This is a genomic window from Azospirillum tabaci, assembly GCF_014596085.1.
GTDB classification, from domain to species: domain Bacteria; phylum Pseudomonadota; class Alphaproteobacteria; order Azospirillales; family Azospirillaceae; genus Azospirillum; species Azospirillum tabaci.
In genome coordinates this window covers 1-57,671 of the sequence record NZ_JACCJY010000021.1, presented here as the reverse complement: position 1 = coordinate 57,671, position 57,671 = coordinate 1, and the positions used below count along the sequence as shown (strand labels likewise).

The following is a 57,671-nucleotide window of genomic DNA, read 5'->3' as shown; positions in this document are numbered from 1 at the left end:
GGCGCCTGTTCCTCGAAGCTGCGGAAGATGTCCCACAGCATGTTGATGTCCTCCGCGGTGGCGCGTTCGGCGGCAAGGCGGGTCGCCATGCTCTCCAGCGCCGCCCAGGCGATGATCATCTCGATGATCTCGGTCTTGGTCTTGCGGACGACGTAGATCCCGCGCCGCGGCTCCAGCCGTACCAGACCTTCCTGCTCCAGCAGGGTCAGGGCCTCGCGGATCGGGGTCCGGCTGACGCCCAGCAGGCCGCTGAGCTGGCGTTCGTCCAGCCGGACGTCGCCGGGGTGGTCGTAGATGTCCATCTGGATGATGGCCTGCTTCAGCTTTCGGTAGACTTGGTTGCGGAAGGTGGCACCGGAGTCCAACGGTTGGACGGACAGTTCGGGTGGCGGCATCGGGCTGCTCCTTCAATGGGGCGGATGGCCGGGGGATCACCCGACGAAGCGGTTCCGGTTCAAATGCTCCTCCACGCGCTTCACGCCGCTCACGCCGCTCGCCGCGGTGTGCAGGGCGCGGCGCTGCTCCTCGCTGTCGACCATGCCCCAGAGCTGCACGACCCCGTCGTTGACGACGATGTTGATCCGATTGAGGTCCACCCAGGACTGTCCGTCCAACGCCTCCAGCAGCGCGGCGCGGATCGCCTCGTCGCCGGACGCGCCGAAACCGGCGGCGCTACGCCGGTTGCGGAGCAGCCCGTGCAGCAGGTTGGCCCGGCTGATGATGCCGACCGGGCGGCCGTCGACCAGGACGGGGGCGCGCTTGATCCGCTTGTCCTCCATCAGGTCCGCGATCTCCGCGATCTCCGCGTCGGGCGCGACGGCGTGAACCGGGCGCGACATGACGTCGCGCGCGCAGCGCCCATGCGTCTTCAGGAAGTCGGCGGCCTGCACGTTGCGGCCCACCAGCATCTCCAGCCAGCGGGCGCGCGGCCGGTCGGTTCCCGTCTCCACCCGGCGCAGAAGGTCCCCCTCGCTGATGACGCCGACCGCGCGGCCGTCCTGGTCGACGACCGGCAAGCCGCTGATCCGATGGGTCAAAAGCAGTTCGGCGATGTCCGGCACGGGGGTGTCCAGCGCCACCGTGATGACCGGCGATGTCATGACATCCTTCGCTTGCATCTCGACGTTCCTCCCTGAACTGGCGGTGCGGAGCCTGTGTCCGGCTCCTGCTGCGTATCTGGTATACGAAATTCTATGTTTCTTGTCCCTTGCTCTCCAACGGACTTTGCGCCATCTCTGCTGCATTGCAACATGAGTGTGGTCAGAGTTCGGAGTTCTACATGTTGGAGAGTCTTGCCGTCGTGTTCGCCCTGGCCGGGTTGGCCGCCGTGGTGACGGAGATTTTGCGGAACGATCCTGGCCTCATCTCCGAGATCACCAGCGACGTGCGCGCCATGGCCCTGCCGGGCCGTTTCCGGGCGGTCCGGGGCAACCGCTGCCGCGAGCCCCGTCGCTCCTCCTGCTGCTGAAACCTCTTCAAGCCGGATCGGTCTCCACCAAGGCGCGGCGGCGGTTGATGCTGCGGGCCATCAGGAAGCCGGCCGTCATCACCCCCAGCGCCGCGACGAAGGGCGCCGTACCGGTCAGCACCGGCAGGCTTTCCGTCACGTTGGAGTGGATGCTCGGGTCGGTGAGGATGACCTCCGCCGCGATGTAGCCGAGCAGTCCGGCGCCGGCATAGACCAGGGCCGGCAGACGTTCGATGGCCTTCAGGATCAGGGTGCTGCCGAAGACGATCAGCGGAATGCTGATGGCCAGCCCCAGGATCAGCAGGACCGTGTTGCCGTGCGAGGCGGCGGCGATGGCGATGACGTTGTCCAGGCTCATCACCGCGTCGGCGATCACGATGGTGCGGACCACCCCCCACAGACCGGCGGAGGTGCCGTCATGCTCCGCCTGCGCCTCCTCCTCGGTGGGCAGCATCAGCTTGATGGCGATCCAGAACAGCAGTGCCCCGCCAATGATCTTCAGGTACGGGATGGCCAGCAGGTAGGCGATGATGACGGCGAACAGCACGCGCAGCACGATGGCCGCCCCGGTGCCGAGGAAGACGCCGATCTTCTGTTGTTTCGGCGGCAGCGAGCGGCAAGCCAGCGCGATGACGAGCGCGTTGTCACCGCTGAGCAGGATGTCGATCCAGATGATCTGGAGCAGAGCGATCATGAAATCGGACGTGTCCATCGTCCCGAACCCCCCGATGTGAGAAGAAATCCCCCCGCCGGTCGTCCCGTCCCGGACGCCGGCGGGGGAGTGGGTGGAGCTGGTTCACCGGGATGACCTATTTCACGGGCATGACCTGGGTCCCGCCGTCCTGCCGGGACTGGCGCTTGCGCAGCAGGGCGGAGATCAGCGGCCAGAACAGCATGACCAGCGCCAGGGTGACGATGCTGCCGACCAGCGGGTTGGACCAGAAGATCGCCAGATCGCCCTGCGACACCAGCATGGCCTGCCGGAAGGAGCTTTCCGCCATGTCGCCCAGCACCAGCGCCAGAACCAGCGGGGCCAGCGGGTAGGACAGCTTCTTGAAGACGTATCCGACGACGCCGAACACCAGCATCATGACGATGTCGAGGAAGGCGTTGTGCACCGTGTAGGCGCCGACCGCACAGATCACCACGATGACCGGCGCGATGATGCTGAAGGGGATGCGCAGGATCGAGGCGAAGACCGGAACCGTGGTCAGCACGACGATCAGGCCGGCGATGTTGCCCAGATACATGCTGGCGATCAGGCCCCAGACGAACTCCTTCTGCTCGACGAACAGCAGCGGGCCGGGCTGGAGTCCCCAGATCAGCAGGCCGCCCAGCAGCACCGCCGCGGTGGGCGAGCCGGGGATGCCCAGCGTCAGCATGGGCAGCAGCGCGCTGGTCCCGGCGGCGTGGGCCGCGGTCTCCGGAGCGACCACGCCCTCCACCTCGCCGTTGCCGAAATTCTGGCGGTTCTTGGAGAAGCGCTTGGCGAGGCCGTAGCTCATGAAGGAGGCGGGGGTGGCGCCGCCGGGCGTGATGCCCATCCAGCAGCCGACGATGGAGCCGCGGATGGCGGTGACCCAGTAGCGGGGCAGGCTCTTCCAGGTCTCCCACACGACCTTGGCGTTGATCTTGGCGCTCTTGCCCTTGAAGGCGAGGCCCTCCTCCATGGTCAGGAGGATCTCGCCGATGCCGAACAGGCCGATGACCGCGATCAGGAAGTCGAAGCCGCGCAGCAGCTCCACCGAGCCGAAGGTCATACGCAGTTCGCCGGTCACGCTGTCCAGGCCGACCGCGGCCAGCGCGAAGCCCAGCATCATGGCGCACAGCACCTTGAACGGGGATTCGCTGCCCATGCCGACGAAACTGCAGAAGGTCAGAAGCTGGACCGCGAAGAACTCCGCCGGGCCGAAGCGCAGGGCGAAGCCGGCGATCACCGGGGCCAGGAAGGTGATGAGCAGGACCGCCACGAACGCCCCGAAGAAGGACGAGGTGAAGGCCGCCGTCAGCGCCTCGCCCGCGTGGCCCTTCTGCGCCATGGGATGGCCGTCGAAGGTGGTCGCCACCGACCATGGCTCACCCGGTATGTTGAACAGGACCGAGGTGATGGCCCCGCCGAACAACGCCCCCCAATAGATGCAGGAGAGCATGATGATGGCGGAGGTCGGCGACATGCTGAAGGTCAGGGGCAGCAGGATCGCCACCCCGTTCGCCCCGCCCAGCCCAGGCAGCACGCCGATCAGGACGCCCAGCGTGATGCCGATGAACATGTAGGCGATGTTCATGGGGTCGGCGAGCACGCCGAACCCGTGTATGAGTGACCCGAGCGCTTCCAAGTTTCCCTCCCTTTCCGGCATCCGCGCCCGTTCCGTTTGGAAGCGTCGCGTCTTGAGCGCGCAGGACGGGGTTCATCCCCGCCGCATGGGCTGGTTCGTCGCGGATGCCCGCCGCTGCTTCGGTGTGCGCGGCCGTTCCCGCGGCCGCCCCGGCTTTTAAAAAACTGGACTGGTCAGAACCCGAGCATCGTCTCCACCGGCCCCTTGGGAAGCGGAACCAGGAACCAGATCTCGAACATCACGAAGAGGCCCGCGGGCACGAGGATGGCGACGGGCAGGATCGTCTTGATCGGGTACTTGCCCACCCAGTGCATGAAGAAGGCGATGAACAGCATCGCCGACAGATAGATGCCCAGGAAGGCGGTGAGGATCACGAAGACGACGCTGGGGACCAGCACCTGGAGAACCAGGGCGAGCTGGTGTTTCTCGACGAAGGCGGTGCGTTCGCCGCTGTGGCGCCAGATGTTGACGGCCAGCGTCGCCAGACTGCTGACCAGCATGATCAGGCCGACATAGAAGGGGAAGTAGCCGGCCTTCGGCCCGTCGGCCCCCCAGCCGTTGCCGACGCGGATGCTGTCGGCCATCACCACGAGGGCGACGAGGGCGAACAGCCCGGCGACGACGATCTCCATGGTCCGGTTCGAGACGACCGGATCACTGTTCTGTGTCCCATGCTCCATGGCTCACTCCCACGAAAACCCGAAAGGTGGGGGAGGGCGCCCGGGGCGCGATGCCCCGGGGGCCGCGCGTCGGACGAGGAGGGCTATTGTTTGGTGAAGCCCGCCTTGTCCATCAGGGTCTTGTGCTGGGTTTCCGCCGCAGCGAGCCAGCTTTTGAAGTCATCGCCGGTCTTGAAGCTGACGTTGAAGGCCCCCTTCGCCATGAAGTCCTTCCATTCCTCCGTCTCGCGGACCTTCTTGAAGAGGTCCACGTAATAGGCGATCTGGTCCGGCGTGACGCCCGGCCCCATGAAGATGCCGCGCAGCATGGTGTATTCCACGTCCAGCCCGGATTCCTTGCAGGTCGGGATGCTGTTCCACGACTTGCCGTCGGCCACCGGCTCCTTCAAAGGGATGCGCTCCTTGTCGAAGACGCAGAGAGGCCGCAGCGCGCCGGCCCGCCATTGCGACACCGCCTCGATCGGGTTGTTGACGCTGGCGTTGATGTGGTTGCCGACGAGCTGGGCCGCCACATCGCCGCCGCCCTTGTAGGGGACGTAGGTGAAGGTGACGCCCGCCGACTGCTCGATGGCGGCGGTGATGATCTGGTCCTCCTGCTTGGACCCGGTGCCGCCCATCTTGAAGCGGTTGGCGCCGCCCTCCTTGGCGGCCTCGACGAACTCCTTGGCGGATTTCTGCGGGGCCTCGCTGTTCACCCACAGGACGAAGTTGTCCAGCGCCAGCATCGCCACCGGGGTCATGTCCTTCCAGGAGAAGGGAACGCCGGTCGCCAGGGGCGTGGTGAACAGGTTGGACAGGGTGATGATGATCTTGTGCGGGTTGCGGTTCGACGATTTGACGTCGAGGAAGCCTTCCGCACCGGCACCGCCCGACTTGTTGATGACGACGATGGGCTGGCCCATCAGGTTGTTCTTCTGAATGATGCCCTGGATCATCCGCGCCATCTGGTCGGCGCCGCCGCCGGTTCCCGCCGGGACGACGAATTCGACCGACTTGGTCGGCTCCCAGGCGGCCTGGGCCGCGTTGGGGATCAGCAGAAGGCCGAGCGCGCCGGCCAGGGCCGTTCCGCTTGCGAGCCTTCTTCTTGGCGTGTTTTTAAAAGCGAAGGAGTCAAAAGGGGTCTTCCGCGCGCAGCGCGGGCGCTGTACGTCCTTCATGCCTCATTCCTTCCCTTTTGGGTGGCCGGGCTTCCGTCGGCACGGCTCATCATTTTTGGGTTGTCCGGCGAGACGGATTGTTTGTCCATCAAACTGTCCGTGTGGCGTATGGTATGTGGCATCCCAGCTTTCTTCAACAGGAATGTCACAAGACGACCGGGCCCAATCATCGGGTGCGGCGCCAGAATCCATCGAAAATCGATGGCTAAATTCTTGTACTTCACAGCAAATTCAGGAAACCGCCGGAAGAGTTAACTCTTTCGTGCTAACGCTTAAATTCGAGGAACTACTCCATTCGTTGAGGGCAATCCTGTGACGGATTTGGCGCACTTCAAAAACTAATTATCCTAAAATCGAACCATTTAAGGCCACACGGGGCTGGCTAGGCTCCGGTCCTGTCGAAAACGATTGAGCGCACAGCAAGCGGGACGGCGCGATCCGCGCACATTCCCGCCCACCGCCACAAACGTGGCGCTGTAAAAAAAGGAAAGAGTGAAAGACCATGGAACATATGGCCATTGAGCTTGATCATCAGAACCACGCCGACACGACCGGTTTTGTCGGTGATTCTGCTGCCGATCCGTTCCAGGCTGTTGTCGACAGCATCACCCCGGTGACCGCCGACAGCGCCACGACGCCGGACTCAATTCTCCATCTCCAGGCACTCCAGACCACCGCACAGCCTCTGGCGCTGGCCGACGCCACGGCCGCTGCCGCTGCCACCGCCAAGATCGTCGTGAACGCCTCCGGCACCGCCGCGGGCGGCGTCTCGCCCCATTTCAAGCTGCTGGTGGACGGCGCCGTGGTCGGCGAAGGCACCGCGGCCGGCGATGCCAAGGATTTCTCCTTCGACGCCAACGTGACCGCCGACCAGGCGCACAAGATTCAGATCCAGTACGACAACGACGGCGCCGTCGATGGGCAGGACCGCAACCTGACGGTCAACGCCATCTCCATCAACGGCCACAAGGTCGCTCCGACCGATCCGTACGTCACCTATGACAAGGGTGCGCTCGACGGCAAGGACGTCGTCCCGGGTCAGGCAAACATGTGGTGGAACGGCACGCTGGCCGTCGCCGCGCCGAAGGAGTTCTTCGCGACGACCGCCGCCGCGGCCCCGGCCGCCCCCACGGCGCCGACCTCCGGCACGTCGGACTACCCGTCCACCCCGGCCTCGCAGATCTACTACGTCGATGCGACCAACGGCAGCGACAGCAACTCCGGCCATGCCGCGAACCAGGCCTGGAAGTCGCTGGACAAGGTGAACTCCACCAGCTTCGCCGCCGGTTCGTTGATCCTGTTCGAGCGTGGCGAGACCTGGCACGACAGCCTGCTGGCCTCGACCTCCGGCACCTCCGACAAGCCGATCGTCTACGGCGCCTATGGCACCGGCGCCAACCCGGTGATCCAGGCCTCCAGCGGCTCCAGCTACGCCGTCAGCCTGAACAACAAGGACAACATCACCTTCGACAGCCTGACCATGAAAGGCTCCGGCGATGCCGGCCTGCAGCTCAACGGCGGCGCCGACAACGTGAAGGTCACCAACTCGCAGATCCTGGACAACCGGGGTTCGGGCGTCGTCATCAGCGGCACCTCCCACGGGCTGCGGATTGATCATTCCACGATCGACGGCAACGGTGCCTACGGCATCGTGCATTACTCCGCCGACAACGCCGACCAGTACTTCACCAACAACACCATCAGCGACAACGGCTGGCGGACCGACGGTGTGTATTCGGGCTGGAACGGCCGCATCCTGAGCGGCGAGATCGCCGGCAACACGATCTTCAACAACGGCGCCGGCGGCGGCGACGGCCGGTCGCACGGGCTGTACCACGACCACAGCCAGGCCAACAGCACGCTGAAGATCCACGACAACACGATCTACGACAACCCGCGCGGCGCCGGCATCCTCGCCAAGTCGAGCACCGAGATCTACGACAACACCATCTACGGCAACGCCAACGTCGGCATCTCGGTCGGCCAGAACCAGGGCACCAGCGTCACCTACAAGATCTACGGCAACGAGATCTTCAACAACAACGGTGGCATCATGGAGCACCTGAAGGGCGCCGGGTCGATCACGCTCGACGTGCACGACAACATCTTCAACAACAACAACGGCCGCTCCGCGGTGTCCATCGCCGACAGCATCAGCCAGAACGTCGTCAACAACACCATCTCCTCGGCCTCCAAGGCCAGCCCAACCGCGTAAGGACGGGTTCTCTCTCCATCGTTTCGGCGACGACCGCGCCCGGCCATTCTTTGGCCGGGCGTCGGTGCGTTCGGATGCCGGCGATCACCAGTGCAGGAAGACGCCCACGTCGCCCGGCATGCCGCCGGGATAGCTCAGAATCTGGGCGCGCAGCTTGTAGCCGGCGGGGCGCAGATACCGGTCGTAATTGTCGTAGACCTCCCGCGCGAAACCGGTGAGGCTGTCCGGCCAGTCGGGCTCGAAATTGTTGATCGCCCGGCCGCCGTCGCTGCAATAGCTGCTGGGAAAGCGCACGATCTCGATTTCGGTTGCCCCGCGTTCCGCCGCCGCGCTCACGGCGCGGGTGAAGCGCTCCTTGGTGTCCGGGCGGAGGTGCTGGTGCATGAAGGCGTCGTGGATCGCGCTCTGCTCCTCCTGCCTTTTCTTCTCAAGCTCCTGCGCCTCCTTCCGCCGCGCCATCTCCTGCGCCTCGGTGATCGCGTGGAGATCCTTGGGTGTGATGAGGTCGCCGCCAAGCGGGGAGATCGGAGGGGTGGAAGGACCATCTGCGGGCATGTCGCATGTCTCCCGGTAGAAGGCCGCTGGCCTTGTCGGTTCGGAATGCGGTTCGTTTCAGGGACGTCCTGAACGCCGCAAGGCGGCCCGCATGATCCCGGCGGGACGCGCGTCATGCAGGGTGGCACGCGGAACGGCCGCGCGTCCATCATCGGCGCACGACAAAGCCGCCGCCGGGATCGGCGGCGGCTGAAGCGCCTGGAAACGATGAAACAGCGTCTTGGAGTGAGAGCCGGGAGGGCGGCGGGCCTCCGCTTATCCGAAGATCGCCAGCCCGATCACCGTCGCGGCGAAGGCCCCCACGGCCGAGGCAAGGGCGGCAATGATGGTGGGGGCGTGCGACTTGGCCGACTTCACCTTCAGCGCGTCATCGAAGCCGCGCAGCGTCGTGTCCATGCGGACAAGGAAAACCTCCAGCCCGGCCACCCGTTCCTGAAGGCTGTGGAGCGCGTCCGACAGGGCGGCCTGCTGGGCCGCGGCGGCGCCGGCTCCGGCCTGACCGGCAGCGATGCGCTCCTGCGTCTCGCGCAGCAGCCGGGCGATGCCCTGCTGGCCGGCGGCGATCTGCTGATGGTCACGGCGGGCGGCGTCCAGCCCGGCGCCGATGCGCACCAGATGCGGGGCGAGCGTGCGCTCCAGCAGCTTTTCCTCGGCGCTCGGCTGGGCGAAGGTGGCGATGGTGCCGGTGCTCGGCGCGGCGACCACCGCGACGACGCGCGTGGGGTCGAGCCCGGCCGGAATCTCAAGCTCGGCTTCGAAGGCGTGGTGCCCGTCGCCGAAGTTGCCGCCCACCAGATCCTCGCGCGGGCGGTCGGCCAGCGCGCGCCCCAGAACCACGCTGCGCCCGTCCGGCAGTTCGGCGCGGAACTCCACCGTCAAGCGGTCGGTGGGGTAGGAGCGGTCCCAGGCCCAGCCGTAGATCCGTCCGGCCTGGACGGCGTCCACGCGGCCTTCGATGACGGACGCCGCAGGCTCCGTCGCGACGGGGATGGAGGAAACGGTGTCGGGCGTGGCGACGTCGGGCATGGCGGACACTCGTGAGTAAGCGGTCGAAGAAACGGGAACGGGGCGCCGGCCCCGGAGAAAACGCTCTCCGGCACCGGCGCCCCTCTTTGCGGCAACCGCCGTCAGGCCGCCTTGCGCTGCGGCGACTTGCGCGCGGTCGGGCTAGGCATGCGGTGCGGGATGTAGTTCTCGTCCAGGAACTCCCGCATGTCGCGGTAGCGCTGATAGAAGGTGCGGTTGAACTTCTCGAACAGGCTCTGGTCCCAGTATTCCTCCAGGACGAAAGGCTTGTCCGAATAGACGTCGTAGCAGGGGATCGCGAAGGTTTCCGCGAATTCCGCCGTGCGGCTGTCGTAGCTGAAATAGACCGACGGCGTGCCGTTCGACAGCGCCATCAGGTTGCCGTGCAGGCGGTAGCCCAGCACGAGATCCTTCGAGCGCACGATGCTCTCATAGTCGGCCACCACGTCCGAATACCACAGGCGCGAGCGGTACAGCTCGTCCAGTTCCTCGTCGAAGTACCAGTTCTTCAGCCAGTTGTTGTTGTGCAGCTCGTCCCAGGCTTCGGCCTTCTGCTCGTCGGTGCCCCAAAGCAGCTTCTTCTCCTCGACCTCGCCCTGCATCATCAGGACGGTGTCGAAGCGGCGGCTCATGTCCTTGACGAAGTCGCGGTGGCGGGTGAGGTAGGTCTTCACGTCCGGCGAATAGTGGCTGGACACCTCGCGGCGCATGGTGATGCCGACGTTGCGCACGCTGTCCAGCGACGGCAGGTCGATGCGCAGCTCCGGATCGCGGTTGCGGAAGGCGGTCGGGCAGCCGACGATGCGGACGTTCTTGATGCCGAGGTCCCACAGCACTTCGGCGGTGTAGGTGCCGCGCACGCCCAACGTCGTGGACTTGTCGGCGAACATCTGCCAGATGCGCTTGCTCTCGTCCGACAGCGTCAGCTTGCCGGTGGCCGGGGCCTGGGCGCCGACGCCGAAGGCGATGACCGGGATGCGCAGCTTGGACAGCACCTGCTCGGTGCCCTCCGGCCAGGTCATGTGGTCGTGGATGTAGTTCGACCCGCGCAGGAACACGTAATCGTATTCGGCGTTGGCCTTGTCCACCACCTCCTGCTTGAACTCGCGGATCTCGACGACGTCGAGACGGTCAAAGGTCAGCAGCTTCAGCGAAGAATCGTAGACGAAGGCGTCGCCGATGTTGTGGTAATGGTTAATGCTACGCTGAATGTTCTGGTAGCTGTACCACCGCACGCAGTCATGATCGTAGACTTCGCCGGAGGGAATCATGACTAGGATGTTAGCCAATTTAATTCTCCTGGGGTCGGGGTGGTGGAAGGTTGCAGGGTTCGGGTTTTATCTTGATTAATTTTAGCCGTCTTGGGACGGCTCAACCCGGATCATTATTCGGACCAGATCGCGATCTCTGGTCGGCTTGCAATTTTTCTGGGCAAGCCGGGTCAGGTAGAGCTGGGCGTTTCCATCCGTGTCCTCGAAATTCCGGCTTCTGGCGTCCGGATCGAGAATGGCCGGGTAGTAGAACGTCTCGTCCACGGCGCAATTCTTGTCGGTGAGCAACGGTGCCGCCCAGGCGAGGCGGGGGGCGGACCAGCCGATCAGGTCGGCGGAGGTCGACACCCACACGCCGGACACCGGCTCCGCCCCTTTGCGTTCCGCGCGCCGCCCGGCCATCACCGCAACGTAGAGGCCGCTCGGCGTGTGGCGGACGAGGCTGGTGACGGTGAAGGGCAGCCGGTCGGGCGGCAGCGGCGCGCAGACCGACGCCTCGGGATCGGCCTCGCCCTGGATGTAAGGGTCGCGGAAGCGGACGGTGAAGTCCCGCCCGTCCCACGCCCGCCAGGAGGCCGGATCGGCGAGGTCGCGGGTGCGCATCAGGCAGACCCCACGCTTCTGCGTGCCGATGGCCTCGGCGAAGGCCATGGCGTAGTACCAGCCGTCGCGCTCGACGATGTTGCTCGGCGCGAACAGCCCGGCCCGCTTCCCCAGATCGCCGCGGAAGCGGTAGGGCACCCCGGCGACGTAGCGCGCCGGCCCGAAGCTCTGCCCGCCGTCGTGCGAGACGGTGAGGGTCAGCGCGTTCCACCAGCAGGCCATGTAGTCGCCCGTCGGGCAGAGGTCGCGGCGCTTGTGGCCGTGATACTCGTTGTGGACCAGCCCGTAGACGGTCGTGCCGTCCAGCGTGTAGGGCGAGGTCAGCCAGCCCATGTCGTCGAAGCGCGCCGGGTCGTCGCGCTTGGCCGACTGGAAGACGATGCGGCAGGCGTGGCGCAGATCGTTCAGCGACGGGCCGCTGAGGACGCGCGCGCGGGTGTGTGCGGCGAGCAGCCGGACGCTGCCGTCCGCCGCCCTCCAGGCGCGCGCCGGGGCGTCCGGCACGTCCCAATCCTCGCAGGCATGGGTGCGGTGGTCGTAGACGGTCTCCAGCGTGGCGCCCGCGGGGACGCTGACGCGGAGGTCGGCGGCGTGCGCGGGGGGCGCGAGGAGGAAGGTGGCAAGGAGGATGCCGGCGTATTGCCCCCACCCTAACCCTCCCCCGCTGCGCAGGGGAGGGAACTTCGCCGCATGCCCCTCAAGCCCTCCCCTGCGCAGCGGGGGAGGGAGGGACCCGCGAAGCGGGAGGGTGGGGGCAAGGGGAATGCGCATCACGGCTTCTGCGCCACCGCCCGCTCGGGCATCGACACGGCACCGCCGCCAGCATTCGCAATCAGCGCGTCGAACACGTCGGCGTGGCGGCGGGCGCATTCCGCGCGGTCGATGGGGCGGCGGATGCGCATGCGCAGGCGGTCCCACAGGTCCGGCGTGGTCAGCGCCTCGGTCAGGCGGTCCACCAGATCCTCGACGCTGGCGTTGCGGAAATGCAGGCCGTCCACGCCGTGGGTCACCTTCTCGCCCATGCCGCCGATGTTGCTGGAGATGATCGGGCGGCCGTGCAGGAAGGCTTCCTGGATTACCACCGGCGAGTTCTCCCACCAGATGGAGGGCATCACCACCCAGTCCACATCCTTCATCAGGCCGGGCAGTTCGGCGGAACGGTAGCTGCCGTAGAAGCGCACGCGGTCGCCCGCACGCTCCACCGCCTCGTTGAACTTCTTCTGGTAGGCCTCGGGCTGGCGCTCCAGGTTGCCGCCGAAGATCATCAGCGCACCGTCCTCGCCCCACGCCTTCTCGGAGACGCGGCCGATCGCCTCGACCAGCACATGGGCGCCCTTGAACTCGGTGAGCTGGCCGAAGAAGGCGAAGCGGTTGCGCTTGCCGCCGCGGGCCAGCGGGCGGGGCGGGGCGATCCCCTCGACCGTCAGGCCGTTCTCGATCATGCGGAACTTCTCGCGGGGCAGGCCCCAGTCGACGTAGCGGTCGATCAGGAAGTTCGACGGGCTGACGTAGAAGTCCGCCTGCTCCAGGAAGGTCTTCAGGAACAGCTCGCGCTTGAAGAACTGCGCCTCGCCGATGTGCGGGAAGCAGCCGGCGCAGTCCGCCGGGCTGGCGCGGTAGCACAGCGTGTTGCGGCTGGTCTTCACCATCTGGCCGTGGTGGTGGCAGATGGACAGATACTCGTGGAAGGTCACCACGATCGGCACGCGGGGCAGCGCCTGCCGGATCGCCTGGATCGTCTCGATACCCAGACCCAGGAAATGGTGGAAGTTCACCACGTCCGGCTGAAGGTCGCGGACGTAGCGGACGAAGTCCTTCTCCAGCCCCGGCAGGTTGCGGTTCGACAGCCGGAAATGGTCGTAGTCGTTGGCGTAGTAGAGGACCTCCCGCTCCTTCTGGCGCAGCGCCATCAGGGCGGAGCTGCCGTGCGGCGTGACCGGCGGGGAGGTGCGGGCCAGATAATGGCTCTCCCATCCCGGCAGATCGTGCAGCCCCTGGTGCAGGTTGTAGGAGGCCACCTCCGCGCCGCCCAGCGAGAAGGCGGGATGGCCGTGGCTGATGATCAGGACGCGCTTGTTGCTCATGGTCGGGCCGATCTCGAAAGGGCGTGCGGGGTTAGGCGGCGGCGCGGGCGGACCAGATGTCCTCGAAGCTCCAACGGTCCACCATGGCGCCGGCGCGGCGCCAGCGGTCGGCGTGCGCGTCGCGCGGCTGCTCGTCCAGCGCCACCAGGGTGACGCGGGGCAGCCAGACGCAGGCCCCGCCCAGCGCGCGCAGGCGCAGGCAGAGATCCAGCCCCTTGTGGTCGGCCCCCATGTAGGAGCCCATGGTGGCGAGCGCCCGGACCAGGGCGTCCTTGGGCAGCAAGGCGCATTCCGGGGCGGCGGCGTCCACCGTCGCCGCGTCCTGCTCCTTCAGCCAGTCGCGCGGGTAACCGGCGAAGCGGCGCTCGAAGGTCTTGGTGCCGTCGGAACCCTCCACCGCCATGATGCCGGCGAAGCGGATCGAATGGTCCTCGTAGAGAAGCGTCGGGCTGACCATCACCGGCCCGCCGGACTTGCGCGACACCCGCTCCAGCGCCGACAGCCAGCCCTTCTCGGTCGGCAGGACGGAGGGGGAGAGCGTCAGCACCCGCTCGCCGCGGGCGTGGGGCAGGGCGGCGGCCATCGCCTCGAAGGCGTCGGTGGCGTCGGGGGCGGCCACGAAGGTGACGGCCATGCGGTAGAAGGCGGCGGCCTGACGGACCGCTCCGCCCAGCCGCTCGTGCGTGCCGGCGGCGGCGACCACCAGCAGTTCGGTCTCCGCGAAATCCGGGTCGATGGCGAGGCGGGCGATGTTGAGGTCCACATCCTCCCGCCCGTCGGTCACCGGCAGGATCACCGAGACGCGCGGCGCCTTCACCGGGCGGCCCATCGGGTGCACGCCCGCCGACGGCAAGACACCGGAACGGGAGCGGGCGGTGCGCAGCATCGGGCCGACATGACGCGCGATCAGCGTGTCGATGGACGGGCTGTCCAGATTGACCAGCGACAGCATGCGGCGCAACGCTTCCGGCGCCGGTGGCAGGCAGCTCAGCGGCAGGAAGGCGAAGCGGTCGTCGGCCAGTTCCAGTTCCAGATGGAACTCGGCCCCCTGGGGCAGGCCCGACGGCTCGGCGGCGAAGGCGGTGAAGCCGTGCTGGTCCTGGCCGGGGATCATGCGCCCGGCGAACAGGCCGTCATGCTGGAAGGCCTCCGTCACGTCGCGGCGGGACAGCCGCGACCAACCCTCATCGAGCCGGACGGCGACGCCCGGCCCCTTCAGCGTGACGGCGCGGACCTGCCGCGTCGGGTCGAGCAGCCAGCCGGCGACGAACAGCCCGGCCCCCGGCACGCGCAACGCCATGTCCAGCCCGGTCCGCACCGGAATGTCGAGCCGCGACACCGTTTCCGCCCCGTCGTAGCGCGACGCGGCGATGCGGGACATCTTCTGGCGCGTCTCGGCGTCCTGGATGTTGCCCAGCATGTCGCGCACATGGGCCGAGGCCACGCCGTCAGGCAGGATGGTGCGGTGCTCGAAGATCTCCAGATGGCGCCAGCCCTCGGCGGCGCGGTAGTGGATGCGGCGAATGGCGGTGGGAAGCGGGGTCTGGTCGGTCAGCACCGCCATCACACCCGACGCCTCCGGCGGCAGGTCGGGACGGGCGAAGGACCCGGCGGTGGCGCGGTAGGCGGCGGTCTCCTCCGCCTCGATCAGGATCTTCTGGGCGCCGCTGCGGAAACTGCGCGCCCAGCCCTGGAGCATCAGGCTGCCGTCCCGGAAGCGCCCGAACACCTCGGCGAAGCCGTCCGGCTGCGACACCTCCTGGGCGAGGCCCGAGAGCAGGCGGCCGATGCGGTCGGAGTCACTGTCCGAAGACGCGGCAAGCTGGATCGCGAAATCCAGCGCCAGGGCCAGCGCGCCGGGCTGGAAGCCCTTCAGCGCCGAGACGAGGTGCGACGGGTTGGTGCGGACGTTGGACAGGCGCGGCAGGACGAGGCGTTCCCCCTTCTCGTCCGCCAGCTCGACGCGCGATGGGCGCATCTGGGCCAGCCCCGGCACGCGGATGCCGCCGAGGAACCAACGCTCGCCCTCCGCGTCGGCCCAGGAGCGTCCGGCGTACCGGCCCTCCACCGACCCGTCGAGATGCACGGAGCCCTGCGCGGGCAGCGCCCGGTCGATGGCGCCGAACAGGACGAGCGTGTCGTCGTCAAGAAGAATGGCCGCCGTGATGTCGGCCTTGGTGATCGGTTCCTTCATCCCGCGATGCTCCCCGCAATCGAACCCTGCCCATGCCTTCCCCCCGGACCGTTGATTATGTCGTCATAGAGAATGACGTGTTTTTCGGCGGCCTCCTCGGTCGTCGGGACCGCCGGTATGTTGGAGACGAGCCGGTCCCACAGGCCCGGCTCGGTCATCGCGCGCGTCATCACGCGCGCCAGATCCGCGGCGTCCCCCGCCCGGAAATGCAGGCCGTCCACCCCGTCTGTCACCGATTCCGCCATGCCGCCGATGCCGCTGCAGATGACCGGGCGGCGGTGCTGGAAGGCTTCGCGGATGACCAGGGGCGCGTTCTCCCACCAGATCGACGGCATCACCACCCAATCGGCGGCGGCCATCAAATCGGGCATCTCCTCGCGCCGGTAGGGGCCATGGCGGACGGCGGTGCCGCGGGCGCCCTTGAAGCCCTGCTCGACCTTGTCCTTGAAGGCGTCGGTCTGGAACGGCGCGCCCCCATGAACGGCCAGCGTCAGGTCCTGCCCCTGCTTCTCCAGCCGGGCGGCGGCGTCCAGCGCGACGGTGATTCCCTTGAAGGGGTTCAGGTTGCCGAAATAGGCGAAGGCGTTGCGCGGCGCCCCCCCGGGCAGCGGCCGGTGCGGCGCCGGACGGACCGCCGGGCGCCCATTCTCCACGACGGAGATGCTGTCCGGGTCGAGGCCCCAGGCGATGTAGCGGTCGCGCAGGAAGGCGCTGGGCGCCAGGAAATGATCGACCAGCCCGAACATCGCCTTGATGTGCTTCTCGCGCAGCACGAACTGGTCGGCCGGCCGGTCGGGGAAGCAGCGGTGGCAGGCGTCGGGCGAGGCCATGCGGCACAGCGCGTGACTTCCCGTTGTCACCATCTGCCCGTCGTTGGCGCAGATCGGGTAGTAGTCGTGCAGCGTGTAGACGATCCGCGCCCGCGGGCAGACGCGGCGGATCAGGAACAGCATCTCCACGCCCAGCAGCAGGGTGTGGTGGATGTGCACGATGTCCGGCTGGAAAGCGCGCAGCAGGTTCGACAGGTCCGGCACGATGCCGTGCAGGTCGATCTGGCTCTGGAAGAAGTGATCGAAATGCCCGGCCCACAGCACCACCTCGTCGGCGCTGCGGCCCAGCGTCTGGAGGTTGGTGCCGGGCTTGCGGTCTCGGTGGACCCCGTTGGTGCAGGCGAGGAACAGGGCCTCCGCCCCCTTGGCCTTCAGGCTGCCGAACAGCTCGTGCGCGAAGATCTCCGTGCCGCCGGGGTGCAGGCTCGGGTGGTTGTGCGCGACGACGAGGACGCGGGGCAGGCTCATCGCGCGCCCTCCTTTTCCAGAACCAGGAGATCCTGGAAGTTCTCGGCGTTGCGCTGCCCGCTCCAGTGGCCGCGCAGGACCGGGCGCGCCGGGCGCAGCCCCTGTTCCGCGAAGGTGCCGAGCAGGAAGGATTCGCCGTAGGCGACGGCGGCGTTCGGGTTGGCCTCGTCGGCGATGAACTCCGGCCCGGCGGCGTCAAGGAAGGCCGGGCGGGCGGTCTTCTTCGCGATGCCGTCCCGCGCGCGGGCGTCCACCAGGAACAGGCTGAGGAAGCAGCGCCCGCCCGGCTTCAGCACGCGGGCGATCTCCGCGGCGTAGCGCACCGTCTCCGCCGTCCGCAGATGGGTGATGACCGAGGTCAGGATCACGAAGTCGTGCCCGCCGTCCGGGAAGGGCAGGCGGGTCTGCGCCGCGTCCTCCGCCCCGCCGGGGTTGTAGAGCGCGTTCGCCACGTCGAGCGTCCGGAAGCGGAACTCCGGGTAGGCCGGGGTGATCGTCTCCGCGCACCAGCGGATGCCATCCTCGACGATGTCCACGCCGTCGTAGCTGGAGTCCAGATACTGGGTCAGCGGCACGGCCATGCGCCCGATGCCGCAGCCGATCTCCAGCACGCGGTGCTTCGGCTTCAGCCCGCCGACGCGAACGAAGTGGCGCAGGAACTCCGCCCCGATGGCCCGGAAATCGCCGTCGCCGATGAACACGCGGTCCGGCGGCGGCACGGGCAGAAAGCGGTTGCGGGCGATCTGCGCGCACAGCCATTCCAGCCGCGGGTCGGTGTTGCGGCGCAGGACGGCGAGGCGGCGCCCGGTGAGGATCTCGTTCATCAGGTCAGCTCCGGTTCCGGTTCGCGCGCCCGAACAGGCGGGATTTGCCCGGAACGGCTACGGGAAGGGCGGCGTCCGCGGGGGCGCCCGCCGACAGGGGGCGCATCAGGCTGTCCTCCAGCGCGGGCGGCGGCGGCGGCGCGTTCCAGTCGCGCGCGGCCAGCTCTTCCATCATCGCGCCCCAGCGGCGGGCGTGGAGCCAGCCGTTGTATTCGGAGGCGACACCGCGGGTGTAGCCCTGGTGCCGGCTGATCGAGCGGCGCTCCAGATGGTACAGCTCGACCGACGGGACGTAGCGGATGTCCAGCCCGGCCTTGCGGATGCGCAGGCAGAGGTCGGAGTCCTCGTAGTCGCCGATGACGTAGTCCTCGCAGAAGCCGCCCACGGAGTCGAAGGTCTCGCGGGTCATCATCAGGCAGGCGCCGGTCACGCCGGGCACGCTGCGCTCCCGCCGGGCGGGCAGGAAGTCGCGCGGCAGGCCCTTGAAGAAGTGATGGTTGTACCAGCGCCCGCGGACGTCGCGGTCGAAGTAGAGGCCGGCGTGCTGCAGGCTGTCGTCATCGAACAGCAGCTTCGGCCCGACCGCGCCGGTGCCCGGCGTGCGCTCCAGCGCGCCGAGCAGGGCGGGCAGCCAGCCGGGCTGGTCGGGGATCACGTCGGAATTCAGGAACAGCAGCGTCCGCCCGGTGGAGGCCGCGACCCCGGCGTTGTTGGCCGCCGAGTAGCCGTAATTGGCCGGCTGCACCAGCACCCGCATCGGCAGGCCGTAGAGCGCGTGGAAGCCGTGCAGCATGTGCACCAGCTCGTCGCGCTGCTCCGGGCTGTCGAGCACGAAGATCAGCTCCGCCCCGGCCATGCCGGGATCGGTGGCGAAGCTTGAGAGCTGGAAGCGCAGGAACTCCAGCGCCTTGTAAAGCGGGATGATGACCGAGACGGCGGGCGTTTCCGGACCGCGCCCGAAGCTGACGGTTTCCGGCTCGCCGCGGCTGGCCATGTGGGCGGCGTGGAGCGGTGCTACGGCCGGGGCGATCACGGTTTCCAGAACCAGCGGCGTCGCGTGCTGCGGCGGCAGGCTGCCCAGAACCGCGGCGCGGGCGTCGGCGGGCGACAGCGGGCGCAACGGCGGCACCAGCCGGATCGACCCGCCCGACCCGAGGCGAAGCTCCGCATGGACCTGAAGCGCCGCGGCGGGCTCGGGCGCGCCGGGCAGGTAGGCGACGAAGCCGCTGCGGTCGGTGGACGGGGCGGTGCCGAACAGCTTCGCCACGTCCTCGCGCGGGAAGCGGTGCTCCAGCATCTCCAGCCGGCGCTCGCCGCCGAAGGGCGTGTGCACGGTGAGGCCGCCGGACAGGCCGTGCGGATCGTGCACCCAGCCGGCCAGGAACAGCCCGCCGTCGCCGGTCGGAACGGCGAGGTCGAGGGCGGCGCCGATGGAGCGCTTGGCATCGGCGACCTGCCGCTTGGGCAGCGGGGCGAGCACTTGAAGCTCGCGCACCGCCGCCGCCGCCGTGGCGTCCGACCGCCCGCGCCGGGCGAGCGCGTTCAGAATGTACTGGCGCAACTCCAGCGGCGTGTCGCGACGGGTGGACAAGCGTTCGGTCAGGCTCGGCAGGTTGGGCGGGACCGCCGAGAAGGCGCGGCAGGCCAGCCCGTTGCGTCCCAGCACCACCAGCAGGTTGCCCGGCGCGCACAGGGCCTTGTCCACCAGCAGCGACATGGCGGCGCGCCCGCGCCGGTCGAGCGCGGAACCGATGCAGACGTCGAAGGGGGAGGGGCCGACGGCGCCAGCCGTGATGATGACCGCCCCCGTCACTTCGCCGAAGCCGGAGGACAGCGAGCCGCCGCAGAGCAGAAGCTCGTCGGTCGCCAGGGCGCGGGCGATGATCGGGGAGGGGGTCGGCGACAGCTCCAGCACCATGCGGCGGCAGACCGTGGCGAAGCCGGCATCGCTGCGCAGCGCCGGGGTGGAGCGCGCGAAATCGAAGAGGAAACGGACGACGCGCAGCCGCGACGGCGCGTCGAGGCTGCCCAGCAGGAAGGCGGGGTCGGGATCGGGAACCTGCGGTTCCGCCAAAACCTCCGCGACGACGCGGCTCTGGGCAACGAAACGGACGGGCGCACCGGAGGTCCGGGGCGCCCGCAGGATCGACAGCACCCGCTGCCCACCCCAGCTCGTCCGGACGGACAAGGTGGTGTAGGGGGGCCGGACCTCCTCGCCGTCGAGGGTGGGAACGACTCGGCCGGAGGGCTCCGGTCCGTCGCTCTCCCACGAGGCGAGCACGAAATCGTCGCCGAGCGCATGGAGCTGGGCGGACGCGATGGAGGCGGAGGCCGGCAGGACGGCGAGCACGGTCATGCGTTCCTTAGCCGGACCCATCGGCGGCGTGTGGGGGACACGCCGCCGGTCCGGTCCCTGGGTGGGTTACGGCTTTAGTGAATGACGAAGAAGTCGTTCGGATTGTTGTGAACTTCGTCGGCCGAAACGCCCTTCAGCATGATGCTGTCGCCGTTGCCGAGATCGATGACGGCGTTGCCGCCCATGTCGGTGACGCGGGCCGCCAGATCGGAGGCGTCGTTGATCTCCAGACCGTTGATGTTGCGCTCGATCTGGAGGACGTCCTCGCCCGCGCGGAAGTCGAGAACCACGTCCTGGCCGCCGCCGCCGGAGAAGACGAAGACGTCGTTGCCGCCGCCGCCCGCCAGGATGTCGTTGCCCGCACCGCCGTCCAGGATGTCGTTGCCGTCACCGCCGGACAGGAAGTCGTCGCCCTCGCCACCCTTCAGGATGTCGTCGCCGGTGCCGCCCATCAGGATGTCGTTGCCGGCGCCGCCGTCCAGGTAATCGTTGTGGCCGCCGCCCGTCAGGACGTCGTCGCCGTTGCCGCCCCTCAGAATGTCGGCGCCGTCGCCGCCGTTCAGGACGTCGTCGCCGTTGCCGCCGTCGAGAATGTCGTTGCCACGGCCGCCGCTCAGGACGTCGTCGCCGTTGCCGCCGGACAGGTAATCGTCGCCGTCCCCGCCATCCAGCGTGTCGGTGCCGTTGCCGCCGTCGAGGACGTCGGCCCCGCTGCCGCCGCTCAGGACGTCGTCGCCGTTGCCGCCGAACAGGGCGTCGCGCCCATCGCCGCCCAGGACCGCGTCGGCGCCGTTGCCACCCATCAGGATGTCGTCACCGTTGCCGCCGTTGATGAAGTCGCTGCCGTTGGTGCCGGTGATGATGTCGTCATAGTTGCCGCCAGGAAGGGTGGCCATGAATCATACTCCTTAACGATGGGATTGGGTGGGGTGGGGGATTTCCTACCCCGAAATGGCGAGGTACCCCCAAGCCTTTACCCAAATACCTTTCGGCATGGCTGTGACAAACATAAGGTCAAACCCAGGCAAATCTTGAGTTCACAGAGTCAAAACACAATAATCATCAACGTTCATTACGTCATTCCTGTCACCTTGGCTTCAAAGCCCTTCGAAAATCTAAACATCTAATTTTGGACACCGCGCTTGATCGGTGTTTTTACGGCCCTTATCCAAGACGATGGCTCATGATTAACAAAAGAAGCCGAATTGTTTGCTATCAATACTTTTAAAGACGTCAGAAAGACGTTTTCGTCGAAATGCGACGAAATGCCATGAATAGACCCCTAAGCCCTATGCGTTTGGCTTAGGATTATGCCATTGATCATTGCCCTTATGGGGTGCCCGGCAACGCTGCGGCGCACTCAAACCCCTGGATTTTTAAAAAGCCGGCGAAGAAGACAGGCATTTTTAAAAGCCGGATTTTGAAAGCGGCGGCTGAGCGGTACGGGCCGTTCGGGATCGCGCGGCATCCGAAAGGCGTTTCCCGAGACCGTCCGGACGAGCTTTGCCTGATCCTCAAGCCGCTCCGGCGGCCCGCCGATGTCGGGCGGAACGCCGCCGGATGGTTGTGAGCAACGCCCCAGAAGGCCGTAAAATTTTTCGCTTGCGCCTGCGCCGGATCAGATTTTGCCGGCCTCCGCGGCGTCCAGAGCGGCCCGCGCCAACTCCATCAGCTTGTCGTCGACCGCCGCTCGGTCATAACCGGGGCTGTCGGCCAGCGAATCGCGCAGGCGCATGGCGACGAACTCGCCGGTGTGGTGCTTGTCATAGAGATGGACGTCGCCGATGGCGTCGGCGACGCGCTTCAGGGTGTCCCGGTCCCAGTGTGTGGTCATGCTCGCACGCTCCCTTTCTTGCCTGCTGGGCAACGGGAGAGCGTGCGAAATGATCCGGCGCGGCGGCGCGGTCAGTTCTCGCGGAAGGCGCGATTCATGGCGTCGGTCAGCGGGCTCAGGAAATACTCGATGGCCTTGCGGGTGTGCCCGTGGATCATCACCTCGGTCGGCATGCCGGGATGCAGGTCCACGTTCGGCAGGGCCTTCAGCGCCGCGGCGTCGAGGCTGATCCGGGCGAGGAAATAGGCCTGGCCGGTGCGCTCGTCCTCGAGTTGGTCGGCGGAGAGGGTGAGGACCTTCCCCTGCACCGGCGGAACCAGCCGCTGGCGATAACCAACCAGCCGCACCATGGAGCTGCCGCCCACGTCGATGTTCTGGACGTCGGCGGGAGAGACTCGGGCCTCGACGATCAGCCCGTCGTCCTGGGGAACGATGTCCAGGATGCCCTGGCCCGCCGGGATGACGCCGCCCGGCGTGTAGAAGCGCAGGTTGGTGACCCGGCCCGCCTGGGGGGCGACGAGTTCCTGGCGCTTCAGCACGTCGCCGGCGCTCCGCAGCCGCTCCGACAGGTCGGAGACGGTGGCCTGGATGGTCTGAAGCTCGTTCCCGACTTCCGACCGGCGGTTGTTGCCGAGGTTGATGATCTCCAGCTCCGCCGCGGCGATGCCCTGCTCGGCCTTCGACTTGTCGGCCTGGATCTCGCCCAGCCGCCCTTTGGTGTCGGCGACGTTGCGCTGAAGCTCCAGCATGCGCGGCTTGCGCTCATAGCCCTTGGCGAGCAGCGTCTCGACGATCCGCAGCTCGTCCTGGGTGTAGCGCAGCCGGTCGTTGGCGGCGACGCGCTGCGAATCGAGCGCCACCAGCTCGTCGCGGAGCTGGCCGATGCGCTTGCGCTGGATGGAGATCTGCCCCTCATAGGCGTCGCGCCGCGATTCGAACAGGCGCTGCTCCGCGGCCAGGGCTTCGGCGGCGACGGAGCTGGTCTTGGCGGCCACCACCAGCTCGTCGGCGTAGACCGGGGCCTTCGCGTCGGTCTGCTCGGCGCGCAGCCGGGCGAGACGGGCCAGCGAGGTCCAGTACTGCCCGTGAAGCTGGGCGACCACTGCGCCGCTCTGCGTGGTGTCGAGCCGCAGCAGGACCTGCCCGGCCTCCACCATGTCCCCGTCCTTGACCAGCAGTTCGCTGAGGATGCCGCCCTCCAGATGGGAAACCGTCTTGCGGTGGCTCTCCACCATGATGGTGCCGGACGCGATGGCCGCGCTGTCCAGGCTGGCGGTGAAGGCCCAGCCGAAGAAGCCGCCGAAGCCGATCGCGACGGCCAGCGCGCCCGCCAGCGCAGTGCCGCGCAGCGTGGGTTCGTGCGGCGTCACGTCGATGACCGGCGACCAAGCGGCGGCGAGCGGGGATTGCGGGGTCTGGGCCTGGGTGATCGTCGTGTCGGTCATGCGGACTCTCCCGTCCGGACCAGCCGGGCCACCTTCACGGCGCCGCCGGGCTGGACCATTTTCAGCACGTCGGTGCGTTCGCCGAAATGCTCGACCATGCCGTCCTTGAGGACGAGGAGCTTGTCGGCGACCGACACGATGGAGGGGCGGTGTGCGACCATCACGATGGTCGCGCCGTCGCGGCGCGCGTGGTTGATCGCGGTCAGAAGCGCCTGTTCGCCCTCGTGGTCGAGGTTGGAGTTGGGTTCGTCCAGAACGATCAGGCGGGGCTTGCCGAACAGGGCGCGGGCCAGCGCGATGCGCTGCCGCTGGCCGCCGGACAGGGCGAAGGCGTTCTCGCCGACCGGCGTGTCGTAGCCGAAGGGCAGGCGCCCGATCATGTCGTGGACCCCGGCCAGCCGGGCGGCCCGCACGATCTCCGCCGGGTCGGCCTGGGCCATGCGGGAAATGTTCTCGCCGATGGTGCCGTCGAGCAGCGCCACCGACTGCGGGACATAGCCGACATACTGGCCGAAGCTCTCACGCTCCCATAGGAAGGTGCTGGTGCCGTCCAGGTAGATGCCCCCGGCGGTGGGCTCCCAGATGCCGACCAGCAGGCGGGAAAGGGTCGATTTGCCGGCCCCCGACGGCCCGATGATCCCCAGCACCTCCCCCGGCTCAAGCGAGAAGGAGACGCCGCGCAGCACCGGGCGCTGCAGGCCCTTCGGCACATGGCTGACGCGGTCCACGGTCAGGCGTCCGTCGGGGCGGGGCAGCGGCATGGTGCTGCGCCGCGCGCCCTCGCCGTTCAGAAGCTCGCGGATGCGCTTGTGCGCGGTCTGGGCGACGATCCACTGCCGCCAGTTCTCCACCAGATGCTCGAAGGGCTGGAGCAGGCGGGCCATGATGATGCCGGTGGCGATCATGCTGCCCGGCGACGCCTCGTTCCGGATGACCAGGGCGGCGCCCGCGGAGATGGTGGCGATCTGCAGGATCAGACGCAGCGAGCGGGACGCCGACGCCATGCCGCGCGACAGCACCACGCCCCGGTCGATCAGCGATGCCGAGCCGATCTGCGCCATCTGCCAGCGCCGGGCCAGCGGCGGCAGCATGCCCATGGCCTCTATGGCTTCGGCGTGGCGGACGGTGCTGGCGACGTCGGCGAAGACCTTGGCCGACGCCTCGTTCGCCTCGGCGACGGGGCGGCGGGTCAGCGCGTCGGTCAGCGCGTTCATGGTCAGCAGCAGCAGCGCCGACCCCACCGCGATCCAGCCATAGATCGGGTGCAGGATGAACAGGATGACCAGGAAGATCGGCGTCCACAGCAGGTCCAGCGGCACCACCACGGCGTTGCTGGTCATGAAGTTCCGCAGGTCGTTCAGGTCGCGCATCGTCTGGCCGGCGTTGCGCGTCCCGCCGCCCAGCGCGTCCACGATGGCCGCCTGCAGCGCCGGCACGTTGAAGCGGTGCGCGATCACCGCCCCGCAGACCAGGAAGGCGCGCGCCCGGATGAAGTCCAGCACGCCGTACAGCACCAGCCCGCCCACGGAAATCACCGCGAGCATGGTCAACGTCTCCAGGCTGCGGCTGCTCATCACGCGGTCGTAGACCTGCATCGTGTAGAGCGGCACCACCAGCATCAGGATGTTGACGAAGAAGGTGAGCGCGCCGGCCAGCAGCAGGCCGCGTCCGATCTTCCGGTAGGCTTGGGTCAGCAGGGTCCGATCCATACCGCTCATGCCGATTCCTTTTCTTGCGTCCCGCGTTCCGGAGTCCCGCGTTCTCAGGTTTTGGGGCGGGCCATGAAGCCGGTCATGCAAAGGGTTTCATGGTTAACGAAATGTTGAGATGCGGCCGCATCGCATGAACTCCTTTTGAGACGAAGTCCGGACAAAGGCCGCCCATTGCGGGAAGACTGGTCCCGCGCCATTTCCGCTTACGTCCGACGCTGCGCTGCCGCGTGTGACAACTTTGAGCCCTTACCCCGTCCGACGAGGATCGAAAGGGGTATTTGCAGCGCTGTAAAATGTTGTTCCGAAACATTTTTCTCACCACGCGCCGAGCATTTGCCGGCCGCCATGTCTCTTTTTCGTCAACTGGCCTTCCGTCTGAATTGACGGCATGCTGCGCCGCGGAACTCTTGCACTTGCCACCGGGGGATGTACGATCCTTTGATGCCGGCGGGTGCCTGGACTGACGAATATTTCTCAAATCCAAGGAATATTTACGATGAACACGCCCCAGACCGTACTCGTGACCGGCGGTGCCGGCTATGTCGGCAGTCACTGCGTGGCCGAACTGCTCGACCGCGGCTTCCGGGTCGTCGTGCTCGACAACCTGCGCCAGGGCCACCGCGCCGCCGTGCCGTCCGACGCCGCCTTCGTGGAGGCCGACCTCGCCGACATGGACGCGCTGACCCGCGTCTTCGCAGAGTGGCGCTTCGACGCGGTGTTCCATTTCGCCGCCCTGTCGCTGGTCGGTGAATCGATGCGCGACCCGCATCTCTATCTGCACGGCAACACCGTCAACTCGCTGAACCTGATCCGCGCGGCGACCACGGCCGGCGTGCGCAAGATGGTCTTCTCCTCGACCGCCAACCTGTTCGGCACGCCGGAGCGTCAGCCGATCGACGAGGACACCGCCATCGACCCCGGCAGCCCCTACGGCGAATCCAAGTTCTTCATCGAGCGTGCGCTGCACTGGGCGGACCGCTGCCACGGCCTGCGCTCCGCCTGCCTGCGCTACTTCAACGCCGCGGGCGCGCATCCGAACGGGAAACTGGGCGAGGACCATCATCCGGAAACCCACCTGATCCCGCTTGTGCTCGACGCGGCCAGCGGCCGGCGCTCGCACATCGAGATCTTCGGCGACGACTATCCGACGCCGGACGGCACCTGCGTGCGCGACTACATCCATGTCTGCGATCTGGCCGACGCGCATCTGCGGGTGCTGCCGGCCCTGGAAACGCGCAGCGTCCGCTTCAACCTGGGCAACGGCAAGGGCTACAGCGTCCGCGAGGTGATCGAGGCGACGGAGCGGGTCACCGGCCTGACGGTCCCGGTGCAGGTCGGGGCGCGCCGCGCCGGCGATCCGGCGGTGCTGATCGCCTCGTCGGAGCGCATCCGGGGCGAGCTGGGCTGGAGCCCGCGCTTCCCCGATCTGGACAGCATCATCGGCAGCGCGTGGGAATGGCGCCGCCGTCATCCGGGCGGCTACCGCGGCCCGGCCCTGGCGCAGGCCGCCGAGTGACGGAGAGAAGAGTATGAGCACGCAGCGCCGGGCGGGCGCCGAATCCAAGCCGGACGCCGTGGATGCGGCGGAACTGGCCGAGTATCACGGGCTCGCCCGGCTGATCGAGCGGATGCACCGCCGGTTCCTGGACGTCGTGCGGGCCGGCCTTCTGCGGCAGGGAGTCGACGACATCGGGCCGGTTCAGGCGCTGATGGTCATGCTGATCGGCGACGACGAGCCGTCGGTCCGCGACCTGATGGAGCGTGGCTATTACCTGGGGTCCAACGCCTCCTACAGCCTGAAGATCCTGGTGGAGGCCGGCTACATCGACCGCGGCGCCAGCCAGCGCGACCGCCGCACGGCCCGCCTGCGCCTGACCGACAAGGGGCGGACGCTGCGCGACGAACTGTTCAAGCTGGAACAGGTGCAGGCCACCGCGCTGGTCCGCAACGAGGCGGAGGCGGCCGACCTGAAGGCCGCCTACCGCACGCTGCGCCGGCTCGACCGCATCTGGGGCGACATGGTCCGCTACGCCGGGCAGGGACTCGATTGAGTGGCCCGACTGAGGGACTCGACTGAACCGCCTTATGCATCTCCCATCCGCAGGCATCCGCACATGACCGATTCATCCCTGTCCATCCGCGACGTCGAGCGCCTGCTCGAATCCTCGTCGACGGAGGCCCGCATCGACACGATGCAGAAGCTGGCCGGCGATCTGGAGAAAGGCGGACTGACCGACGCCGAACGGTCGCTGGCGCTGGAAGTCATGCACTGCTTCGCCGCCGACGCCCAGGTCGCGGTGCGCGAGGCGGTGGCCTGGCAGATCCGCAACAACGCCATGCTGACCGCGGAGTTGGCCGAGCGGCTGGTGAAGGACGTGGCCCGCGTCGCCTTCCCGATCCTGCGCGACGCCGGAAACCTCAGCGACGATCTGCTGCTCGACGTGCTGGCGGACCCCGACGCCGGCAAGCACATGGCGGTCGCCAACCGCCACACCGTGTCGGCGCGGGTGGCCGGTGCGGTCGTCGAGACCGGCAACGTCGCGGTGGTGACCGCGCTGCTGCGCAATCCCGGCGCGGAGCTGGCGGAGCCGGCGCTGCACCGGGCGTTGGACCGCTTCGGCCGGGTGCGCATGGTCAGCGAGGCCGCGGCGACCCGTCCCGGCCTGCCGCTGGCCGTGGTGGAGCGGCTGGTCGCCTTCGTCTCCGATGCGGTGCGCGCCACGCTGGCCCACAGCCATGGCCTGTCCAAGGATCTGGTGGACCGGCTGGCCAGCCGCGGGCGCGAGTCGGCGACGCTGCGGCTGCTGCGCCCGGCGCTCCGCGGCGACGAGGATGTGGAGGCGGTGGCCCGCTGGCTGCACGCCAACGGGCGCTTCACCGCGGCGCTGCTGTTCCGCGTGCTCTGCGCGGGCGACGTGGCGTTGTTCGCGGCGGGGCTCGGGGCCAAGGCCGGCATCCCGGCGGAAAACGCCCGCAAGCTGGCCTGGGACGACGGAGCGCTGGGGCTGCGGGCGGTGCTGAAGAAGGCGTCGGTCGCGCCGGTCCTGGTGCCGCCTTTCCAGGTGGCCGTCGCCACCGCCAAGCGCATGGGCTACGAGGGCAGCGACAACCGCCGCGACGATTTTCAGGCGGAGGTCATGGCCGACCTGTTCGCCGCCCTGACCCCGACGAACGACTGGGCGGTGGACGAACTGCTGCTGCAACTGTTCGACGGCGCGTCGGACGAGGTGATCGACCGCGCGATGGATCAGGCGGGCTTGCCCTTCGCGCCGGTGCGCGGGACGGGGACGTAAAGGTGGGGTTGTCGCGACGCTTGCCCCCTCCCTGACCCTCCCCCGCTTCGCAGGGGAGGGGATTGGTCTCCCTCTCCTGCGAAGCGGGGGGAGGGAAGGGGCCCGCGGCGAAGCCGTGGGAAGGGTGGGGGCAACGCGCCTACACCCCCTCCGGCACCAGCACCTTCCCGCAAATGTCCCGCGCCTTCTCGAACCGGTCCGGCGCCGCGGAGCGTGCCAGCAGCCCTTCCCCGAAGATGAACGAGTAGAACAGGTACGCCCGCGCGAAGGCATCGTCGGGGTCCAGCCCCAGGCCGGCGAACAGGTCCGACACGCAACGCAGGCGTTCGCGGTCGACCTCCGCCACGATCTCGGACGCGCGGGGGTCGCGGCGCGCCCAGTCGCGCATCGCCAGTTCGATGGCGATGCCGCGCGGGTTGTTGCTGCCGCCGTACAGCGACAGCACATAGCGCAGCCCTTCTGCGGGGGTGCGGCCGTCCAGCCGGGTCTGCGCCTTGATCGCCTCGATGCGGCCGGTCTTCCAGCCCTCCAGCATCGCCTCGACCAGTTCCATCCGGTCGCGGAAGTGCCAGTAGAAGCTGCCCTTGGTCACCTTCAGCCGCTTCGCCAGAAGCTCGACCCGCACCTGCTCGACGCCGCCCTCCGCCAGGGCGGAGAAGGCGGCGGACAGCCAGGATTCGCGGTTCAGCGTCTTCGCTTCCATCGGCAACACTCCGGAGACCATACGGCAGCGTATCGAGTCGCCGATGGCCTGTCCAGAACCCGCCGGGTGGAAAAGCGCCGAACCTTATCCGGATCTGGCCGGAGAAGGGAAGCCCGGCGCGCCTCAGCGCGCCTTCGCCGCGGTGAACAAACCCTTGTGGGCGTCGCGCAGCAGGTTCTTCTGCACCTTGCCCATGGCGTTGCGCGGCAGCTCGTCCATGAAGAAGACGCGCTTGGGCACCTTGAAGTTGGCGAGCTGCTCCTTGCAGACGGCGATCACCGCGGCCTCGTCCGGGGTGGCGGTGCCGGGCTTGCGCAGGACGATGGCGGTCACCGCCTCGCCGAAGTCGGGGTGCGGGACGCCGACCACCGCCGATTCGACCACGCCGTCGATTCCGTCGATGACCGTCTCGACCTCCTTCGGGTAGACGTTGAAGCCGCCGGAGATGATGAGGTCCTTGGCCCGCCCGACGATGTGGACATAACCGCGCCCGTCCACCTTGCCGACGTCGCCAGTGATGAAGAAGCCGTCCGGCTTGATCTCCTGCTTCGTCTTTTCTGGCATCCGCCAGTAGCCGGAGAAGACGTTCGGCCCGGCCACCTCGATGATGCCGATCTCGTCGGTGCCGAGGCTCGCCCCGGTTTCCGGATCGACCACGCGCACGGACACCTCGGGCAGCGGGAAGCCGACCGTGCCGGGGATGCGGTCGCCGTCCAGCGGGTTGGAGGTCAGCATCCCGGTCTCCGTCATGCCGTAGCGCTCCAGGATGGCGTGGCCGGTGCGGGCGGAGAACTCCTTGTGCGTGTCGGCCAGCAGCGGCGCCGAGCCGGAGACGAACAGACGCATGTGCGCCGTCGCCTCACGCGTCAGGCCGGGATGGGCGAGCAGGCGGGTGTAGAAGGTCGGCACGCCCATCATCACCGTGGCGCGCGGCAGAAGCCCCATCACCTGCTCCGCGTCGAACTTCGGCAGGAACAGCATGGAGGAGCCGTTCAGCAGCACGCAATTGGTCGCCACGAACAGGCCGTGCGTGTGGAAGATCGGCAGGGCGTGCAACAGAACGTCGTTTGGCTGGAAGCCCCAATATTTGTGCAGCGTCAGCGCGTTGGAGCCGAGATTGCGGTGGCTCATCATCGCGCCCTTCGACCGCCCGGTGGTGCCGGAGGTGTAGAGGATCGCGGCGAGGTCGTCGGCCGCGGCCGGGACGGTCGCGAAGTCCGTGCCCTTGCCGGCGGCCAGCTCCGGCAGCGTGCCCTCGCCATGGGTGCCGAGAGTCAGCAGATGAGCGACCTTGGCCTTGTCGGCGACGTCGCGCAGCGCGTCGGCGGATTCGGGACGGGCGACGAAGACGTGCGGCTCGGCGTCGGTCAGGAAATACTCGACCTCCGCCTTCGTATAGGCCGGGTTCAGCGGCAGGAAGACGCCGCCCGCCCGCACGGTGGCGAGGTAGAGGATGATGTTCTCGACCGACTTCTCCACCTGCACGGCGACCCGGTCGCCCTTCTTCAGGCCGAGGTCGGCGAGCAGGTTGGCGTAACGGCCGGTCAGGGCTTCGAGATCGCCGTAGGTGACGGTGCGGGCCTTATCCGTGCCGGGCTCGGTCTCGGCGAAGGGGCGGCTGCGGTCCGCCGGAAAGCGGGAACGGAACAGCTCGAACAGATTGCCACCCACCAGATTGCCACCCACTTCGGACATCGTGATTCCCTCCATGCACCCGGTGATCCGGTGCCCAGGGTTTAGCACAGGCGCATGCCGTGGACCACATCTTTGTATACGGAATGACCGCCTATTGTATTTCGCTCCCGCCCATGATGGACACGAACTCGGTAAAGATGTCGATCTGGATGGTCACGTGCCGCCGCATGGCTGCGTAGGCGGCTTCCGGGTCGCCGGCCAGGATCGCCTCGACCACGTCGTCATGCTCCGTGAAGCTGTCGTGGACGCGGTTGGGGTGGTTGAGCTGGTAGCGGCGGTAGGGCGCCAGCCGGGCGAACAGCCCCCGCGCGATCTCCTGAAGCGGCTCGTTGTGGCTGCCCGCCTGGACCGCCTCATGGAAGGAGCGGTTCACCGCGTAATAGGCGTCCAGTTCCCGCGCCTCCATATGCGCCTTCGAGGTGTCGTGCAGGCGTTTCAGGGCCTGCTTCTCCTCCTCCGACATGCGGCGGGCGGCGAAGCGGGCGCACAGCCCCTCGATCTCCGACATCACTTCGAACATCTGCACCATGCGGTGCAGTTTCAGCGGGGCCACCACCGCGCCCTGGCGCGGCTGTTTCTCCACCAGCCCGGCGTGGACGAGTTGCAGGATCGCCTCGCGGATCGGGGTGCGGGAGATGCTGAAGCGCTGGGCGAGGCTCTCCTCGTCCAGCCGCGTTCCGGGGCGCAGCCGGCCCAGGAATATGTCCTCCTCGATGGCGAGCCGCACCTCGTCGGCGCGGGTGGCACCTTTGTCGGCGGTCTTGCTGGCGGCAATCCGGTCGCTCATCCCGAGCGTGTCCCTTTCGTCATCCGCGGCCTTCCGCCGCCCCCATCTCTGTATACAAGAGATGGACAGCGCGTATCCAGCATGATAGTCCTTCCAACCAACAATGAGAACCGGAGATCCGCCATGGGCTCCGGGCCAATGCGGTTCTGGGGAGGATGCGCATGGATTTTGCGCTTTCGGAAGAGCAGCAGGCGTTCCGCGACACGGCGCGCGACTTCGCGCAGCGGGAAATGGCGCCGAACGCCGCGCACTGGGATGAGAACAGCGTCTTTCCCGTCGACACCCTGCGGCAAGCCGCGGCACTCGGCTTCGCCGGAATCTATGTGGGGGAGGAGTTCGGCGGCTCCGGCCTCGGGCGGCTGGACGCGGCGCTGATCTTCGAGGAGCTGTCGGCGGCCTGCCCGTCCACGGCGGCCTACATTTCAATCCACAACATGGCCTCCTGGATGATCGACCGCTTCGGCGATCCGGAGCAGCGCGCCCGCTTTCTGCCGGCGCTGACCAGCATGGAGCGCTTCGCCAGCTATTGCCTGACCGAGCCGGGGGCGGGGTCCGACGCGGCCTCGCTGCGCACGCGGGCGGAGCGGGACGGCGACCACTACGTGCTGAACGGCTCGAAGGCCTTCATCTCCGGCGGCGGCACGTCGGACGTCTATGTCTGCATGGTCCGCACCGGCGAGCCCGGCCCCAAGGGCATCTCCTGCATCGTGGTGGAAAAGGGCACGCCCGGCCTGTCCTTCGGCAAGCAGGAGCACAAGCTCGGCTGGAAGAGCCAGCCGACCGCCGCGGTCATCTTCGAGAACTGCCGCGTCCCCGTCGCCAACCGCATCGGCGAGGAGGGGGAGGGCTTCCGCATCGCCATGAAGGGGTTGGACGGCGGCCGCCTGAACATCGCCGCCTGCTCGGTCGGCGGGGCGCGCTTCTGCCTGGAGCAGGCCATCGCCTACACCACGGAGCGCAAGCAGTTCGGCAAGCCGCTGAACGCCTTTCAGGCGCTTCAGTTCAAACTGGCCGACATGGCGACGGAGCTGGACGCCGCCCGGCTGATGCTGCACCGCGCCGCCGCCAGCCTCGACGCCGGCTCGCCGGAGGCGACCGCCCATTGCGCCATGGCCAAGCGCTTCGCCACCGATGCCGGGTTCCAGGTGGTGAACGAGGCGCTGCAGCTTCACGGCGGCTACGGCTACATCAAGGAGTACCCGATCGAGCGGATTTTCCGCGACCTGCGGGTTCACCAGATTCTCGAAGGCACCAACGAAATCATGCGCGTCATCATCGCCCGCCATCTGACCGGCGGCTGACGGCATCACAATAAGACGGCATCAAAAAGACGAGGGGAAACGCTATGGCGACGATCGCCTTTATCGGGCTGGGCAACATGGGTGCGCCGATGATGCGCAACCTGCTGAAGGCCGGCCACACCGTCCTGGCCTTCGACCTGTCGGAGGCCGCCTGCACCGCCGCGCGCGACGCCGGCGCCACCATCGCCACCGGCCCCGGCGCCGCGGCGGGGGAGGCCGAGGTGGTCGTGACCATGCTGCCCGCCGGCAAGCATGTGCGCGAGGTCTACACGGCGCCCGACGGCATCATCGCCAAGGCCAAGCCGGGCAGCCTGTTCATCGACAGCTCCACCGTGGACGTCGACAGCGCCCGCGCCGTCGCCGCGGCGGCCGAGGCGGCGGGCCACGCCATGGTCGACGCTCCGGTGTCCGGCGGCGTCGGCGGGGCCGAGGCGGCGACTCTGACCTTCATGGTCGGCGGCAGCGACACCGCCTTCCGCCGCGCCGAGCCGATCCTGTCGGCGATGGGCAAGGCCATCGTGCACACCGGCGGGCCGGGCAACGGCCAAGCGGCGAAGATCTGCAACAACATGATCCTCGGCATCTCGATGCTCGGCGTGTCGGAAGCCTTCGCGCTCGCCGAGAAGCTGGGGCTGGAATCGCAGAAGCTGTTCGACGTGGCGTCGAAGTCGTCGGGCCAGTGCTGGTCGCTGACCAGCTATTGCCCGGTGCCGGGTCCGGTCCCGACCTCGCCGGCCAACCGCGATTACCAGCCGGGCTTCGCCGCGGCGCTGATGCTGAAGGACCTGAAGCTGGCGGTCGAGGCCGGGCAGAGCACCGGCAGCCCCCTGCCTCTGGGCGGCGAGGCGGCGCAGATGTACGCGCTGTTCTGCAACGCCGGCTTCGGCGGCAAGGACTTCTCCGGCATCGTCAACCTGCTGCGCGGGAAGCCGTAAGGGCGGTCACCTTGCCCCCTCCCTAAACCCTCCCCTGCGAAGCGGAGGAGGGACGGGGTGGGGGCAAACGCCGCTCCTCAATCCGCCTGCTGCATGACGATGGCGTCCGACGCCCGCCCCCGGAAGTGGATGTTGCCGTCACCGTCCAGGAACGCCCAGTCGCCGGTCAAGTAATAGCGTCGGCCGTGGCGGAAGCGGGCGGCGGTGCGCCCCGGATCGTTGGCGTAGGCGTCGAACCAGAAGAGCGGCGAGGACTCCACGTCGATGGCGATCTCGCCCGCTCCGCCGACCGGCGCCTCGCGGCCCTGAGGGTCGAGGATGACCACGCGGAAGCCCGGCAGAGGCCGCCCCAGCGAGGAATCGGCGGTGCGGTCGGCGTGGCCGGGGTCGTATCGGTTCATCATGAAGATGCCGGTCTCGCGCTGTCCGTACTGATCGAGCAGGGGAACGCTGACCACCCGGTTGGCCCAGCCGATCAACTCCGGCGGGAGTGGCTCGCCGACCACCGACAGGATGCGCAGCGCCAGCTTGTGCGGGCCGCCCTCAGGGTCGGCGCTGTGCCAGGCGCGGATCTGGGAGGGCGCGCAGGTCAGGTTGGTGACGCCGAACTTCGTCAGCATGCGGTAGCCCTGCCGCACGTCGTAGGGGCCGTCGCAGAAGATCGTCGTGCGCCCCAGCAGCAGCGGCCCGACCAGCCCGTAATAGGCGCCGTAGGCCCAGCCGGGGTCAGCCATGTTCCAATAGATGTCGTCGTCGCGCAGGTCGAGGCCGATGCGCATGTACTGCTCGATCCCCGCCAGCGCCATGACGGGCAGCGACACGCCGAGCGGCTTCGGCTCCGCCTCGGAGGTGTAGATCAGCGCGAAGGCGTCGCGGTCGGCGTAGCGGGCGATATCGCCCAAGGGGGCTGATTCATGAAGCGCGGACCAGAAGGGCACCGCGTCGGCGCCGGGACCGAAGGCCTCGTCGCCCTCCACCATCACCACGGGGCGGCTGTTGTCGCGCGGAATCTTGCGGCGCAGGAAGCCGGTGGTGACGATCGCCCGCGCCTCGCTGTCGGCCAGCCGGAAGGCCACCGCGGCGGCGGAGTAGGTGGTGAACAGCGGCATGTAGACGCCACCCAACCGCCAGATCGCCAAAGCGGTGATCAGCAGCTCCGCCCCCTTCGGCAGCAGCACCGCCACCCGGTCGCCGCGCCCGACGCCGAGACCGCGCAGCACCGCGGCGAAGCGCGCCGAGTCGCGGGCCAGCCGGGCGAAGCTCAACTCGGTCGTCTGGCCGGCGACGCTCTCGTGCAGCAGGGCGGCGCGGGCGCCGTCGGTGCGGGCGTGACGGTCGCACAGCAGGTCGGCGAGCGGAATCGCGTCGCCCTGATAGTCCGGGCGCAGGAAGGCAGTGGGCTGAACGGTGGCCGGGCCGGGCGCCGCGCCTTCGCTTTTGCCACCGCCGCAGTGGCGTGCGGCGGCGATTCGGCCCAGCAAATCCAGTTCCGGCCCCAGATGGTAGCGGCGGCTGCGCGGGTCCTGGTCGATGAAGCGCTCCCGCGCCAGCGCGGTCAGCAACCGGTGCGCGGTCGCCTTGGACAGGCCGGTGTCGCCCATCAGGTCGGCCAGCCGCGCGCCCTCCGCCCCGTGGGACGCGACGGCGCGCAGCAGGGCCAGTGCACGCTCCAGGCTTTGCGTGCCGCCGGACGCTCCGGCGGGGGCGGTTTCGGTGTCGGAATCGGGCCGGGTCATGATGGGGTCCATATTATGGACCTTCCGGCCGGATGTCGCTCCAAAAAACATGCATACACGGAATGTCCGTGTTGAAAACCGTGCGCATCACAGGCTATAGTTTGGACGTTGCAAAAAGGACGGTCCACAATATGGACCAGTTCGCCACGCAAACAGTCTGGCGAACGATAAAAAGGCAGTTCCACAGCAACGGAGGAGGAAATGTCAGGCGCGCCCGTCGCATCGCCACGCGGTTACGCCCATCCGGCCGACGCCAGCCGCGCGGCCTCCCCATCGGACACCATCTTCGAAGCCCGGGGCGTGTCCTTGCGCTTTGGCGGCGTGCAGGCGCTGACCGACGTCGGTTTCAGCATCCGCAAGGGGGAGCTGTTCTCCATCATCGGCCCGAACGGTGCGGGCAAGACCTCCATGGTCAACTGCATCTCCGGCCGCTACCGGCCCACCGACGGAAAGGTCTTTTTCAAGGGCAAGGACATCACGGGCATGACGCCCAACCACCGGGCCTCGCTCGGCATCGGGCGCACCTTCCAGAATCTGGCGCTGTTCGGCCATATGACGGTGCTCGACAACATCATGGTCGGGCGGCACCACCTGCTGAAGAACAACTTCTTCACCGGGTCGCTCTACTGGCTGACCGGCGCGCGCAAGGAGGAGCTGGCCCACCGCCGCGAGGTCGAGGAGATCATCGACTTCCTGGAAATCCAGCATGTCCGCAAGGCCACCGCCGGCACGCTCTCCTATGGCCTGCGCAAGCGGGTGGAGCTGGCCCGCGCCATCGCTCTGAAGCCCGACCTGATCCTCCTGGACGAGCCCATGGCGGGCATGAACCTGGAGGAGAAGGAGGACATGGCCCGCTACATCGTCGACCTGAACGAGGAGTTCGGCATGACGGTGGTGATGATCGAGCACGACATGGGAGTCGTGATGGACATCTCCCACCGCGTGATCGTCCTGGAGTTCGGCAAGAAGATCGCCGAAGGCACGCCGGAGGAGGTGCTGAACGACCCGCGCGTCAAGCGCGCCTATCTCGGCGAGGACGACGAGGAGGACGAGGCCGTGGCCCCGCCGCCCAAGCAGGAGGTCGCGTGATGTCCGCTCCCGATCTGATGTTGCCCGATATCAAGACCCACGACACGCTGCCGAAGCTGCTGACCCTGCACGCCCGCGAGCATGGCGGCGACGTCGCCATGCGCGAGAAGGATTTCGGCATCTGGCGCGAGTTCACCTGGGCGGACATGCACGCCCGCGTGCGCGCCTTCACGCTCGGTCTCATCAAGCTGGGCGTGGAGCGCGGCCATGTGGTGGCGCTGCTGGGCGACAACCGGCCCGACTGGGTGATGGGCGAGATCGCCGCCCACGCCATGGGCGCCATGAGTCTGGGCATCTACCGTGACGCCATGGACGAGGAGGTCGCCTACCTCATCACCTACGCCGACGTCCACGTCATCTTCGCGGAGGACGAGGAGCAGGTCGACAAGCTGCTGAACCTTGGCGAGCGCCTGCCGACGCTGAAGCACATCATCTATTCCGACCCACGCGGCATGCGCAAATACAGCGACCCGCGCCTGATGGAAGCGGCGGAGCTGGTCAAGCTAGGCAACGCGCTGCACGCCGAGAAGCCGAACCTCTACGAGGAGCTGGTCGGCGCGACGCGCGGCGACGACGTGGCGGTGCTCTGCACCACGTCGGGCACCACCTCGAACCCGAAGCTGGCGATGCTGCCGGCGGGGCGGCTGATCCGCCACGTCGCCAGCTACCTGTCGGTGGACCCCAAGGGGCCAACCGACGAGTATGTGTCGGTGCTGCCGCTGTCCTGGATCATGGAGCAGATCTACGCCGTCGGCATGGGCATGGTGTCGCGGATGCGCGTGAACTTCGTCGAGGAAGCCGAGACGATGATGAACGACTTCCGCGAGATCGGGCCGAGCTTCGTCCTGTTCGCCCCCCGCCTGTGGGAGCAGATCGCCGCCGACGTGCGCGCCCGCATGATGGACGCCTCCCCCTTCAAGCAGAAGATGTACGACTACGGCATGAAGCTGGGGCTCGAGGCGCTCGCCAACGGAACCCGCTCCGCCGTCGCCGACCGCATTCTTTTCGCAGCGCTGCGAGACCGCCTGGGCTTCACCAACCTGAAGTCGGCGGCGACCGGCGGCGCGGCGCTCGGCCCCGATACCTTCAAGTTCTTCCAGGCGCTGGGCGTGCCGCTGCGCCAGATCTACGGCCAGACGGAGACGATGGGCGCCTACACGGTGCACCGCTCGAACGACGTGGATTTCGACACGGTGGGCGTGCCCTTCGACGACGGCATCAAGGTCAAGGTGATCGAGCCCGACCAGAACGGCATCGGCGAGATCGTCGTCAGCCACCCCAACATGTTCGCCGGCTATTACCGCAACGAGGCCTCGACCACGGCGGACCTGCGCGACGGCTGGATGCACACGGGCGACGCCGGCTTCTTCGACAAGAAGGGCCATCTGGTCATCATCGACCGCATCAAGGACATCGCCACCACCAGCAACAACGACCGCTTCAGCCCGCAATACATCGAGAACAAGCTGAAGTTCAGCCCTTACGTGGCCGAGGCGGTGATCCTGGGCAACAAGCGGCCCTATCTGTCGGCGATCATCTGCATCCGCTTCCCCATCGTGTCGAAGTGGGCCGAGAAGAACCGCATCGCCTTCACCACCTACTCCGATCTGGCGTCCAAGCCGGAGGTCTACGAGCTGCTGCGCCAGGAGGTGGAGCGGGTGAACGCGACGCTGCCGGAGTTCCAGCGCATCACCAAGTTCCTGCTGCTCTACAAGGAACTGGACGCCGACGACGGCGAGCTGACCCGCACCCGCAAGGTGCGGCGCGGCGTGATCGCCGAGAAGTACGGCGAGATCATCGACTCCATCTACGCGGGCCAGCCCGCCATCGACGTGGACACCACCATCACCTTCCAGGACGGCACCAAGCAGCGCATCCGCACCGTGCTGAAGGTGGTCGACCTGCTGCCCACGCCGGCCAAGAAGCCGGCGCAGGCCGCGGCGTGAGGGGGCGGTGATGCGCCACGCCAGAAAATCCCTCTCCCGTCCCGGGAGAGGGAAGGGGCCCGCGCACAGCGCGGGAAGGGTGAGGGTGTCGGCAATGGGCCGGCGCTCGATCCTCGAATGCACCCTCACCCGGCCCTGCGGGCCACCCTCTCCCGGGACGGGAGAGGGGATTGAGAACGAGGCCACGCCATGACCTTGCTCTTCCAGCTTCTCGTCAACGGACTGATCGTCGGCGCGCTGTACGGCGTCGTGGCGATGTCCTTCGTGCTGATCTACAAGGCCAGCCGCATCGTGAACTTCGCCCAGGGCGAGTTCCTGCTGATCGGTGCCTGGACCTGCTGGTGGCTGCTGACCTCCTGGCAGTTGCCCTTCTGGATCGGTTTCCCGATCACGCTGGCCTTCATGCTGGTCTTCGGAATCGTGCTTCAGGTCGTCGTGCTGCGGCCGATGATCGGCGAGCCGATCATCTCCGTCATCATGGTCACCATCGGCCTGTCGATTTTCTTCCAGGCCCTGATGAAGTGGATGTTCGGCGTCTTCGCCAAGCCGTTCCCGACCATCTTCGCCAGCCCGACCGTGAACATCTTCGGGCTCGACGTGCAGACCGTCTATGTGATGAGCTTGGTCATCTCGCTGCTGATCATGGCGGGCTTCGGCTGGTTCTTCAAATACTCGCGGATGGGTCTGGCGATGCGGGCGACCGCCTTCGACCAGCAGGTCGCGCAGTCGCTGGGCATCTCGGTCCGCCACATGTTCGCGATGAGCTGGGCCATCTCCGCCATGGTATCGGCGGTGGCCGGCGTCACGGTCGGCGTCGTCAACGGCGTGTCCTCGGCGCTCTCCTTCTTCGGCATCAAGGTCTTCCCGGCGGTCATCCTCGGCGGGCTGGACAGCGTGGCCGGGGCGGTGCTGGGCGGGCTGATCGTCGGCGTGCTGGAGAATCTCGCGCACTACCTGGACAGCCAGTGGCTGAACTGGGGCAACATGTACGAGATCGCCCCCTTCTACGTCCTGATCGTCATCCTGATGATCAAGCCCTACGGCCTCTTCGGCACCAAGGACATCGAGCGCGTGTAAGGAGCGGCCGCAACCATGGCGAACATCAGTCTCATCCCCTGCGGCGACTTCAAGACCCGGTACGCCGCCGACACGACCATCTTCCCGACCAGGACCAGCCGCAACTTCGCCATCCTGGGCGTGGCGCTGCTTCTGCTCTGCCCGGCCTTCATGGACCGCTACTGGCTGAACCTGTGCATCCAGATCGGCTATCTCGGCATCGCGGCGCTGGGGCTGAACATCCTGGTCGGCTTCACCGGACAGATCTCCATCGGGCACGCCGCCTTCTTCGGCTTCGGCGCCTTCTCGTCGGCCTGGCTGTCGAACAGCTTCGGCATCCCGGTGGCGCTCGCCATCCCGCTGGCCGGCGTGATGACCACCGCAGTCGGCATGCTCTTCGGGATCCCGGCGGCGCGGCTGAAGGGCCTGTACCTCGCCATCGCCACGCTGGCGGCGCAGTACATCCTCCAGGACTTCTTCTCACGCGCCGACTGGTTCACCGGCGGCACCGCCGGCACCATCGCGGAGCCCTTCACCCTGTTCGGCTACGCCTTCGACACCGACGAGAGCTTCTTCTACGTCGTGCTGGTCTATGTGGTCGTCATGTACATCCTGGCGACCAACCTGATGCGGTCCCGCGATGGGCGGGCGCTGGTGGCGGTGCGTGACCATTATCTCTCCGCGGAGATCATGGGCATCAACCTGACCAAGTACCGCACGATGTCCTTCGGCATCTCGTCCTTCTACGCCGGCATCGGCGGCGCGCTCTACGCCCACTATCTGCAGTTTGTGTCGGTGGAGGGCTTCACCATCCTCTTCTCGATCCAGTTCCTCGGCATGATCATCATCGGGGGTCTGGGCTCGATCATGGGGTCGCTGATGGGCACCGCCTTCATGGTGCTGCTGCCGGAGGTGATGCAGGCCATCACCACGGCGCTGTCCGGCACCGCCATCGACGCCGCGCTGAACCTGAAGGACGCGATTGCCTTCCTGCGCGAAATGGCCATCGGCCTGGTCATCATCCTGTTCCTGGTCTTCGAGCCGGACGGGCTGGCCCACCGCTGGAAGCAGATCAAGGCCTACTGGAAACTGTATCCCTTCTCGCACTAGGACCCTTCTCGCACATCGGCTTCTGAAAAACATAACGACTGGGAGAAAACGCACCATGACCATGAAGACCGTCCTGCTGGCGTCCGCCGCCGTCGTCCTGCTCGGCACCGGGGCCGCCAACGCCCAGAAGATCCCGGTCGGCCACCTCGCCGACCAGTCCGGCGCCACGTCGGACGTGGGCGTGCCCTTCGGCCAGGGCGTCGCCGACGCGCTCGCCTACATCAACAAGAACGGCGGCGTCGGCGGCACGACGATGGACGTCGAGACGGTGGACTACGGCTATCAGGCGCCGCGCGCCATCAGCCAGTACAAGAAGTGGTCGTCGGGCAGCGGCAAGGTCGCGGCCATCCAGGGCTGGGGCACCGCCGACACCGAGGCTCTGACCGGCTTCGTCGGCAAGGACGAGGTCCCCTACTACTCCGGCTCCTACTCGGGCCACCTGACCGACCCGACGGGCAAGGGGACCCACGGCTCCAAGCCGGCTCCCTACAACTTCTTCTACGGCCCGTCCTACTCCGACGGTCTGCGCGCCATGCTGATGTGGGCAGCGGATGACTGGAAGAAGAAGGGCGGCTCGGGCAAGCCCAAGTACGTCCACATGGGCGCCAACCACCCCTATCCGAACGCCCCGAAGGAAGCCGGTGAGGCGCTCGCCAAGGAGCTGGGCTTCGACGTCCTGCCGGCGGTCCAGTTCGCGCTGACGCCGGGCGACTACACCGCCCAGTGCCTGACGCTGAAGGAGGCCGGGGCCAACTACGCCTATCTCGGCAACACGGCGGGGTCCAACATCTCCGTGCTGAAGGCCTGCCAGACGGTCGGCGCGCAGGTGCAGTTCATGGGCAACGTCTGGGGCATGGACGAGAACGCCGCCAAGGCCGCCGGCTCCGCCGCCAACGGCGTGATCTTCCCGGTGCGCACCGCGGCGATCTGGGGCGGCGACGCGCCGGGCATGAAGGTGGTCAAGGAAATCTCCAAGATCTCCGACGCCGCCGGCACGGCCTACCGTCCGGTTCACTACGTGTCGGGCATCTGCTCCGCCTTCTACATGAAGGAAGCGATGGACTGGGCGAAGCAGAACGGCGGCGTGACCGGTCCGAACATCCGCAAGGGCATGTACCAGAAGAAGGATTGGGTGCCGGCGGGGCTGGAGGGCGTCTGCGTGCCGTCGACCTGGACCGAGACCGATCACCGCGGCATGGACAAGGTCAACCTGTACCGCGCCAACGTGACCGGCGACACCGGCGGTTCGGTGGACGAGCTGGTGAAGGCCGGCACGATCAAGCTGGAGAAGATCGCCACCGTCGACGTCCCGCGCAAGCCGGAGTGGCTGGGCTGGTAAGCCGGACCGTCCCCGTCGCCGCCGCGAAAGGGCGGCGGCGGGGGCTTCCGTCCCGTCTCACTGCATCAGGTGCCGCATCATGAACGCCGCCACCGCGACCGCCGCGGTCAATCCCGCCAGCGCTCCGGCGCCGGTTCCCGGCACGGCCAAGGCGCCGCTGCTGTCCGTCAACAACATCGAGGTCGTCTACAACGACGTCATCCTGGTGCTCCGCGGCCTCAGCCTGGAGGTGCCGGAAGGGGAGATCGTCGCGCTGCTGGGCGCCAACGGCGCCGGCAAATCGACGACGCTCAAGGCCATCTCCGGGCTGCTGAAGACCGAGGACGGCGAGGTCACGCGCGGCGACATCTCCTTCGGGGGTGAGCGCATCAACGGCATCGACCCCGACCAGATCGTCCGGCGCGGCATCTTCCAGGTGATGGAGGGCCGCCGCATCATCGGCGACATGACCTGCCAGGAGAATCTGCGCCTCGGCGCCTTCACCCGCCGCGATGGCGGCGTGAAGGACGACATCGAGATGGTCTATCACTACTTTCCCCGCCTGAAGGAGCGCACCGGTCTGGCCGGCTACCTCTCGGGCGGCGAGCAGCAGATGCTGGCCATTGGACGCGCGATGATGGCGCGGCCGAAGCTGATCCTGATGGACGAGCCATCCATGGGCCTGTCGCCGTTGATGGTGAAGGAGGTCTTCAGCATCATCCGGCAGATCAACAAGGACCTGGGCGTCACCATCCTGCTGGTCGAGCAGAACGCCCGCATGGCGCTCCAGGCCGCGACGCGCGGCTACATCATGGAGAACGGCAAGGTCGTTCTGGACGGCACCGCCGAGGAGTTGCGCAACAACGAGGACGTGAAGGAATTCTACCTCGGCGGCGGCAACGAAGAGCGCAAGAGCTTCAAAAATCTCAAGAGCTTCAAGCGCCGGAAGCGCTGGATTTGACCGATTCCCTCTCCCGTCCCGGGAGAGGGAAGGGGCCCACGAAGTGGGAAGGGTGAGGGTCTAGCAGGAAGAATGGCGCCGACCGTTGGCGGCACCCTCACCCGGCCCTTCGGGCCACCCTCTCCCGGGGCGGGAGAGGGGAGAAGAAGAAAAACAGCCGGGAGGCATCGGTGTCCGACACTTACGATCAACTCGAAACCCGCTCCCCCGACCGGCGCGAGGCGGAGCTGTTCGCGGCGCTGCCGGCGCAGATCGCCCACGCCAAGGCGAACGCGCCCTATTTCACCCGCCTGCTGGCCGACGTGGACCCCGCCGCCGTCCGTGACCGCGCGTCGCTCGCCACCCTGCCGGTGACGCGCAAGTCGGACCTGATCGCGCTGCAGAAGGGCGCGCCGCCCTTCGGGGGAATGACCACGGTCGCGATCGGGCGGCTGGCCCGCGTCTTCGCCTCGCCCGGCCCGATCCACGACCCGGAGGCCCACGGCACGGACCCCTGGCGCACCGCGCGGGCGCTCCACGCCTCGGGCATCCGCGGCGGCGACCTCGTGCAGAACTGCTTCGCTTACCACCTGACGCCCGCCGGCTCGATGTTCGAGACGGGCGCGCACGCGCTGGGCTGCGCGGTCATCCCTGCTGGCGTCGGCAACACGGAGATGCAGGCCCAGGTGGCCGCCCACCTGAAGCCGCGGGCCTACATCGGCACGCCCGACTTCCTGAAGATCATCCTGGAAAAGGGCGACGAGCTGGGGCTGGACCTGTCCTCCATCGCGGTCGGCCACGTCACGGGCGGCCCCTTCCTGCCCGACGCCCGCGCCTTCTACGAGCGGCGCGGCATCGCCGTCTATCAGAGCTATGGCACCGCCGACCTCGGCATCGTCGCCTTCGAGACACCGGCCCGCGCCGGGCTGGTGGTGGACGAGGGCGTGATCGTGGAGATCGTCCGCCCCGGCACCGGAGACCCCGTGCCGGAGGGCGAGGTGGGGGAGGTCGTCGTCACCACCTTCAACCAGGCCTATCCGTTGGTCCGTTTCGCCACCGGCGACCTGTCGGCCGTGCTGCCCGGCGAAAGCCCCTGCGGGCGCACCAACATGCGGCTGAAGGGTTGGATGGGCCGCGCCGACCAGACCACCAAGGTCAAGGGCATGTTCGTCCACCCGCAGCAGATCGCCGAGGTGCTGCGTCGCCACCCGCAGATCGGCAAGGCCCGCCTCGTCGTCGGGCGGGAGGACGCCAACGACACCATGACCCTGCGCTGCGAGTCGCCCGAGTCCGGCGAGGCCTTGGCGGCTTCGGTGCGTGAAACTCTCGCCGCCGTCACCAAATTGAAGGGTGTCGTGGAGTTCGCGGCCCCCGGCAGCCTGCCCAACGACGGCAAGGTCATCGAAGACGCCCGCGCCTGAGAACCACCGATAACCGAAAACAACGATAACCGACCCGATACACACGAGGACCTTTTCGACATGAGCGTCAGCACCGACCTCCAGCTCGACCCCTTTGCGCTCGCCAGGGAGCTGTCGGGCAAGCATTTCTTCGGCGGCGAGTTCCGCCCGGCCTCCTCCGGCAAGGGCTTCCCCGTCGTGAACCCGGCGACCGGCGAGACGGTGGCCGAGGCCGCCTTCGGCGAGGCGGCGGACGTGGACGCCGCGGTGGCCGCCGCCACGGCCGCGCAGAAGGAATGGGCCAAACGCCCGGTGCGCGAGCGCGGCAAGCTCGTCGCCGAATGCGGGCGCGTGCTCGATGCCCACAAGGAGGAAATCGCCAAGCTGATCGCGCTGGAGACCGGCAAGGCCCTGCGCACCGAATCGCGTGTCGAGGCCGGCGTTCTGTCCGACGCCTTCGTCTTCTTCGGCGGTCTGGCACCGGAACTGAAGGGCGAGACGGTGCCCTTCAACCCGAACATGCTGACCATGACGGTGCGCGAGCCGGTGGGCGTGGTCGGGGCGATCATCCCGTGGAACGTGCCGCTCCTGCTGATGGCGCTGAAGATCGCCCCGGCGATGGTGGCGGGCAACGCCGTGGTGGTGAAGTCGGCGGAGGAGGCGCCGCTCGCCGTCCTGCGCGTCGTGCAGCTGATCAACACGGTGATTCCGGCCGGGGTGGTGAACATCCTGTCGGGCTACGGCCCGGAATGCGGCGCCCCGCTGGTGGCGCACAAGGACGTCAAGAAGGTGACCTTCACCGGCTCGGTCGAGACCGGCAAGATCGTCTACAAGACCGCCGCCGAGAAGTTGATCCCGGTGACGCTGGAGCTGGGCGGCAAGAGCCCGATGATCGTCTGCGGCGACGCCGATCTCGACCAAGCCATCGCGGGCGCCATCGCCGGCATGCGCTTCACCCGCCAGGGCCAGAGCTGCACCGCCTCCTCGCGCATCTTCGTCCATGACAGCATCCACGACGCCTTCGTGGACAAGCTGAAGGAGAAGGTGAACGCGATGAAGATGGGCGACCCGCTCGACGAGTCGACCGATATCGGCACCATCGTCTCGCCGCAGCAGCTCGACCGGGTGCAGAGCTACATCGCCATCGGCAAGGAGGGCGGGGCGACGCCGCATGTCTGCTCGGCGATGCCGTCGGATCCGACGCTGTCCAAGGGCCTGTACGTGCAGCCGCACATCTTCACCGGCGTGAAGAACAGCGACCGCATCGCGCAGGAGGAGATCTTCGGCCCGGTCTGCTGCGTCATCCGCTGGACCGACTACGAAGAGGTCATCGCCCAGGCCAACGACACCGAATACGGCCTTGCCGCCACCATCTGGACCCGCGACCTGAAGGTGGCGATGGACGCGGTGCACCGGCTGGAGGCCGGGTTCGTGCAGGTGAACCAGAACTTGGTCGTTCAGCCGAACCTGTCCTACGGCGGCGTGAAGTCCTCCGGCCTCGGCAAGGAAGCCTCGCTGGAGGCGATGCTGGAACACTTCACCCACAAGAAGACGATCATCATCAACATGAAGTGAGCGAACCCTCTTGGCCCTCCTCCGGAAGGGGGACGGGCCAAGAGGCCTTGCCACGCCCATATCCATACGCTACCGTACGGCTCCATACGTCGCCGTATGGCGGGAACGAAGAACAGACCTCCGGGGGGAGCGCCAACACCATGCTGTCGAACCAGTATCCGACCCTGAACTTCGACCTCGGCGAATCCGCGGACATGCTGCGCGACACCGTGCGCAGCTTCGCCGCCGACGAGATCGCGCCCCGCGCCGCCGAGATCGACCGGACCAACGAGTTCCCGAACGAGCTGTGGCGGAAGTTCGGCGACCTCGGCGTGCTCGGCATCACGGCGGAGGAGGAGTATGGCGGCGCCGGCATGGGCTATCTGGAGCATGTCGTGGCGATGGAGGAGATTTCCCGCGCCTCGGCCTCGGTCGGCCTCAGCTACGGCGCGCACTCCAACCTCTGCGTCAACCAGATCCGCAAGAACGGCACGGCGGAGCAGAAGACCCGCTACCTGCCCAAGCTGATTTCCGGCGAGCACATCGGCGCCCTCGCCATGTCGGAGCCGAACGCCGGGTCCGACGTGGTGTCGATGAAGCTGCGCGCCGAGAAGCGGGGCGACCGCTACGTGCTGAACGGCACGAAGATGTGGATCACCAACGGGCCGGACGCCGACACGCTGGTGGTCTACGCCAAGACCGACGTCAACGCCGGCCCGCGCGGCATCACCGCCTTCCTGATCGAGAAGTCGTTCAAGGGTTTCTCCGTCGCGCAGAAGCTGGACAAGCTGGGCATGCGCGGCTCCAACACCGGCGAACTGGTGTTCGAGGACTGCGAGGTGCCGGAGGAGAACATCCTGGGCGGCGTCGGGCGCGGCGTGAACGTGCTGATGTCCGGTCTCGACTACGAGCGCGCGGTGCTGGCCGGCGGGCCGCTCGGCATCATGCAGGCCTGCATGGACGTGGTGATCCCCTACCTGCACGACCGCAAGCAGTTCGGCCAGCCCATCGGCGAGTTCCAGCTCATGCAGGGCAAGCTGGCCGACATGTACACGATCATGAACGCCGCCAAGGCCTACGTGTACGCCGTCGCCAAGGCCTGCGACCGCGGCGAGACGGCCCGCAAGGACGCCGCCGGGGCGATCCTCTACGCCGCCGAAAAGGCCACCTGGATGGCGCTGGAGGCCATTCAGACTCTGGGCGGCAATGGCTACATCAACGAATACCCGACGGGCCGCCTGCTGCGCGACGCCAAGCTCTATGAGATCGGCGCCGGCACCAGCGAGATCCGCCGCATGCTGATCGGGCGGGAGCTGTTCAAGGAAACGGCCTGAGGGAAACGGCGCAAAGCCGAAGGGAAGGGAAGAACCATGACCGATACCGTTGTCATCGCGGGCGCCGCCCGTACCCCGATGGGTGGCTTCCAGGGCGACTTGCAGGGCCTGACCGCGCCGCAGCTCGGCTCCGCCGCCATCAAGGCCGCGCTGGAGCGCGCCGGGGTGAAGCCGGACGCCGTGGACGAGGTCTTCATGGGCAACGTCCTGCCCGCCGGTCTGGGGCAGGCGCCGGCCCGCCAGGCGTCGCTCGGCGCCGGCATCCCGGAGGCCGCGGGCTGCACGACCATCTCCAAGGTCTGTGGGTCGGGCATGAAGGCGGTGATGCTCGCCACCGACCTGATCAAAGCCGGCTCGGCGGAGATCATGGTGGCCGGCGGCATGGAGAGCATGTCCAACGCCCCCTATCTGCTGGACCGCGCGCGCGGCGGCTACCGCATGGGCCACGGCCGCGTGCTCGACCACATGTTCCTCGATGGGCTGGAGGACGCCTACGACCGCGGGCGCCTGATGGGCACCTTCGCGGAGGAATGCGCCACCCATTACCAGTTCACCCGCGAGGCGCAGGACAACTACGCCATCGAGAGCCTGAACCGCGCCCGCCGCGCCACCGAGGACGGCAGCTTCGTCAAGGAGATCACCCCGGTCACCGTCAAGGGCCGCAAGGGCGACACGGTGGTGGAGAAGGACGAGCAGCCGCTGAAGGCCGATCCGGGCAAGATCCCCACGCTGAAGCCCGCCTTCGCCAAGGACGGCACGGTGACGGCGGCCAACGCCTCCTCCATCTCCGACGGTGCGGCGGCGCTGGTGCTGACCACGCGGTCGAACGCGGAGAAGCTGGGTCTGCCGATCCTCGCGGAGATCAAGGCCCACGCCAACCACGCCCAGGCCCCGGCCTGGTTCACCACCGCTCCGGTCGGTGCGATCAACAAGGTGCTGGAGCGCGCCGGCTGGTCGGCCAAGGACGTGGACCTCTATGAGCTGAACGAGGCGTTCGCCGTGGTCGCCATGGCGGCCATGCGCGAACTCGACATCCCGCACGACCGGATCAACGTGCATGGCGGCGCCTGCGCGCTCGGCCATCCGATCGGCGCGTCGGGCGCGCGCATTCTCGTCACGCTGCTGGCGGCGCTGGAGAAGAACGGGCTGAAGCGCGGCGTCGCCTCGCTGTGCATCGGCGGCGGCGAGGCCACGGCGGTGGCGGTGGAGTTGGTGTAAGCGCGGAGTGTTGCTCCCACCCCGGTCCTCCCCCGCTCACGCAGGGGAGGGGACAAATTCTCCCTCCCCTGCGAAGCGGGGGAGGGCCGGGGTGGGAGCAGTACGTATTCGGGAGGGAAAGCAATGCGGCTGACGGAAGAGCAGCGGATGGTGCGCGACATGGCGCGGGACTTCGCGGCGGAGCGGCTGGCGCCCACCGCCGCCGAGCGCGACCGCACCGGCGCCTTCCCCAGGGAGGAGCTGGCCGAGATGGGCCGGCTCGGCCTGATGGGCATGCTGGTGCCGGAGGAGTTCGACGGCGCCGGCACCGATCACATCGCCTACGCGCTCGCCATCGAGGAGATCGCGGCGGGCGACGGCGCCATCTCCACCATCATGAGCGTGCACAACTCCGTCGGCTGCATGCCGATCCTGAAGTTCGGCAGCGCCGAGCAGAAGGACCGCTTCCTGAAGCCGATGGCCCGCGGCGAGCAGCTCGGCTGCTTCTGCCTGACCGAACCGCAGGCGGGCTCCGACGCCGCCGCCATCAAGACCCGCGCGCGCCGCGACGGCAACCACTGGGTCCTCAACGGCACCAAGCAGTTCATCACCTCAGGCAAGAACGCCGACGTCGCCATCGTCTTCGCGGTCAGCGACCCCGAGGCCGGAAAGAAAGGCATCACCGCCTTCGTCGTGCCGACCGACACCCCCGGCTTCCAGGTCGCGCGGGTCGAGGAGAAGCTGGGCCAGAGCTGTTCCGACACCTGCCAGATCGTCCTTGAGGACTGCCGCATCCCCGCCGACCTGATGCTGGGCGCGGAGGGCGGCGGCTACCGGGTTGCGCTCGCCAATCTGGAGGGCGGACGCATCGGCATCGCCTCGCAGTCGGTGGGCATGGCGCGCTCCGCGCTCGACCATGCCACCCGCTACGCCCAGGAGCGGCAGAGCATGGGCGTGCCGATCATCCAGCATCAGGCGGTGGCCTTCCGGCTGGCCGACATGGCGACGAAGGTGGAGGCCGCGCGCCAGCTCGTCCTGCACGCGGCCAGCTTGCGCGACGCGGGCGAGCCTTGCCTGAAGGAGGCGGCGATGGCGAAGCTGTTCGCCTCGGAGATCGCCGAGCGCGTCTGCTCCGACGCCATCCAGATCCATGGCGGCTACGGCTACCTGAACGATTTCCCGGTGGAGCGCATTTATAGAGACGTGCGCGTCTGCCAGATCTATGAGGGCACGAGCGACATCCAGCGGCTGGTCATCAGCCGCGCCCTGACGCAGTAGAACAAGAAGAGACGGGAGGACGACGGCCATGACCGTCCTGAAGAGCGCCCTGAACCCGCGCTCCGCCGAGTTCCAGACGAACGCCGACGCCATGTCCGCCCTGGTCGCCGACCTGCGCGAGAAGGTGGGCGCCATCAAGCAGGGCGGCGGCGCCAAGGCCCGCGACAAGCACCTGTCCCGCGGCAAGCTGCTGCCGCGCGAGCGCATCCGCCAGCTTCTGGATGTGGGATCGCCCTTCCTGGAGCTGTCGCAGATGGCGGCCTACAAGGTCTATGACGACGACATCCCGGCGGCGGGCATCATCACCGGCATCGGCAGCGTGGCCGGGCAGGAATGCATGGTGGTCGTCAACGACGCCACCGTGAAGGGCGGCACCTACTTCCCGCTGACCGTCAAGAAGCACCTGCGCGCCCAGGAAGTGGCCCAGCAGAACAACCTGCCCTGCATCTATCTGGTCGATTCGGGCGGCGCCAACCTGCCGAACCAGGACGAGGTGTTCCCCGACCGCGACCATTTCGGCCGCATCTTCTTCAACCAGGCCAACATGTCGGCCCAGGGCATCCCGCAGATCGCCGTGGTGATGGGAAGCTGCACGGCGGGCGGCGCCTACGTCCCGGCCATGTCGGACGAGGCGATCATCGTGCGCAACCAGGGCACCATCTTCCTCGGCGGCCCGCCGCTGGTGAAGGCGGCGACCGGCGAGGTGGTGTCGGCGGAGGACCTCGGCGGGGCCGACGTGCATTCGCGCACCTCCGGCGTGACCGACCATTACGCGATGAACGACGCTCACGCGCTTGCCATGGCGCGCAAGGTCGTGTCGAACCTGAACCGCAGCAAACGCATCGACATGGACCTGCGCGAGCCGCAGGAGCCGGCTTACGACCCGCGCGAACTCTACGGCGTGATCCCCAGCGACCCGCGCAAGCCCTTCGACGTGCGCGAGGTCATTGCCCGCGTGGTCGACGGATCGGTGCTGGACGAGTTCAAGCCGCTCTACGGCACCACGCTGGTCTGCGGCTTCGCCCACATCTTCGGCTACCCGGTCGGCATCATCGCCAACAACGGCATCCTGTTCAGCGAATCCGCCCTGAAGGGCGCGCATTTCGTCGAGCTGTGCTGCCAGCGCGGCATCCCCCTGGTCTTCCTGCAGAACATCACCGGCTTCATGGTCGGGCGGAAGTACGAGGCGGGCGGCATCGCCAAGGACGGCGCGAAGCTGGTCACCGCTGTCGCCTGCGCCAAGGTGCCGAAATTCACCGTCATCATCGGCGGCAGCTATGGTGCGGGCAACTACGGCATGTGCGGGCGGGCCTATTCCCCGCGCTTCCTCTGGATGTGGCCGAACTCGCGCATCTCGGTGATGGGCGGGGAGCAGGCGGCGGGCGTGCTCGCCCAGGTGCGGCGCGACGCCATGGAATCCCAGGGGAAGAGCTGGGCGCCGGAGGAGGAGGAGGCGTTCAAGTCTCCGATCCGCCAGCAGTACGAACACCAGGGCCATCCCTATTACGCCTCCGCCCGGCTGTGGGACGACGGCATCATCGACCCGGCGGACACCCGCATGGTGCTCGGCCTCGGCCTGTCGGCGTCGCTGAACGCCCCGGTCGAGAAGACCACCTTCGGCGTGTTCCGGATGTGAGCGGGGGGATGACGAGCATGAGCGACATTCTGATCGACATTGCCTCCGACGGGGTGGCGACCGTCACGATGAACCGGGCGGAGGTGCACAACGCCTTCAACGAGCAGGTCATCGCCGACCTGACCGACGCCTTCCTCAGCCTGGGGTCGAACCCGGACGTCCGCGTCATCCTGCTGCGCGGCGCGGGCAAGAGCTTCTCCGCCGGGGCCGACCTCGGCTGGATGAAGAAGATGGCTGGCTACAGCCATGACGAGAACGTCCAGGACGCCATGGGCCTCGCCACCATGCTGCGCACGCTGGACGAATGCCCGAAGCCGACCATCGCCGTGGTGCAGGGTCCGGCCTTCGGCGGCGGGGTGGGGCTGGTCGCCGCCTGCGACATCGCGATATCCGCCGAGACCGCCAGCTTCGCCCTGACCGAGGTGCGGCTGGGCCTGATCCCCGCGGTCATCAGCCCCTATGTCGTCGCCGCGATGGGCGAGCGCGCCTGCCGCCGCTACTTCCTGACGGCGGAACGCTTCTCCGCCGCCGAGGCGCTGCGGCTCGGCCTGCTGCACCAGACCGTTCCGGCGGCGGAGCTGGACGCCGCGGTCGAGGCGATGGTCCGCAACCTGCTGCAATGCGGCCCGGCCTCCCAGACCGCGGCGAAGGAGCTGATCCGCGCGGTGGCGCGCCGCCCGCTGGACGACGCGCTGGTCCGCGGCACGGCGGAGCGCATCGCCCGCCAGCGCGCGAGCGACGAGGGGAGGGAGGGCGTCGGCGCCTTCCTGGAGAAACGCGAACCGGCGTGGCGGAGCTGAGGCCCATGGTTGAGACAGGCATGTTCGACAAGATTCTGATCGCGAACCGTGGCGAGATCGCCTGCCGCGTCATCCGCACCGCCCGCCGCATGGGCATCCGCACCGTCGCCGTGTACTCGGAAGCCGACGCCCGCGCCATGCATGTGGAGATGGCCGACGAGGCCGTCTGCATCGGCCCGGCGCCGGTCGGCGAGAGCTACCTGCGCGGCGACGTCATCCTTGAGGTCGCCAAGCGCACCGGCGCCCAGGCCATCCATCCCGGCTACGGCTTCCTGTCGGAGAACGCCGGCTTCGCGGCGGCCTGCGCGGAGGCCGGCGTGGTCTTCATCGGTCCGCCGATCGAGGCCATCCGCGTCATGGGCTCCAAGGCGGAATCCAAGCGCGTGATGTCCCAGGCCGACGTGCCGCTGGTTCCCGGCTACCACGGCGAGGCCCAGGACCTGGAGACACTGGCCGCGGAGGCCGAACGCATCGGTTATCCGGTGCTGGTCAAGGCGTCGGCGGGCGGCGGCGGCAAGGGCATGCGCGTGGTCCGCGCCGCCGGCGAGTTCGCCGACGCGGTGGCCGGCGCCAAGCGCGAGGCCAAAGCCGCCTTCGGCGACGACAGCGTGCTTCTGGAGAAGTATCTGGGCCGCCCGCGCCATGTCGAGATCCAGGTCTTCTGCGACACCCACGGCAACGGCGTCTATCTGTTCGAGCGCGACTGCTCGATCCAGCGCCGCCACCAGAAGGTGATCGAGGAGGCGCCGGCCCCGGCCCTTCCCGACGACCTGCGCCGCCGCATGGGCGAGGCCGCGGTGGCCGCCGCCAAGGCGGTGAACTATGTCGGCGCCGGCACAGTGGAGTTCCTCTACGAGGACGGCGGCTTCTACTTCATCGAGATGAACACCCGCCTCCAGGTGGAGCATCCGGTGACCGAGAAGATCACCGGCCAGGATCTCGTGGAGTGGCAGCTGCGCGTCGCCGCCGGGGGCACGCTGCCGTTGATGCAGGACCAGCTCACCCGCCGCGGCCACGCCTTCGAGGCGCGCCTCTACGCGGAGGACCCGCAGCGCGAGTTCCTGCCGGCCATCGGCAAGCTGGTCCGCCTGCGCCCGCCCGCCGAGAACGAGCATGTCCGCGTCGACACCGGCGTCCGCGAGGGCGACGAGGTCACCATGTTCTACGACCCGATGATCGCCAAGCTGATCGTCTGGGACGAGGATCGCGACGCGGCACTCCGCCGCCTGCGCGTGGCGCTCGCCGCCTACGAGGTGGTCGGGGTGACCACCAACGTGGCCTTCCTCGGCGCCATCGCCGGGCATCCGGCCTTCCGCGCGGTGGAGATCGACACCGGCTTTATCGAGCGGCACCGCGCCGACCTGCTGCCCCCGCCGGCCCCGGTGCCGGACCGTGGGCTGGCCATAGCCGCGCTCAGCGTGCTGCTCCGCCGCAACGCCGAGGCCCGCAAGGCCCGCCGCGCCGCGTCGGATCCCTGGTCGCCCTGGCTGTCGGCCAGCGGCTGGCGCCTCAACGACGACAACCACCACGATCTGCGCCTGCTCGACGGTGACACGCCGCGCAGCCTCACCCTGCATTTCCGCCCCGACGGCTACGAGATCGAGGTGGAGGGCCGCCCGGCCATCCGGGCGGAGCGGGTGACGCTCGACGGCGAGACGCTGACCGCCACCATCGACGCGGTGCGCACCCGCGCCACGGTGGTCTGCCAGGGGCTGGACCTGACCATCCTGTCGGACGGTGCGGTGTGGCGCCTGCATCTCGACGACCCGACCGCCCGCGCGGCGGAGCAGGAGGGCGGGTCCGGCCGCCTGACCGCGCCGATGCCGGGCACCGTCGTCCGCGTGCTGGTCGAGCCCGGCCAGACGGTGGAGGCGGGCGCTCCGCTGATGCTGCTGGAGGCGATGAAGATGGAGCACACCATCAAGGCCCCCGCCGCCGGCACGGTCAGCGCCGTCAACTTCGCGGCGGGCGATCAGGTGTCCGAAGGCGTGGACCTGCTGGTCCTCGATGTGGCGGAGGGATGAGCATGCGCGTGCCGAAGAGCGTCCGCATGGTGGAGGTCGGCCCGCGCGACGGCCTCCAGAACGAAAAGCAGATCGTCCCGACGGCGGTGAAGATCGGTCTGGTCGACCGGCTGACCGACGCCGGGCTGACCGCCATCGAGGCGGGCAGCTTCGTGTCGCCCAAATGGGTCCCGCAGATGGCCGACACGCCGGACGTCTTCGCCGGCATCCGGCGCAAGGACGGCGTGCGTTACGTCGCGCTCACCCCGAACGCCAAGGGGCTGGAGGGCGCGCTCGCCGCCCATGCCGACGAGGTGGCGGTCTTTGCCGCCGCGTCGGAGAGCTTCAGCCAGAAGAACATCAATTGCTCCATCGCTGAGAGCCTCGACCGCTTCGTTCCAGTGCTGGAGCAGGCGAAGGCGCAGGGCGTGCCGGTGCGCGGCTACGTCTCCTGCGTGCTCGGCTGCCCCTACGAGGGGGAGATCGCTCCGGCGGCGGTGGCCGAGGTGGCGGGCCGGCTGCTGGCGATGGGCTGCTACGAGGTCTCGCTCGGCGACACCATCGGCACCGGCACACCGGGCAAGGCCCAGGCGATGATCGCGGCGGTGGCTGAGCGGGTGCCGATGGACCGCATCGCCGTGCATTTCCATGACACCTACGGTCAGGCGCTCGCCAACATCCTGGCGACGCTGGAGATGGGCGTGGCGGTGGTGGACAGTTCGGTCGCCGGTCTGGGCGGTTGCCCCTACGCCAAAGGGGCGTCAGGCAACGTGGCGAGCGAGGACGTGCTCTACATGCTGAACGGGCTGGGCATCGAGACCGGGGTGGATCTCGACCGGCTGGTGGTGGCTGGCGCTTATATCAGCGATGCCATCGCCCGTCCGACCGCCTCGAAGGTCGCCCGCGCGCGGGGATGTGCGTAAAACACGGGAAAGAGAGAAGGGAAGGGCGCCATGAGCTTCACGAACCTGCTGGTGCATGTGGACGACAGCGACCGCTGCGGGGAGCGGCTGACCGTCGCCCTGACCCTGGCGCAGAAGCATGGCGCCGCGCTGACCGGCCTGTTCGCGCAGAGCGACAGCTCCGGCGCCGGCATTGTCACGCGCAAGGCCGGCCCGGCGCTGACCCAGGCGGCGCAGCGGGCGCGGGAGCTGTTCGAGGAGAAGGCCCGCGAGGCCGGGGTGGCGACGCGCTGGTGGCAGCTCAGCCACGGCGAGTACGGCCATGTCATCGCCGAGACGGTGATCTGCTCGCGCTACGTGGACCTCGCCGTCTTCGGCCAGCACGACCCGGAGGACAGCCGTGTTCCGGCGGACCTGCTCGAAGAGGTGGTGCTGAACGCCGGGCGCCCGATCCTCGTCGTGCCGCACGCCGGCACCTATCCGCAGCTCGCCGACCGTCCGGTGATCGCCTGGAACGGCAGCCGGGAGGCCGCCCGCGCCGTCAACGACGCGCTGCCGCTGCTGAAGCAGGCGAGTTCCGTGCTTCTGCTCGCCTTCCACACCCAGCCGCGGGCGGAGGGCGGCGGCAACGTCCCGCAGGTCGACATCCTGGAGCATCTGGCGAGTCATGGCGTGAAGGCCACGCAGGAACGCATGACCATCGCCAGCATGACTCCCATGGACGCCGTGCTGTCGCGTGCGTCGGATCACGGCGCCGATCTTCTGGTGATGGGCGGCTTCGGCGGCTATGGCGGTTCGCTGTTCCCGCTGTTCGGGCGGGGCAGCAACACCCGACAGATCCTGCGCCAGATGACCCTTCCCGTTCTGTTGTCGCACTGAGTGTGTTCGCCCGAAAAGTTGTTCGCACGAAGCAAGGAAAGAAGAAGAAATGGCTGACGAGATGGCTCGCGACCCGCGCGAGGTGATGGAGTACGACGTCCTTGTCGTCGGGGCCGGCCCGTCGGGCCTGAGCGCGGCCATCCGCCTGAAACAGCTCGCCAACGAGGCGGGGCAGGAGCTGTCGGTCTGCGTCGTCGAGAAGGGCTCGGAGGTCGGCGCCCATCTGCTCTCCGGCGCGGTGTTCGAGCCGCACGCGCTTGACGAGCTGATCCCCGACTGGAAGGACAAGGGCGCGCCGCTCACCACCCCGGCGCGCGAGGACCGCTTCCTCTACCTCACCGAGACCAAGGCCCTCAAGGCGCCCTTCACCCCGCCGCAGATGCACAATCACGGCAACTACATCATCAGCCTCGGCAACCTCGCCCGCTGGATGGCCGGGCAGGCCGAGGAGCTGGGGGTGGAGATCTACCCCGGCTTCGCCGCGGCGGAGGTGCTCTACGACGACGGCGGTGCGGTCAAGGGCGTGGCCACCGGCGACATGGGCATCGGCAAGAACGGCGAGAAGACCGCCAACTACACCCCGGGTATGGAGCTGCACGCCAAGCAGACCATCTTCGCCGAGGGCTGCCGCGGCTCGCTGACCAAGACGCTGTTCGAGAGGTTCAACCTGCGCGACGGCGTCGATCCCCAGACCTACGGCATCGGCATCAAGGAGCTGTGGGAGGTGGCGCCGGAGAAGTCCCAGCCCGGCCTGATCGTCCACACCATCGGCTGGCCGATGGACCCCAAGACCTACGGCGGCTCCTGGCTCTACCACATGGAGGGCAACCTGGTGTCGGTCGGCTTCGTCGTCGGGCTCGACTACGCGAACCCGCACCTGTCGCCGTTTGAGGAGTTCCAGCGCTACAAGACCCACCCGGCGATCCGCCCGACCTTCGAGGGCGGGCGGCGCATCGCCTACGGCGCGCGCGCCCTGTCGGAGGGCGGCTTTCAGTCGATCCCCAAGCTGACCTTCCCCGGCGGCGTCATCGTCGGCGACGCCGCGGGCTTCCTCAACGTGCCCAAGATCAAGGGCAACCACACCGCGATGAAGTCGGGCATGCTGGCGGCCGAGGCGGTGCATGAGCTGCTCTCCGCCGAAGCCGACTCCGATGGGCCGGCGCGCGAGGCGACGGCCTATCCGGAGAAGCTGAAGGCGTCCTGGGTGTGGTCGGAGCTGCATGCGGTGCGCAACATCCGCCCCGGCTTCCAGAAGGGCCTGTGGGCGGGTCTGGCCAACGCGGCTTACGAGACGGCGACCAAGGGCAAGTCGCCGTGGACGCTGCACCATCGCCACGGCGACCACGAGACGCTGAAGAAGGCGTCGGAGATGCCGAAGATCGTCTATCCCAAGCCGGACGGCGTGGTGTCGTTCGACCGGCTGTCGTCGGTGTACCTGTCGAACACCAACCACGAGGAGGACCAGCCGGCGCACCTGACGCTGAAGGACGCGTCGGTGCCGATCGCGGTCAATCTGGCGCTCTACGACGCGCCGGAGACGCGCTACTGTCCGGCCGGGGTGTACGAGATCGTGCGGGCGGAGGACGGCAGCGACCCGCGGCTGCAGATCAACGCGCAGAACTGCGTGCACTGCAAGACCTGCGACATCAAGGACCCCACCCAGAACATCAACTGGGTCGTCCCCGAGGGCGGCGGCGGCCCGAACTATCCGGGCGGGATGT

The 57,671-nt window shown here is 68.0% G+C and carries 47 protein-coding genes (1 of these 47 running past the window's edge); 24 read left to right on the top strand and 23 right to left on the bottom strand.

Annotated features, from left to right (window positions below):
* Both H0B54_RS18865 and H0B54_RS18860 read right to left on the bottom strand, forming a co-directional pair.
* Positions 1–395, bottom strand: partial view of a GntR family transcriptional regulator gene (locus tag H0B54_RS18865; protein WP_188261610.1) — the 5' portion only. The gene continues 364 nt to the left of window position 1, outside the view; the window shows 395 of its 759 coding nt (coding positions 1–395); it begins with the start codon at positions 393–395; its stop codon lies beyond the left edge, outside the window.
* Between the two features lie 36 nt (positions 396–431).
* Positions 432–1,100, bottom strand: a complete 669-nt coding sequence (locus tag H0B54_RS18860; protein WP_246472613.1) for a CBS domain-containing protein — start codon at positions 1,098–1,100, stop codon at positions 432–434.
* Positions 1,101–1,279: 179 nt separating this feature from the next.
* On the opposite strand from H0B54_RS18860, the gene H0B54_RS18855 reads away from it, so the two are divergent.
* Positions 1,280–1,468, top strand: coding sequence for a hypothetical protein (locus tag H0B54_RS18855; protein ID WP_188261608.1), 189 nt, complete (start codon positions 1,280–1,282; stop codon positions 1,466–1,468).
* Between the two features lie 7 nt (positions 1,469–1,475).
* On the opposite strand, the gene H0B54_RS18850 is transcribed toward H0B54_RS18855, so the two are convergent.
* The 4 genes from H0B54_RS18850 to H0B54_RS18835 all read right to left on the bottom strand — a co-directional run bounded on the left by H0B54_RS18850 (position 1,476) and on the right by H0B54_RS18835 (position 5,641).
* Entirely contained in the window at positions 1,476–2,180 is a 705-nt protein-coding gene (locus H0B54_RS18850) for a TerC family protein (RefSeq protein WP_188261607.1), read from the bottom strand.
* A gap of 97 nt (positions 2,181–2,277) precedes the next feature.
* Positions 2,278–3,768: a tripartite tricarboxylate transporter permease gene (locus H0B54_RS18845; protein ID WP_343068975.1), complete on the bottom strand. Its 1,491-nt coding sequence runs from the start codon at positions 3,766–3,768 to the stop codon at positions 2,278–2,280.
* Positions 3,769–3,977: 209 nt separating this feature from the next.
* Positions 3,978–4,484, bottom strand: a complete 507-nt coding sequence (locus H0B54_RS18840) for a tripartite tricarboxylate transporter TctB family protein (protein WP_094304542.1) — start codon at positions 4,482–4,484, stop codon at positions 3,978–3,980.
* A gap of 83 nt (positions 4,485–4,567) precedes the next feature.
* Entirely contained in the window at positions 4,568–5,641 is a 1,074-nt protein-coding gene (locus H0B54_RS18835; RefSeq protein ID WP_188261605.1) for a Bug family tripartite tricarboxylate transporter substrate binding protein, read from the bottom strand.
* A 502-nt stretch (positions 5,642–6,143) separates the two neighbouring features.
* On the opposite strand from H0B54_RS18835, the gene H0B54_RS18830 reads away from it, so the two are divergent.
* On the top strand, positions 6,144–7,856 hold the full coding sequence (locus tag H0B54_RS18830; protein ID WP_188261604.1) for a right-handed parallel beta-helix repeat-containing protein: 1,713 nt from the start codon (positions 6,144–6,146) through the stop codon (positions 7,854–7,856).
* A gap of 84 nt (positions 7,857–7,940) precedes the next feature.
* Here H0B54_RS18830 and H0B54_RS18825 read toward each other — a convergent pair whose 3' ends face one another.
* From H0B54_RS18825 to H0B54_RS18765, 13 genes are all read right to left on the bottom strand, one after another.
* Positions 7,941–8,411, bottom strand: a complete 471-nt coding sequence (locus tag H0B54_RS18825; protein ID WP_188261603.1) for a hypothetical protein — start codon at positions 8,409–8,411, stop codon at positions 7,941–7,943.
* Positions 8,412–8,666: 255 nt separating this feature from the next.
* Positions 8,667–9,437 (bottom strand): hypothetical protein, encoded by a 771-nt coding sequence (locus H0B54_RS18820; RefSeq protein WP_188261602.1) that lies wholly within the window; start codon positions 9,435–9,437, stop codon positions 8,667–8,669.
* Positions 9,438–9,538: 101 nt separating this feature from the next.
* Positions 9,539–10,726, bottom strand: coding sequence for a polysaccharide pyruvyl transferase family protein (locus H0B54_RS18815; protein WP_188261601.1), 1,188 nt, complete (start codon positions 10,724–10,726; stop codon positions 9,539–9,541).
* 63 nt (positions 10,727–10,789) lie between these two features.
* Positions 10,790–12,082: a hypothetical protein gene (locus H0B54_RS18810; RefSeq protein ID WP_188261600.1), complete on the bottom strand. Its 1,293-nt coding sequence runs from the start codon at positions 12,080–12,082 to the stop codon at positions 10,790–10,792.
* The gene (locus H0B54_RS18805; RefSeq protein ID WP_014241733.1) at positions 12,082–13,395 is read right to left on the bottom strand and encodes a glycosyltransferase family 4 protein; all 1,314 of its coding nucleotides are present in this window, start codon (positions 13,393–13,395) and stop codon (positions 12,082–12,084) included. The genes H0B54_RS18810 and H0B54_RS18805 overlap by 1 nt, the downstream gene beginning before the upstream one ends.
* A 31-nt stretch (positions 13,396–13,426) precedes the next feature.
* Positions 13,427–15,589 carry a glycosyltransferase family 2 protein gene (locus tag H0B54_RS18800; RefSeq protein WP_188261599.1) on the bottom strand — a complete coding sequence of 721 codons (2,163 nt, stop codon included), beginning with the start codon at positions 15,587–15,589 and terminating at the stop codon, positions 13,427–13,429.
* Positions 15,586–16,887 carry a glycosyltransferase family 4 protein gene (locus H0B54_RS18795; RefSeq protein ID WP_188261598.1) on the bottom strand — a complete coding sequence of 434 codons (1,302 nt, stop codon included), beginning with the start codon at positions 16,885–16,887 and terminating at the stop codon, positions 15,586–15,588. Before H0B54_RS18795 ends, H0B54_RS18800 begins: the two co-directional genes overlap by 4 nt.
* Positions 16,884–17,711 (bottom strand): class I SAM-dependent methyltransferase, encoded by an 828-nt coding sequence (locus H0B54_RS18790; protein ID WP_188261597.1) that lies wholly within the window; start codon positions 17,709–17,711, stop codon positions 16,884–16,886. Before H0B54_RS18790 ends, H0B54_RS18795 begins: the two co-directional genes overlap by 4 nt.
* 4 nt (positions 17,712–17,715) lie before the next feature.
* Entirely contained in the window at positions 17,716–20,067 is a 2,352-nt protein-coding gene (locus H0B54_RS18785) for a glycosyltransferase family 2 protein (protein ID WP_188261596.1), read from the bottom strand.
* A gap of 74 nt (positions 20,068–20,141) precedes the next feature.
* Positions 20,142–20,963: a calcium-binding protein gene (locus tag H0B54_RS18780; RefSeq protein WP_188261595.1), complete on the bottom strand. Its 822-nt coding sequence runs from the start codon at positions 20,961–20,963 to the stop codon at positions 20,142–20,144.
* A gap of 722 nt (positions 20,964–21,685) precedes the next feature.
* Complete coding sequence (locus H0B54_RS18775; RefSeq protein WP_094304560.1) at positions 21,686–21,901, bottom strand: hypothetical protein; 216 nt, start codon at positions 21,899–21,901, stop codon at positions 21,686–21,688.
* A gap of 71 nt (positions 21,902–21,972) precedes the next feature.
* Entirely contained in the window at positions 21,973–23,346 is a 1,374-nt protein-coding gene (locus H0B54_RS18770) for an HlyD family type I secretion periplasmic adaptor subunit (RefSeq protein WP_188261594.1), read from the bottom strand.
* Entirely contained in the window at positions 23,343–25,064 is a 1,722-nt protein-coding gene (locus H0B54_RS18765) for a type I secretion system permease/ATPase (RefSeq protein ID WP_188261593.1), read from the bottom strand. Before H0B54_RS18765 ends, H0B54_RS18770 begins: the two co-directional genes overlap by 4 nt.
* 490 nt (positions 25,065–25,554) lie before the next feature.
* Here H0B54_RS18765 and galE point away from each other — a divergent pair, with 490 nt between their 5' ends.
* The 3 genes from galE (at position 25,555) to H0B54_RS18750 (ending at position 28,351) form a co-directional block, all read left to right on the top strand.
* A complete protein-coding gene (galE, locus tag H0B54_RS18760; RefSeq protein ID WP_094304566.1) occupies positions 25,555–26,574 on the top strand; it encodes a UDP-glucose 4-epimerase GalE in 1,020 nt (339 codons plus the stop codon).
* A 13-nt stretch (positions 26,575–26,587) separates the two neighbouring features.
* A complete protein-coding gene (locus tag H0B54_RS18755) occupies positions 26,588–27,109 on the top strand; it encodes a MarR family winged helix-turn-helix transcriptional regulator (protein WP_188261592.1) in 522 nt (173 codons plus the stop codon).
* Between the two features lie 63 nt (positions 27,110–27,172).
* On the top strand, positions 27,173–28,351 hold the full coding sequence (locus tag H0B54_RS18750; protein WP_188261591.1) for a DUF2336 domain-containing protein: 1,179 nt from the start codon (positions 27,173–27,175) through the stop codon (positions 28,349–28,351).
* Positions 28,352–28,490: 139 nt separating this feature from the next.
* Here the strand turns inward: H0B54_RS18750 and H0B54_RS18745 are convergent, their stop codons facing one another.
* The 3 genes from H0B54_RS18745 to H0B54_RS18735 form a co-directional block, all read right to left on the bottom strand.
* Entirely contained in the window at positions 28,491–29,054 is a 564-nt protein-coding gene (locus H0B54_RS18745) for a TetR/AcrR family transcriptional regulator (protein ID WP_094304571.1), read from the bottom strand.
* A gap of 123 nt (positions 29,055–29,177) precedes the next feature.
* Entirely contained in the window at positions 29,178–30,749 is a 1,572-nt protein-coding gene (locus tag H0B54_RS18740) for a malonate--CoA ligase (RefSeq protein ID WP_188261590.1), read from the bottom strand.
* A gap of 91 nt (positions 30,750–30,840) precedes the next feature.
* Positions 30,841–31,536, bottom strand: a complete 696-nt coding sequence (locus H0B54_RS18735) for a GntR family transcriptional regulator (RefSeq protein ID WP_188261589.1) — start codon at positions 31,534–31,536, stop codon at positions 30,841–30,843.
* A gap of 161 nt (positions 31,537–31,697) precedes the next feature.
* Here H0B54_RS18735 and H0B54_RS18730 point away from each other — a divergent pair, with 161 nt between their 5' ends.
* Both H0B54_RS18730 and mmsB read left to right on the top strand, forming a co-directional pair.
* A complete protein-coding gene (locus tag H0B54_RS18730; RefSeq protein ID WP_188261588.1) occupies positions 31,698–32,837 on the top strand; it encodes an isobutyryl-CoA dehydrogenase in 1,140 nt (379 codons plus the stop codon).
* A 44-nt stretch (positions 32,838–32,881) separates the two neighbouring features.
* Entirely contained in the window at positions 32,882–33,772 is an 891-nt protein-coding gene (gene mmsB / locus H0B54_RS18725) for a 3-hydroxyisobutyrate dehydrogenase (RefSeq protein WP_094304576.1), read from the top strand.
* 77 nt (positions 33,773–33,849) lie between these two features.
* Here mmsB and H0B54_RS18720 read toward each other — a convergent pair whose 3' ends face one another.
* The gene (locus H0B54_RS18720; RefSeq protein WP_188261587.1) at positions 33,850–35,508 is read right to left on the bottom strand and encodes an AMP-binding protein; all 1,659 of its coding nucleotides are present in this window, start codon (positions 35,506–35,508) and stop codon (positions 33,850–33,852) included.
* Positions 35,509–35,709: 201 nt separating this feature from the next.
* Between H0B54_RS18720 and H0B54_RS18715 the strand changes: the two genes are divergently transcribed.
* From H0B54_RS18715 to H0B54_RS18635, 17 genes are all read left to right on the top strand, one after another.
* Positions 35,710–36,597: an ABC transporter ATP-binding protein gene (locus H0B54_RS18715; protein ID WP_246472612.1), complete on the top strand. Its 888-nt coding sequence runs from the start codon at positions 35,710–35,712 to the stop codon at positions 36,595–36,597.
* Positions 36,597–38,543: a long-chain fatty acid--CoA ligase gene (locus tag H0B54_RS18710; protein ID WP_246472611.1), complete on the top strand. Its 1,947-nt coding sequence runs from the start codon at positions 36,597–36,599 to the stop codon at positions 38,541–38,543. Before H0B54_RS18715 ends, H0B54_RS18710 begins: the two co-directional genes overlap by 1 nt.
* 189 nt (positions 38,544–38,732) lie before the next feature.
* Positions 38,733–39,620: a branched-chain amino acid ABC transporter permease gene (locus H0B54_RS18705; RefSeq protein ID WP_188261586.1), complete on the top strand. Its 888-nt coding sequence runs from the start codon at positions 38,733–38,735 to the stop codon at positions 39,618–39,620.
* Positions 39,621–39,635: 15 nt separating this feature from the next.
* Positions 39,636–40,709, top strand: coding sequence for a branched-chain amino acid ABC transporter permease (locus H0B54_RS18700; protein ID WP_188261585.1), 1,074 nt, complete (start codon positions 39,636–39,638; stop codon positions 40,707–40,709).
* Between the two features lie 55 nt (positions 40,710–40,764).
* Positions 40,765–42,048 carry an ABC transporter substrate-binding protein gene (locus tag H0B54_RS18695; RefSeq protein WP_188261584.1) on the top strand — a complete coding sequence of 428 codons (1,284 nt, stop codon included), beginning with the start codon at positions 40,765–40,767 and terminating at the stop codon, positions 42,046–42,048.
* Positions 42,049–42,127: 79 nt separating this feature from the next.
* On the top strand, positions 42,128–42,988 hold the full coding sequence (locus H0B54_RS18690; protein WP_040136428.1) for an ABC transporter ATP-binding protein: 861 nt from the start codon (positions 42,128–42,130) through the stop codon (positions 42,986–42,988).
* A 170-nt stretch (positions 42,989–43,158) separates the two neighbouring features.
* The gene (locus H0B54_RS18685; protein WP_188261583.1) at positions 43,159–44,388 is read left to right on the top strand and encodes an AMP-binding protein; all 1,230 of its coding nucleotides are present in this window, start codon (positions 43,159–43,161) and stop codon (positions 44,386–44,388) included.
* Positions 44,389–44,448: 60 nt separating this feature from the next.
* Positions 44,449–45,942: an aldehyde dehydrogenase family protein gene (locus H0B54_RS18680; RefSeq protein ID WP_188261582.1), complete on the top strand. Its 1,494-nt coding sequence runs from the start codon at positions 44,449–44,451 to the stop codon at positions 45,940–45,942.
* Between the two features lie 140 nt (positions 45,943–46,082).
* Positions 46,083–47,255, top strand: a complete 1,173-nt coding sequence (locus H0B54_RS18675) for an isovaleryl-CoA dehydrogenase (RefSeq protein WP_188261581.1) — start codon at positions 46,083–46,085, stop codon at positions 47,253–47,255.
* A gap of 36 nt (positions 47,256–47,291) precedes the next feature.
* The gene (locus H0B54_RS18670) at positions 47,292–48,473 is read left to right on the top strand and encodes an acetyl-CoA C-acyltransferase (RefSeq protein ID WP_188261580.1); all 1,182 of its coding nucleotides are present in this window, start codon (positions 47,292–47,294) and stop codon (positions 48,471–48,473) included.
* A 123-nt stretch (positions 48,474–48,596) separates the two neighbouring features.
* Complete coding sequence (locus H0B54_RS18665) at positions 48,597–49,730, top strand: acyl-CoA dehydrogenase (RefSeq protein ID WP_188261579.1); 1,134 nt, start codon at positions 48,597–48,599, stop codon at positions 49,728–49,730.
* 28 nt (positions 49,731–49,758) lie between these two features.
* The gene (locus tag H0B54_RS18660) at positions 49,759–51,366 is read left to right on the top strand and encodes a carboxyl transferase domain-containing protein (protein ID WP_094304589.1); all 1,608 of its coding nucleotides are present in this window, start codon (positions 49,759–49,761) and stop codon (positions 51,364–51,366) included.
* Positions 51,367–51,383: 17 nt separating this feature from the next.
* Positions 51,384–52,166, top strand: coding sequence for an enoyl-CoA hydratase/isomerase family protein (locus H0B54_RS18655; protein WP_188261578.1), 783 nt, complete (start codon positions 51,384–51,386; stop codon positions 52,164–52,166).
* A 20-nt stretch (positions 52,167–52,186) separates the two neighbouring features.
* Positions 52,187–54,190: an acetyl-CoA carboxylase biotin carboxylase subunit gene (locus H0B54_RS18650; RefSeq protein ID WP_188261577.1), complete on the top strand. Its 2,004-nt coding sequence runs from the start codon at positions 52,187–52,189 to the stop codon at positions 54,188–54,190.
* 2 nt (positions 54,191–54,192) lie between these two features.
* On the top strand, positions 54,193–55,092 hold the full coding sequence (locus H0B54_RS18645; RefSeq protein ID WP_188261576.1) for a hydroxymethylglutaryl-CoA lyase: 900 nt from the start codon (positions 54,193–54,195) through the stop codon (positions 55,090–55,092).
* Positions 55,093–55,122: 30 nt separating this feature from the next.
* Positions 55,123–55,950: a universal stress protein gene (locus H0B54_RS18640; RefSeq protein WP_188261575.1), complete on the top strand. Its 828-nt coding sequence runs from the start codon at positions 55,123–55,125 to the stop codon at positions 55,948–55,950.
* A gap of 61 nt (positions 55,951–56,011) precedes the next feature.
* On the top strand, positions 56,012–57,671 hold a 1,660-nt coding region (locus H0B54_RS18635; RefSeq protein WP_188261662.1), incomplete at its 3' end, for an electron transfer flavoprotein-ubiquinone oxidoreductase.

What these genes read in the sequence shown, in the direction of transcription:
- H0B54_RS18860 (WP_246472613.1), bottom strand. Translation starts at nt 1,100, where the DNA reads ATGACATCGCCGGTCATCACGGTGGCGCTGGACACCCCCGTGCCGGAC.
- H0B54_RS18855 (WP_188261608.1), top strand. Translation starts at nt 1,280, where the DNA reads ATGTTGGAGAGTCTTGCCGTCGTGTTCGCCCTGGCCGGGTTGGCCGCC.
- H0B54_RS18850 (WP_188261607.1), bottom strand. Translation starts at nt 2,180, where the DNA reads ATGGACACGTCCGATTTCATGATCGCTCTGCTCCAGATCATCTGGATC.
- H0B54_RS18840 (WP_094304542.1), bottom strand. Translation starts at nt 4,484, where the DNA reads ATGGAGCATGGGACACAGAACAGTGATCCGGTCGTCTCGAACCGGACC.
- H0B54_RS18835 (WP_188261605.1), bottom strand. Translation starts at nt 5,641, where the DNA reads ATGAAGGACGTACAGCGCCCGCGCTGCGCGCGGAAGACCCCTTTTGAC.
- H0B54_RS18830 (WP_188261604.1), top strand. Translation starts at nt 6,144, where the DNA reads ATGGAACATATGGCCATTGAGCTTGATCATCAGAACCACGCCGACACG.
- H0B54_RS18825 (WP_188261603.1), bottom strand. Translation starts at nt 8,411, where the DNA reads ATGCCCGCAGATGGTCCTTCCACCCCTCCGATCTCCCCGCTTGGCGGC.
- H0B54_RS18820 (WP_188261602.1), bottom strand. Translation starts at nt 9,437, where the DNA reads ATGCCCGACGTCGCCACGCCCGACACCGTTTCCTCCATCCCCGTCGCG.
- H0B54_RS18810 (WP_188261600.1), bottom strand. Translation starts at nt 12,082, where the DNA reads ATGCGCATTCCCCTTGCCCCCACCCTCCCGCTTCGCGGGTCCCTCCCT.
- H0B54_RS18805 (WP_014241733.1), bottom strand. Translation starts at nt 13,395, where the DNA reads ATGAGCAACAAGCGCGTCCTGATCATCAGCCACGGCCATCCCGCCTTC.
- H0B54_RS18800 (WP_188261599.1), bottom strand. Translation starts at nt 15,589, where the DNA reads ATGAAGGAACCGATCACCAAGGCCGACATCACGGCGGCCATTCTTCTT.
- H0B54_RS18795 (WP_188261598.1), bottom strand. Translation starts at nt 16,887, where the DNA reads ATGAGCCTGCCCCGCGTCCTCGTCGTCGCGCACAACCACCCGAGCCTG.
- H0B54_RS18790 (WP_188261597.1), bottom strand. Translation starts at nt 17,711, where the DNA reads ATGAACGAGATCCTCACCGGGCGCCGCCTCGCCGTCCTGCGCCGCAAC.
- H0B54_RS18785 (WP_188261596.1), bottom strand. Translation starts at nt 20,067, where the DNA reads ATGACCGTGCTCGCCGTCCTGCCGGCCTCCGCCTCCATCGCGTCCGCC.
- H0B54_RS18780 (WP_188261595.1), bottom strand. Translation starts at nt 20,963, where the DNA reads ATGGCCACCCTTCCTGGCGGCAACTATGACGACATCATCACCGGCACC.
- H0B54_RS18775 (WP_094304560.1), bottom strand. Translation starts at nt 21,901, where the DNA reads ATGACCACACACTGGGACCGGGACACCCTGAAGCGCGTCGCCGACGCC.
- H0B54_RS18770 (WP_188261594.1), bottom strand. Translation starts at nt 23,346, where the DNA reads ATGACCGACACGACGATCACCCAGGCCCAGACCCCGCAATCCCCGCTC.
- H0B54_RS18765 (WP_188261593.1), bottom strand. Translation starts at nt 25,064, where the DNA reads ATGAGCGGTATGGATCGGACCCTGCTGACCCAAGCCTACCGGAAGATC.
- galE (WP_094304566.1), top strand. Translation starts at nt 25,555, where the DNA reads ATGAACACGCCCCAGACCGTACTCGTGACCGGCGGTGCCGGCTATGTC.
- H0B54_RS18755 (WP_188261592.1), top strand. Translation starts at nt 26,588, where the DNA reads ATGAGCACGCAGCGCCGGGCGGGCGCCGAATCCAAGCCGGACGCCGTG.
- H0B54_RS18750 (WP_188261591.1), top strand. Translation starts at nt 27,173, where the DNA reads ATGACCGATTCATCCCTGTCCATCCGCGACGTCGAGCGCCTGCTCGAA.
- H0B54_RS18745 (WP_094304571.1), bottom strand. Translation starts at nt 29,054, where the DNA reads ATGGAAGCGAAGACGCTGAACCGCGAATCCTGGCTGTCCGCCGCCTTC.
- H0B54_RS18740 (WP_188261590.1), bottom strand. Translation starts at nt 30,749, where the DNA reads ATGTCCGAAGTGGGTGGCAATCTGGTGGGTGGCAATCTGTTCGAGCTG.
- H0B54_RS18735 (WP_188261589.1), bottom strand. Translation starts at nt 31,536, where the DNA reads ATGAGCGACCGGATTGCCGCCAGCAAGACCGCCGACAAAGGTGCCACC.
- H0B54_RS18730 (WP_188261588.1), top strand. Translation starts at nt 31,698, where the DNA reads ATGGATTTTGCGCTTTCGGAAGAGCAGCAGGCGTTCCGCGACACGGCG.
- mmsB (WP_094304576.1), top strand. Translation starts at nt 32,882, where the DNA reads ATGGCGACGATCGCCTTTATCGGGCTGGGCAACATGGGTGCGCCGATG.
- H0B54_RS18720 (WP_188261587.1), bottom strand. Translation starts at nt 35,508, where the DNA reads ATGACCCGGCCCGATTCCGACACCGAAACCGCCCCCGCCGGAGCGTCC.
- H0B54_RS18715 (WP_246472612.1), top strand. Translation starts at nt 35,710, where the DNA reads ATGTCAGGCGCGCCCGTCGCATCGCCACGCGGTTACGCCCATCCGGCC.
- H0B54_RS18710 (WP_246472611.1), top strand. Translation starts at nt 36,597, where the DNA reads ATGTCCGCTCCCGATCTGATGTTGCCCGATATCAAGACCCACGACACG.
- H0B54_RS18705 (WP_188261586.1), top strand. Translation starts at nt 38,733, where the DNA reads ATGACCTTGCTCTTCCAGCTTCTCGTCAACGGACTGATCGTCGGCGCG.
- H0B54_RS18700 (WP_188261585.1), top strand. Translation starts at nt 39,636, where the DNA reads ATGGCGAACATCAGTCTCATCCCCTGCGGCGACTTCAAGACCCGGTAC.
- H0B54_RS18695 (WP_188261584.1), top strand. Translation starts at nt 40,765, where the DNA reads ATGACCATGAAGACCGTCCTGCTGGCGTCCGCCGCCGTCGTCCTGCTC.
- H0B54_RS18690 (WP_040136428.1), top strand. Translation starts at nt 42,128, where the DNA reads ATGAACGCCGCCACCGCGACCGCCGCGGTCAATCCCGCCAGCGCTCCG.
- H0B54_RS18680 (WP_188261582.1), top strand. Translation starts at nt 44,449, where the DNA reads ATGAGCGTCAGCACCGACCTCCAGCTCGACCCCTTTGCGCTCGCCAGG.
- H0B54_RS18675 (WP_188261581.1), top strand. Translation starts at nt 46,083, where the DNA reads ATGCTGTCGAACCAGTATCCGACCCTGAACTTCGACCTCGGCGAATCC.
- H0B54_RS18670 (WP_188261580.1), top strand. Translation starts at nt 47,292, where the DNA reads ATGACCGATACCGTTGTCATCGCGGGCGCCGCCCGTACCCCGATGGGT.
- H0B54_RS18665 (WP_188261579.1), top strand. Translation starts at nt 48,597, where the DNA reads ATGCGGCTGACGGAAGAGCAGCGGATGGTGCGCGACATGGCGCGGGAC.
- H0B54_RS18660 (WP_094304589.1), top strand. Translation starts at nt 49,759, where the DNA reads ATGACCGTCCTGAAGAGCGCCCTGAACCCGCGCTCCGCCGAGTTCCAG.
- H0B54_RS18655 (WP_188261578.1), top strand. Translation starts at nt 51,384, where the DNA reads ATGAGCGACATTCTGATCGACATTGCCTCCGACGGGGTGGCGACCGTC.
- H0B54_RS18650 (WP_188261577.1), top strand. Translation starts at nt 52,187, where the DNA reads ATGTTCGACAAGATTCTGATCGCGAACCGTGGCGAGATCGCCTGCCGC.
- H0B54_RS18645 (WP_188261576.1), top strand. Translation starts at nt 54,193, where the DNA reads ATGCGCGTGCCGAAGAGCGTCCGCATGGTGGAGGTCGGCCCGCGCGAC.
- H0B54_RS18640 (WP_188261575.1), top strand. Translation starts at nt 55,123, where the DNA reads ATGAGCTTCACGAACCTGCTGGTGCATGTGGACGACAGCGACCGCTGC.